The 57,671-nt window shown below is 64.2% G+C and carries 38 protein-coding genes; 27 read left to right on the top strand and 11 right to left on the bottom strand.

The window, feature by feature from the left end:
* Nucleotides 1–63: 63 nt before the first annotated feature.
* From AC06FE_RS17960 to AC06FE_RS17900, 13 genes are all read left to right on the top strand, one after another.
* Nucleotides 64–771, top strand: coding sequence for a secretin and TonB N-terminal domain-containing protein (locus tag AC06FE_RS17960; protein ID WP_478073821.1), 708 nt, complete (start codon nucleotides 64–66; stop codon nucleotides 769–771).
* Nucleotides 771–1,295 (top strand): RNA polymerase sigma factor, encoded by a 525-nt coding sequence (locus tag AC06FE_RS17955; RefSeq protein ID WP_446541750.1) that lies wholly within the window; start codon nucleotides 771–773, stop codon nucleotides 1,293–1,295. The genes AC06FE_RS17960 and AC06FE_RS17955 overlap by 1 nt, the downstream gene beginning before the upstream one ends.
* A gap of 112 nt (nucleotides 1,296–1,407) precedes the next feature.
* Entirely contained in the window at nucleotides 1,408–2,391 is a 984-nt protein-coding gene (locus tag AC06FE_RS17950; RefSeq protein ID WP_478073820.1) for a FecR family protein, read from the top strand.
* A 223-nt stretch (nucleotides 2,392–2,614) separates the two neighbouring features.
* Nucleotides 2,615–15,454: a filamentous haemagglutinin family protein gene (locus AC06FE_RS17945; protein ID WP_478073819.1), complete on the top strand. Its 12,840-nt coding sequence runs from the start codon at nucleotides 2,615–2,617 to the stop codon at nucleotides 15,452–15,454.
* A 4-nt stretch (nucleotides 15,455–15,458) separates the two neighbouring features.
* Nucleotides 15,459–15,959, top strand: coding sequence for a TonB C-terminal domain-containing protein (locus AC06FE_RS17940; RefSeq protein ID WP_478073818.1), 501 nt, complete (start codon nucleotides 15,459–15,461; stop codon nucleotides 15,957–15,959).
* Between the two features lie 2 nt (nucleotides 15,960–15,961).
* Nucleotides 15,962–16,306 carry a hypothetical protein gene (locus AC06FE_RS17935; protein WP_446541754.1) on the top strand — a complete coding sequence of 115 codons (345 nt, stop codon included), beginning with the start codon at nucleotides 15,962–15,964 and terminating at the stop codon, nucleotides 16,304–16,306.
* A 218-nt stretch (nucleotides 16,307–16,524) separates the two neighbouring features.
* Nucleotides 16,525–18,126, top strand: coding sequence for a ShlB/FhaC/HecB family hemolysin secretion/activation protein (locus tag AC06FE_RS17930; RefSeq protein WP_478073817.1), 1,602 nt, complete (start codon nucleotides 16,525–16,527; stop codon nucleotides 18,124–18,126).
* Between the two features lie 41 nt (nucleotides 18,127–18,167).
* On the top strand, nucleotides 18,168–19,988 hold the full coding sequence (locus tag AC06FE_RS17925; protein ID WP_478073816.1) for a DUF2341 domain-containing protein: 1,821 nt from the start codon (nucleotides 18,168–18,170) through the stop codon (nucleotides 19,986–19,988).
* A gap of 10 nt (nucleotides 19,989–19,998) precedes the next feature.
* Nucleotides 19,999–20,409 carry an ExbD/TolR family protein gene (locus tag AC06FE_RS17920; protein ID WP_192285713.1) on the top strand — a complete coding sequence of 137 codons (411 nt, stop codon included), beginning with the start codon at nucleotides 19,999–20,001 and terminating at the stop codon, nucleotides 20,407–20,409.
* Between the two features lie 6 nt (nucleotides 20,410–20,415).
* Nucleotides 20,416–21,114, top strand: a complete 699-nt coding sequence (locus AC06FE_RS17915; RefSeq protein WP_313256021.1) for an energy transducer TonB family protein — start codon at nucleotides 20,416–20,418, stop codon at nucleotides 21,112–21,114.
* A 38-nt stretch (nucleotides 21,115–21,152) separates the two neighbouring features.
* Nucleotides 21,153–22,871: a putative porin gene (locus tag AC06FE_RS17910; RefSeq protein ID WP_478073815.1), complete on the top strand. Its 1,719-nt coding sequence runs from the start codon at nucleotides 21,153–21,155 to the stop codon at nucleotides 22,869–22,871.
* Nucleotides 22,872–23,101: 230 nt separating this feature from the next.
* Entirely contained in the window at nucleotides 23,102–23,863 is a 762-nt protein-coding gene (locus AC06FE_RS17905) for a SapC family protein (protein ID WP_478073814.1), read from the top strand.
* A 60-nt stretch (nucleotides 23,864–23,923) separates the two neighbouring features.
* Nucleotides 23,924–24,511: an OmpH/Skp family outer membrane protein gene (locus tag AC06FE_RS17900; RefSeq protein WP_478073813.1), complete on the top strand. Its 588-nt coding sequence runs from the start codon at nucleotides 23,924–23,926 to the stop codon at nucleotides 24,509–24,511.
* Nucleotides 24,512–24,736: 225 nt separating this feature from the next.
* Here the strand turns inward: AC06FE_RS17900 and AC06FE_RS17895 are convergent, their stop codons facing one another.
* Nucleotides 24,737–25,282, bottom strand: a complete 546-nt coding sequence (locus tag AC06FE_RS17895; RefSeq protein ID WP_478073812.1) for a hypothetical protein — start codon at nucleotides 25,280–25,282, stop codon at nucleotides 24,737–24,739.
* A gap of 271 nt (nucleotides 25,283–25,553) precedes the next feature.
* Between AC06FE_RS17895 and AC06FE_RS17890 the strand changes: the two genes are divergently transcribed.
* The 3 genes from AC06FE_RS17890 to AC06FE_RS17880 all read left to right on the top strand — a co-directional run bounded on the left by AC06FE_RS17890 (nucleotide 25,554) and on the right by AC06FE_RS17880 (nucleotide 29,639).
* Nucleotides 25,554–27,059: a serine hydrolase gene (locus AC06FE_RS17890; protein ID WP_478073811.1), complete on the top strand. Its 1,506-nt coding sequence runs from the start codon at nucleotides 25,554–25,556 to the stop codon at nucleotides 27,057–27,059.
* A gap of 915 nt (nucleotides 27,060–27,974) precedes the next feature.
* A complete protein-coding gene (locus AC06FE_RS17885; protein WP_478073810.1) occupies nucleotides 27,975–28,448 on the top strand; it encodes a hypothetical protein in 474 nt (157 codons plus the stop codon).
* A 363-nt stretch (nucleotides 28,449–28,811) separates the two neighbouring features.
* Nucleotides 28,812–29,639 carry an alpha/beta fold hydrolase gene (locus tag AC06FE_RS17880; RefSeq protein WP_478073809.1) on the top strand — a complete coding sequence of 276 codons (828 nt, stop codon included), beginning with the start codon at nucleotides 28,812–28,814 and terminating at the stop codon, nucleotides 29,637–29,639.
* Nucleotides 29,640–30,080: 441 nt separating this feature from the next.
* Here AC06FE_RS17880 and AC06FE_RS17875 read toward each other — a convergent pair whose 3' ends face one another.
* Nucleotides 30,081–31,307: an FAD-dependent monooxygenase gene (locus tag AC06FE_RS17875; RefSeq protein WP_478073808.1), complete on the bottom strand. Its 1,227-nt coding sequence runs from the start codon at nucleotides 31,305–31,307 to the stop codon at nucleotides 30,081–30,083.
* Nucleotides 31,308–31,446: 139 nt separating this feature from the next.
* Here AC06FE_RS17875 and AC06FE_RS17870 point away from each other — a divergent pair, with 139 nt between their 5' ends.
* Nucleotides 31,447–32,430 (top strand): LysR family transcriptional regulator, encoded by a 984-nt coding sequence (locus tag AC06FE_RS17870; protein ID WP_478073807.1) that lies wholly within the window; start codon nucleotides 31,447–31,449, stop codon nucleotides 32,428–32,430.
* Between the two features lie 133 nt (nucleotides 32,431–32,563).
* Here the strand turns inward: AC06FE_RS17870 and AC06FE_RS17865 are convergent, their stop codons facing one another.
* Complete coding sequence (locus tag AC06FE_RS17865) at nucleotides 32,564–33,568, bottom strand: LysR family transcriptional regulator (protein WP_478073806.1); 1,005 nt, start codon at nucleotides 33,566–33,568, stop codon at nucleotides 32,564–32,566.
* 121 nt (nucleotides 33,569–33,689) lie between these two features.
* On the opposite strand from AC06FE_RS17865, the gene AC06FE_RS17860 reads away from it, so the two are divergent.
* From AC06FE_RS17860 to AC06FE_RS17840, 5 genes are all read left to right on the top strand, one after another.
* Complete coding sequence (locus AC06FE_RS17860) at nucleotides 33,690–34,607, top strand: alpha/beta hydrolase (RefSeq protein WP_478073805.1); 918 nt, start codon at nucleotides 33,690–33,692, stop codon at nucleotides 34,605–34,607.
* 81 nt (nucleotides 34,608–34,688) lie between these two features.
* Nucleotides 34,689–35,624: an alpha/beta hydrolase gene (locus tag AC06FE_RS17855; RefSeq protein ID WP_478073804.1), complete on the top strand. Its 936-nt coding sequence runs from the start codon at nucleotides 34,689–34,691 to the stop codon at nucleotides 35,622–35,624.
* A 41-nt stretch (nucleotides 35,625–35,665) separates the two neighbouring features.
* Nucleotides 35,666–36,391 (top strand): SDR family NAD(P)-dependent oxidoreductase, encoded by a 726-nt coding sequence (locus tag AC06FE_RS17850; protein WP_478073803.1) that lies wholly within the window; start codon nucleotides 35,666–35,668, stop codon nucleotides 36,389–36,391.
* Nucleotides 36,355–36,438 carry a hypothetical protein gene (locus AC06FE_RS17845; protein ID WP_478073862.1) on the top strand — a complete coding sequence of 28 codons (84 nt, stop codon included), beginning with the start codon at nucleotides 36,355–36,357 and terminating at the stop codon, nucleotides 36,436–36,438. The genes AC06FE_RS17850 and AC06FE_RS17845 overlap by 37 nt, the downstream gene beginning before the upstream one ends.
* A gap of 18 nt (nucleotides 36,439–36,456) precedes the next feature.
* Nucleotides 36,457–37,095, top strand: a complete 639-nt coding sequence (locus AC06FE_RS17840) for an SDR family oxidoreductase (RefSeq protein WP_478073802.1) — start codon at nucleotides 36,457–36,459, stop codon at nucleotides 37,093–37,095.
* Nucleotides 37,096–37,565: 470 nt separating this feature from the next.
* Here AC06FE_RS17840 and AC06FE_RS17835 read toward each other — a convergent pair whose 3' ends face one another.
* Genes AC06FE_RS17835 through AC06FE_RS17825 form a run of 3 tightly spaced genes read right to left on the bottom strand, consistent with a single transcriptional unit; the run spans nucleotide 37,566 to nucleotide 43,809 of the window.
* Nucleotides 37,566–40,697 (bottom strand): helicase-related protein, encoded by a 3,132-nt coding sequence (locus AC06FE_RS17835; protein WP_478073801.1) that lies wholly within the window; start codon nucleotides 40,695–40,697, stop codon nucleotides 37,566–37,568.
* Nucleotides 40,694–42,487, bottom strand: a complete 1,794-nt coding sequence (locus AC06FE_RS17830) for a phospholipase D family protein (RefSeq protein WP_478073800.1) — start codon at nucleotides 42,485–42,487, stop codon at nucleotides 40,694–40,696. The genes AC06FE_RS17835 and AC06FE_RS17830 overlap by 4 nt, the downstream gene beginning before the upstream one ends.
* Entirely contained in the window at nucleotides 42,487–43,809 is a 1,323-nt protein-coding gene (locus AC06FE_RS17825) for a DUF6361 family protein (RefSeq protein WP_478073799.1), read from the bottom strand. The genes AC06FE_RS17830 and AC06FE_RS17825 overlap by 1 nt, the downstream gene beginning before the upstream one ends.
* 570 nt (nucleotides 43,810–44,379) lie before the next feature.
* On the opposite strand from AC06FE_RS17825, the gene AC06FE_RS17820 reads away from it, so the two are divergent.
* Nucleotides 44,380–44,814, top strand: coding sequence for a hypothetical protein (locus tag AC06FE_RS17820; protein WP_478073798.1), 435 nt, complete (start codon nucleotides 44,380–44,382; stop codon nucleotides 44,812–44,814).
* A gap of 155 nt (nucleotides 44,815–44,969) precedes the next feature.
* Nucleotides 44,970–45,626 carry a hypothetical protein gene (locus tag AC06FE_RS17815; protein ID WP_478073797.1) on the top strand — a complete coding sequence of 219 codons (657 nt, stop codon included), beginning with the start codon at nucleotides 44,970–44,972 and terminating at the stop codon, nucleotides 45,624–45,626.
* 191 nt (nucleotides 45,627–45,817) lie between these two features.
* Here AC06FE_RS17815 and AC06FE_RS17810 read toward each other — a convergent pair whose 3' ends face one another.
* The 4 genes from AC06FE_RS17810 to AC06FE_RS17795 all read right to left on the bottom strand — a co-directional run bounded on the left by AC06FE_RS17810 (nucleotide 45,818) and on the right by AC06FE_RS17795 (nucleotide 54,965).
* Nucleotides 45,818–47,263 carry a hypothetical protein gene (locus AC06FE_RS17810; protein WP_478073796.1) on the bottom strand — a complete coding sequence of 482 codons (1,446 nt, stop codon included), beginning with the start codon at nucleotides 47,261–47,263 and terminating at the stop codon, nucleotides 45,818–45,820.
* On the bottom strand, nucleotides 47,241–49,796 hold the full coding sequence (locus AC06FE_RS17805; protein ID WP_478073795.1) for a hypothetical protein: 2,556 nt from the start codon (nucleotides 49,794–49,796) through the stop codon (nucleotides 47,241–47,243). Before AC06FE_RS17805 ends, AC06FE_RS17810 begins: the two co-directional genes overlap by 23 nt.
* Nucleotides 49,797–49,937: 141 nt before the next feature.
* Complete coding sequence (gene dsr1, locus AC06FE_RS17800) at nucleotides 49,938–53,729, bottom strand: anti-phage defense-associated sirtuin Dsr1 (protein ID WP_478073794.1); 3,792 nt, start codon at nucleotides 53,727–53,729, stop codon at nucleotides 49,938–49,940.
* Nucleotides 53,730–53,885: 156 nt separating this feature from the next.
* On the bottom strand, nucleotides 53,886–54,965 hold the full coding sequence (locus tag AC06FE_RS17795) for a site-specific integrase (protein WP_478073793.1): 1,080 nt from the start codon (nucleotides 54,963–54,965) through the stop codon (nucleotides 53,886–53,888).
* A 104-nt stretch (nucleotides 54,966–55,069) separates the two neighbouring features.
* On the opposite strand from AC06FE_RS17795, the gene AC06FE_RS17790 reads away from it, so the two are divergent.
* Entirely contained in the window at nucleotides 55,070–55,969 is a 900-nt protein-coding gene (locus AC06FE_RS17790; protein ID WP_478073792.1) for a DNA-binding protein, read from the top strand.
* A gap of 458 nt (nucleotides 55,970–56,427) precedes the next feature.
* Here the strand turns inward: AC06FE_RS17790 and AC06FE_RS17785 are convergent, their stop codons facing one another.
* Complete coding sequence (locus AC06FE_RS17785; RefSeq protein ID WP_478073791.1) at nucleotides 56,428–56,802, bottom strand: DUF3693 domain-containing protein; 375 nt, start codon at nucleotides 56,800–56,802, stop codon at nucleotides 56,428–56,430.
* 142 nt (nucleotides 56,803–56,944) lie between these two features.
* Between AC06FE_RS17785 and AC06FE_RS17780 the strand changes: the two genes are divergently transcribed.
* Nucleotides 56,945–57,121, top strand: coding sequence for a hypothetical protein (locus tag AC06FE_RS17780; RefSeq protein WP_165931085.1), 177 nt, complete (start codon nucleotides 56,945–56,947; stop codon nucleotides 57,119–57,121).
* The gene (locus AC06FE_RS17775) at nucleotides 57,118–57,339 is read left to right on the top strand and encodes a hypothetical protein (protein WP_478073790.1); all 222 of its coding nucleotides are present in this window, start codon (nucleotides 57,118–57,120) and stop codon (nucleotides 57,337–57,339) included. Before AC06FE_RS17780 ends, AC06FE_RS17775 begins: the two co-directional genes overlap by 4 nt.
* The last annotated feature ends 332 nt before the right edge of the window (nucleotides 57,340–57,671 follow it).

Below are 57,671 nucleotides of genomic sequence, written 5' to 3'. Positions count from 1 at the left end.
GGCGTGAGCGGGAATGGATCGATACCCCCGCCGGTGGGCAGGGGCGGGGCGGTCGGCGCGCGCTTGCGCGGCCGTGACCTGATCGTCGCCGCGTTGCTGGTCATGTCGCTTGCCCATGCCATCGTCGATGAAGCCTGCGCGCAACCTGGCAATGGCAGTGTCGAGGCACGCGCCGAAGCGCATCCGGTGTTCGACCTGCCGGCGCTGCCACTGGACGAAGCCTTGAACCGCTACGCCGAGATCACCGGCTACCCGGCGATCTTCCCCAGCGATCTGCTGGTGGGGCGCAGATCCAGCGCGGTGCAGGGGGCGTTCGCGCCGGAGAGCGCGCTGCAGATGCTGCTGCAAGGCACCGGGCTCCATGCAGTCCGGCGAGGTTCGGGACGCGGCAGCACCTTCGTGTTGAAAGCGGTTGCAGGGCCGGGCAATGGCACCGGCAGTATCGGGACGCCGCTGTTTGCCGGCAATGCCTACGCCGGCGCGGCGCAGGCGAGCATCTGGCGCAGCCTGTGCGGCGATCCGTTGACCCGGCCGGGCAGTTACACGGCGCTGCTGCGGTTCCGCATCGATGGGGACGGCCGGGTGAGTGACGCGGCGTTGCTGGATGGCACCGGCAATCCGGCCCGCGATGCCGCGCTGGTGCGCCGCCTCATGGGCGTGCGGGTGCCTGGCACCGCGCCTGCGCGGCTGCAGCGCGAGGCTTTGACCATGGTGGTGCTGCCCAGTGACCCGGGTGGCCCGCAATGTGACGTTGGACAGGGGGAACGCTGATGGAAGACGTACAGGGTACCGGCAGCCTGCTGGACTACTTTGGGCAGAACTACGCCGCGCTCAAGCAGCGCCTGGTGCGCCGGCTCGGCAACCGGGAGCTGGCCGGCGACGCACTGCATGACACCTGGCTGCGCCTCAACGGTGCCGGCGATATCGATGCCGTGCGTGACCCGGCGTCCTACCTGACGCGGATGGCAGTGAACATCGCCATCGACGTGCAGCGCCGCAACAGCCGCATGTTGTCCGGGGCCGAGATCGATACCCTGCTGGACGGGGTAGCCGACCCGGCGCCGGAGCCGGCACGCGCCTTCGAGGTGCATTCGGACCTGGCCGGGCTGATGGAACTGCTGGACCGCATGCCGGCGCGGCGGCGGGCGGTGGCCCTGCTGGTGCATGCCGAAGGGCTGACCCAGAAGGCGGCGGCGCAGCGCCTGGGTGTGTCGCTGCGGACGGTGGAATATGAACTGCAGAAGGCGCACCAGCGCCTGTCGGCCTACGCCGCGGCGCACGATGGAAAGAAATAATGCGGGTTTCCGGTGGCGCCGTTCGTCTCTCGTCATGAGGGACCCGGGGCGCACGCGCAGGCATCCAGTTTGACCCTGCGTCCAGCCGAGTTTGTCCGTAGGATATGACGCGATGAAGACACCACCGCCCGAGCAGGGGGCGCCGCATTCCGGTGAGGATCTGGAGGCACAGGCATGGCAGTGGCTGCGCCTGCTGCATTCCGGCGATGCACGCGAAATCGATGGCGCGCGCTTCAAGCGCTGGGTGCAGTCCAGCGCGGCGCACCGTCGTGCCTACCTGGCGGCCAAGCAGCGGTGGGACCTGCTCCAGGCTCCGGCTCGCGAGTTGCTGCGGCAGCACCCAGACGCCGTGCCGGCTCCCCCTCGGCCGGTACCGCTGTACCACCGGCGTGCGTTCCTGGGCGCGGCGGCCAGTGTCGCGGTGGTGGCCACGGTCGCTGCGGTGCGGCCACCACTGGGCATGTGGCCGGGGATCCAGGAATGGGGCGCCGATGAGCGCACTGGCGCCGGCCAGCAGCGCACGGTCGTGGTCGGCGACGGCGTGGAGGTAACCCTCAACACCCGTACCAGCATCCGTCGACAGGCCGGCAATGGCCCCGCCGTCGAACTGATCAATGGTGAAGCCTCGGTGCATGTCGGCGCCGGGCAGGGCGTGACCGTGCTGGCCGGTAGCGGCCGCAGCCGCGCCCACAGTGGCCGCTTCGACGTGCGCAACCTCGATGGCAAGGTCTGCGTGACCTGCGTGGCCGGTGCCGTGACCGTGGAGCACCCGGGCGGGACGCGCGGGCTCATGGCCGGCCAGCAGGTGCAGTACGAGGCCGATGCCATCGGCAATACCGCCGCGGTCAGCCTGGAAGCCGCCACGGCGTGGCGCAGCGGCAAGCTGGTGTTCGACCACGCGCGCCTGTCCGAGGTGATCGACGAGATCAACCGCTACCGCAACGGCCGCGTGCTGCTGATGAACGAGGCGGCCGGCGAGCGGCCGGTAAGTGGCCGCTTCGAGATCGCTTCGCTGGACCTGGCACTGCTGCAGTTGCAGGAATCGTTCGAGCTCAAGGCCCGGTCCCTGCCGGCGGGGCTGTTGATCCTGTCCTGAGCACGGGCGCCCCCGCATCGTCGGCCGATGCGGTTTCATGAAACCGAAACGCCCATGACGTGACATGGACGCCGCCGGCGCGGGCGGTGTCCTGGGGTGGAGAAATCTTGCGGTATCCGGGCAGCGCCGTTCGTCAGCCGTACAGAGGGGGCTTCCCGCCGCAGCGTGAGCGTGCCGGCGCAGGGCCTCCCCCCACGGCTCACTCATTCGGCAGACCACACCCATGATCATCCGCGCGCGCAACGACAAGCCTACGGCGAGCAGTTCCACCTCCACCGGCAGGTTCCGGATCGCACCGATCGCCCACGCCATCGCGCTGACCCTGGCTGCGGGCGGATTGATCGGCAGCGCCAGCGCCCAGCAGGCATTCAGCCCGCAATGGTTCAACCAGAAGGGCGCCACCCAGGGCACCGCCGCCAGTACCGGGCTGTTGCCGGATGGGCGACCGGCCAACCTGCTGACCGGCCCGCAGCCGCAATCGCAGGCGGCACGCGAGCGCTTGCAGACGTCGATCGACAACCTCAACACCGCCGCGCAGGCCATTGCCCTGCAGCAGGCACTGCAGCGCGAAGCGCGCAACGCCGCCCTGGTGCGTGCATCCAGCATTCCCGATGGACTGGGCCAGGGCGGGCTGCAGATCGACGATGACGCTCTGACCCGTGGCTGGCACAACGCCAACGGGCCGGTGCAGTCGGAGAAGGATGGCCGCGTGGTCGTGGATATCAAGCAGACCGCCGACAAGGCCATCCTGAACTGGGAGACGTTCAATGTCGGCCGCAATACCACGCTGAACTTCGACCAGCAGACCAACTGGGCGGTGCTGAACCGGGTCAACGACCCGACCGCGCGCCCGAGCGAGATCCAGGGCCAGATCAATGCCCCCGGCACGGTGCTCATCCTCAACCGCAACGGCATCCTGTTCGGTGGCAGCTCACAGGTGAACGTACGCAACCTGGTCGCGGCCGCCGCGACCATGAGCGATGGCCAGTTCAACGACAATGGCCTGTACTCGGCGCTGACCGGCAGCACCTACGCACCCAGCTTCAGCGGGGCGCAGGGCGGGGTGGACGTGCAGGCCGGCGCCCTGATCCAGACCCACGCGCCGCAATCGGTGACCCAGGGCGGCGGTTACGTGCTGCTGCTCGGCCAGGAAGTGAACAACACCGGCCAGATCACCACCCGCAAGGGCCAGACAACGTTGGCCGCGGGCGACGACTTCATCATCCGCAAGGGCGTGGCCACCGATGGCAATACCGCCTCGACGACGCGCGGCAATGAAGTGGCGGTCGTGCGTCGCCCCGGCAGCAGCACCAGCGGGCAGGCAAGCAACAGCGGCCTGATCGTGGCGCGCGAGGGCGACGTCACGTTGGCCGGGCACACGGTCCAGCAGCAGGGCGTGGCCATCGCCACCACCACGGTCAACAACCGCGGCACCGTGCACCTGCTCAACGCACGCAGTGATGCAGGCGGCAGCGTCACCCTGGGCGAGGGCAGCACCACCGCCATCCTGATCGAGGACGACGGCGAACTGGCCCGGACGTTGGGCGTGAGCGACAAGGATGCAGCGGCATCGGCACTGGACAGCCAGCGCGATGCGCTGATCGCCGCATCGACCAGGCAGGACGCGCTGCGCCTGACCAGCAGTGCCGGCGCCTTCGACAATCTCTCGCGGTTGTCGGACCGGGGCGACCAGTCGCGGGTGGAAATCGTCTCCGGCGGCAACGTGCATTTCGAAGGCGACAGCCTGACCCTGGCCACCGGCGGCCAGGTCGCGGTGGAAGCCAACGCCCGCACCTTCGTGGCCGAAGGCGCCCGCCTGGACGTCTCCGGTGCGGTGGGCGTGAACGTGGCGATGGAGTCCAACACGGTCATCGTCAACGTGCAGGGCAACGAGTTGCGCGACTCGCCGGCCAACCGCGACAGCGGCAAGCTGGCCAACAGCAACATCGCCGTGGACCGCCGCGACCTGATCCTGGTGCCGGCCGGCACCGGCGGCTACGACGCCGATCGCTGGTATCTGCCCGGCGGCCTGCTGGAAGTGGGCGGTTACGTTTCCAACCAGAGCCATGGCATCGGCGAATGGGCGGCGCAGGGCGGCACCATCACGCTGGGCGGCAACGAGGTCATCACCCAGCGCGGCTCGCAGGTCAACCTTGCCGGCGGCACCTTGGACGTGGCCACCGGCCAGGTCGCGCAGACCTGGCTGCGCGGTGCCGACGGCAAGATCTACAACGCAAAGGATGCGCCGGCCTGGATGGCTTTCAATGGCCTGTACACCGGCTATCACCTGGACCACAGTCGCTGGGGCGTCACCGAGAACTTCTACAACCCGCTCGTCGCGCCGCAGTCGCGGCTGGAGAGCGGCTACACCGTGGGCCGGGACGCGGGCACGTTGATCGTCAGTGCGCCGACCGCGGTACTGGAAGGCGACATCAACACCAGCGTGTTCAACGGCAGCGGGCAGAACCGCGGCCGGGATGCGGTGGGCGATGGCTACAAGCAGGCGCAGACCGCGGTGGCCCGTGCCGGTGGCCTGGTGGTGGGCCGTGCGGCCACCGTCGGCTTCGATCTGCCGTTTGCCAGCCGGACCGAGATCGGGGGCTTCACCCCGATCAGTGGCGGGATGACCGCGCCCAGCCAGGCGCTGGCGGCCGGACGCGCCGGCACCGTGTTGCTGGACGCGGACTGGCTCAACGCCCAGCAGCTTGGACGGTTGGACTTGTCCACGCGCGACACGTTGGCGATCACGCGCGATGTGACCCTGGCCGACGGCGGTGCGGTATCGCTGGCCGCGGCGGATATCCGCGTGGATGCAACGCTCACCGCGCATGGCGGCACGTTCACCGCGGGCAACCTGGTCAATGCCACGCCGGGCGCACCGACGCCGGTGTTGCAGGCGCTGCTGCGCAATGGCAGTGCACGGTTCGATCTCACGGAAAACGGTGTCCTGGATCTCAGCGGTCGCTGGTACAACGGTGAGGAAGCCCTGTCCACGTTGGCCTACCTGGATGGCGGCAAGGTTGGCATCGAGTTCAGTGGCGACGTGGGCATCGTCGGGGGCAGCCGGATCGATGTGTCCTCCGGTGGCGCGGTACTCCCGAAGCTGGACACCCGTGGCGGCAAGGGCGGTGATGTCAGCCTGGTCGCCGGTTCGGAGAAGACCAGCGCCCGCCCGGGGCGGTTGCGCCTGGACGGCGATGTCCGCGCCTATGGCGTCCAGGGTGGCGGCACGCTGTCGCTGGTTACCGCAGGCAAGGTGATGATCGGCGATGCCACGGCCGGGGCCTCCGATGCGTTGACGTTGGCGACCTCGCGTTTCCAGAGCGGCTTCTCTGCGTATGACATCAATGGCCAGGACGGCGTCACCGTGGCTGACGGCACCACGCTCGATGTGCTGCAGCCCGTTTACCGCTTCAACGAAGCCAGCCTGACCACGCCAACCGGCGCGCCGGCGTCGTTGGCGCTGGAGCTGTGGACGCCGCCGTTGCATCAAGCGCTGCCGCAGAGCCGCCGTTTGGTGCAGCGCGGGGGCGCCGACCTGACCTTGCGCTCACAGCGGTTGGCGCAGGGCGGCCCCGTGGAGATCGGAAAGAAAGCGACCGTGTCGGTCGATCCGGGGGCGACCATCCGCCTGGCCAGCCCGATGCAGATGACCGTGGAGGGACGGCTCAATGCATGGGGAGGTGCGATCGTGCTTGACGAAGTCCGCGCCAACACGGCGCTGTATGCGCCGCAGGCACACAACCGCTCGATCTGGATCGGCGACAACGCGGTGCTGGACGTGGCCGGGCGTGCCTACAGCGCGCTGGATGCACAGGGACAACGCTACGGGCTTGCCCAGGCCGGCGGCGCCATCCAACTGGGCGGAGCGTTGGATTGGGAGAACGGCATGCCGGTACAACGGCGTCCCGCCGACATGCACCTGGTGGTCCGTGCCGGTGCCGTGCTCGATGCCTCCGGCAGCAGCGTCGTGCTGGACCAGCCGGCGCCGGAGAACGGTCGCCCCACCAACGCGCTGACCGTGGCCAGCAATGGCGGCAGCATCGTGCTGGGTTCGGCCAACAGCATGTTCCTGGACGGCACGCTGAAGGCGCAGGCCGGCGGCAAGGGCGCCGCGGGCGGCACGCTGGCGCTGACCTACAACGGCGGCATCTACAACCGCAGCCAGGCCAGTGCCGAAGTGCTGACGCCGCGCATGCTGGTGCTCACCCAGGACAAGGACGGCGACAGCCTGGCCGACGGCACCCGCCCGGGCGATGCACTGGCCTACGGCAAGGCCACGCTGGCGGTGGAGCAGATCCAGGCCGGTGGCTTCGACAATCTGTCGATCTACGCGGCGATGCGTACTCCCGGCGACCTGAGTCTCAGGATGGGGCAGAGCCTGCGGTTGTGGGGCCCGCTCGGCGTGCTCCCCGACGCCGAGCCCGGCCGCACGGTGCAGCTGTCGGCCCCCGACCTCACCCTCGGCATGACCCAGTACGCCGCCAACGGCAGCACCGAAGTCGCCTATGCCGGCGCCCTGCCGGCATTGAACGGACGCAGCGACCGCCTGCGCGTGGACGGCGCGCACATCGACGTGTTCGGCCGCAACGAGTTCCTTGGCTTCAACGATGTGGCGATCAGCAGCCGTGGCGACCTGCGCCTGCTGTCCACGCCGAACACGGTGCTTTCCGGACGCACCACGCTGTTCGCACCGGGCCGGATGACCATCACCGCCGCGCAGATCTACGCTGCCAGCGGTGCTGATGGCTACCTGGGCGTGGGCGACACCAATGATGGCGTGCAGGTGGCCTCCACCCCGGACAACACGTTGACCCTGCGCTCATGGGGCGGGCCCACGCCCGCGGTGCCGTATTCGTTGGGCGGCCGGCTGCATGTGAACGCGGGCGTGATCGAGCAGGGCGGGGTACTGCGCGCACCACTGGGTATGATCGAGATCGGTGACGCTTATCGGAACCCGGAGGTGCATTTCCTGGCCGGCAGCCTGACCTCGGTCAGTGGTGCAGGCCTGGTGATGCCGTATGGCGGCACCGTGGACGGCATCAAGTACGTGTTGAACGGCGAGGAGATGAAGCCGCCGAGCATCGGCGGTGGGAGCGCTGGCGACGAGCGCGAACTGCGGATTGCCGGTGAGCGCATCGTGGTGGACGCCGGCGCCGTATTGGACATGTCCGGCGGCGGCGACCTGAAGGGTGCCGGCTTCGTCAGCGGGCGCGGCGGTTCGGTGGACATCCTCAACGCCGCGCTGGCCGATGCCAATCCGGCCTTCACCTTCAGCCAGTCCGGCAACCCGGTCTACGCGCTGGTGCCCGGTTACACGGGAAGCCATGCGCCGACCGGCGGCAGCCAGGGGCAGGGCGCACCGGCGGTGGGGCGGCAGGTCACCCTTGGCGACGGTGTTCCCGGTTTGCCGGCGGGCACCTACACGCTGATGCCAGCGTCCTATGCGTTGCTGCCCGGAGCCTTCCGCGTGGAGATCGGCGCGACGTCGCCGGCAATGCCCCCGGGCGTCAGCGCCACCGGCAACGGTTCCTACGTGGCAGCCGGCTACCTGGGGACGGCCAACACCGACATCCGCGCCGCGCTGGCCAACCAAATCATCCTCACCCCGGCCGATGTGGTGCGCCGGCACAGTGGTTACAACGAAACCAGCTACAACGAATTCATCATCGCCGACGCCGCGCGCCGCAATGCGCCACGCGGGATGCTGACCGATGACGCGCGTCGACTGGCGCTCACGTTCAGCAGTGGCGCCGGCTTGGGCAGCCAACCGGCGCTGACCTTCGACGGCACCGCGTTGTTCGGCCCGACCAAGGACAGCAAGGGCTTTGGCGGCATCCTCAGCGTCAGCACGCAGGGCGCCGGCGCCTCGAACCTGCAGATCCTGGCCGATGGCCAGGCACCGCTGGCCAACCTCAGCGGCGCGGCGATCCAGGCCAGCCAGCTCAACGCCTTCAATGCCAACCGCCTGGTCATCGGCGGCAACATGGCGAGCGCCTCCGCCGGGCAGGCGGAAGTGGGGATCACCGGCAGCGCGCAGGGCGTCATCGTGCGCGACGGGGCAAGCCTGTGGGCCCCGGAAGTGGTGCTCACCGCCGCCAGTGGTGGCATCGGCGTGCTGGTGGAGCAGGGCGCGACCATCGACACGGTCGGCATGGGCAAGCCGGGGTTCTCCTCCGACGACGGGTACTACTTCCGCACCTCGAACAGCGCGCTGGTGGTGTCCAACGGATGGATCAACCTGCTGCCGTCCAACGGTGAGACGAAGCCGACCATCGACATCGGCGGCTGCACGACCGGCAACACCTGCAGCGGTGATACGCGCATCCTCACCGAAGGCACCTTCGGCGTGGCCACCAACGGTGCGTTCACGCTGCGTGATTCGGTCCGCTACGGCGCGCGCGACCTGGTGCTGGCGGTTTCCGCAGTGAACCTTGGTAGTGCTCAAGCGCTGGCGCAGGCCGGCGCCGCGGGACAGCTGCCGCCGGGCATGGCCCTGAACCAGGACCTGCTATCGAGCCTGCTCGACGGCAACACCGCGCAAGGCACGCCGGTGCTGCAATCGCTGGTGTTGAACGTGCGCGACAGCTTCAACGTCTACGGTTCGGTCACCCTAGACACGCTGGACATCAACGGCAAGTCGCGGCTGGACCGCCTGGTGTTCGGTGCACCGGCCATCTACGGCTACGGCACCGCTGGCGATACCACCACGATCCGGACCGGCGAGTTCATCTGGGCCGGCACCGGCCCGAGCAACCCGAACACCATGTCGCGACCCGGCGAGGCCGTCGCCGTGCCACCGGGCGCGGCGATCCTGGACCGCTTGGGCGGCGGCACGCTGGACATCGTCGCCGACACCATCCGCTTCGGTTATGCGCCGAACGCGCAGCCGGTCCGGTTGGTACCCTCCGACCGCATCGCATTGGGTTTCGATACGGTCAACCTGACCGCGGGCAAGCTGATCTCCACCGACGCCGACAACGGCTCGCTGCATGTCTACCGTGAGCAGAACGGCTACGTCGCGGACGAGGGCTGGCGTTACTCCGGCGGCGCGCTGAACATCACCACGCCATTGTTGAGCGGTGGCTCGGCGGGCAAGCTGGCCGTGCACGCCGGTGGTGACATCACCATCAGCGGTGGCACGGGCGGCGCGGCAGCCGCCAGCGACAAGCTGGGGGCGGAACTGCGCTTCAGCGGCCGCAACATCCACCTCGACACCGCCGTGGTACTGCCCAGCGGCAAGCTGGTGCTCGACGCCGCGCAGGACGTGACGCTCGGCGATGACGCCAGGATCGACCTGGCCGGGCGCGAGATCACCCTGTTCGACGTCAAGCGCTACAGCTGGGGCGGCGACCTGCAGATCAACAGCCGCGAGGGCAACGTGCATGCCGCCGCCGGCTCGCTCATCGACGTCTCGGCCGCCTACAACCGCGGTGGCAGCATCGACGTGACTGCCTTGGGTGCAAATGCCGGTCGCGTCGACCTGCTCGGCACCCTGCGCGGCACCGCCAGTGGCCTGTACGACGCGGGCGGCACGCTGGTGCCCTACGATGCGGGGCGGTTCGGCGTGCGTGCGCAGGTACTTGAAGACTTCGCGGGCCTCAACCAACGGCTCAACGAGGGTGGCGTGTTCGGTGCCCGCCACGTCCAGATCAAGCAGGGCGACCTGGTCATCGGCGACGAAGTGAAGGCACGCGACGTGCAGATCGCGCTGGACGGTGGTGCGCTGACCGTGAACGGCCGGATCGACGCCAGTGGTGTACAGGTGGGCAGCATCCGACTGGCCGCCAAGGGTGACCTCACCGTCCATGGCACGCTGGACGCGCATGCCACCGGCATCCGGCGTGACAGTTACGGCAAGCCCATCGACGCCCCGAACCGGGCCAGCGTATCGCTGGCGACCGGCGAAGGCGCGCTGGTGCTGGGCAGCGGTGCGGTGGTGGACCTGCGTGCCGGCACCGAGTCGGTGTTCGCCGACCACGTGGCGCGTGGCACGTTGGAGCTCGTGGCCCCTCGCGTGGGCAACGACGATGTGGCCGTGGATGTGCGCGGCAGCGTCGACGTGCGTGGTGCGAAGACCCTCGCGGTCTACGGCATGCGCCGCTATGACGATGCCCCGCTGGCGGCGCTGCCGGATGTGTCCGGCTCGCGCCCGCAGTTGGTCACCCAGGCCTGGCTGGACGGCGTCGACGCCGACAGCCGCACCTTCATGGACGCGGCGCTGGGCAATGCCGCGCTCGCGTCGCGGCTTTCGGGCCTGGGGGCGTATCGCCTGCGTCCCGGCGTGGAAGTCATCAGCAACGCGCTCACCAACCCGGACGGCAACCTGACCGTGGCCGGTGACATCGACCTGTCCGGCTATCGCTATGGCCCGGATGCGAACCGCCTGGATCCGGCCCGCCGGGGTTTCGGCGAGCCCGGCATGTTGGTGCTGCGTGCGGCCGGCGACGTGAACATCCATGGCAGCATCAACGACGGCTTCGCCCCGCCGGCCGACACCCCGGACGACAAGGGCTGGTTGCTGACCGAGGGCCGCGAGAGCTACTACTTCAATGGCTACACCCCGTTCGGTGGCGACATCGTGGTGCCGATCGATGGCGTCGTACTGGATACCGGCACGGTGTTCCCGGCCGGCGCGGTGTTGAACTACGAGATCACCGTGAAACCGGTGACCCTGCCGGCCGGTGCGACCGTGCCGGTCGAGGTGTCGCTGACCGGGCCGATGACGCTGCCGGCCGGGCAGGTGCTGTCCGCCGACGTGCGCAGCGCCGACGGCACCCTGTACCGCGCCGGCACGGTATTGGCCGACGCGCTGGTGCTGGGGCAGGGCGCGCGCCTGGCGGCCGGCTTCCTGCTGCGTGATGCGGTGGGGGTGGGGTCGTTCACCCTGCCCAAGGGCGCGAAGTTGCCGGTTGCGCTGACCACCAGCCAACACACCACGCTGGCGCGCGGCGCGTTCATTCCCTCGATGACCAAGGTCGAGCTGGTGGGCGACCAGCCGGTCAACCTGCGCCCGGCTGACAGCGAAGGGCGCCAGGGCCGCAACTGGGCACTGGCACCGATGCTGCCCGAGGGCACCACCAGCTGGGACCTGACGCTGGTGGCCGGCGCCGACCTGGGCTCGGCCGACGTGCGCATGCGCAATGCGCTGGGTAGCGGTGACATCGTGCTGGCCGATACCCACTACGGTTCCATCGGCAAGGTGAGCATTCGCTTCGAGGGAGGCAATAGCGGTGGCGGTGGCATCGTCCTGACGGCCGACGGTGCCATGGCAGCCCTGGGCGATGCGGCCTATGCCGACCTCAACGCCGAGCAACTGGATGCACGCCTGAAGGCGGACATGGGCATCTCCTTCGAGGACTTCTGGGGCATGTCGCTGGCCGACTACTGCGCCATGGCCCCCGACGGCTGCGTGACCAAGGCACCTGGTGACGGAAGGAGCTGGTCCTTCAACGAGGAAGGCGCGCTGGCCTACTTCGGCGAGGCGTCGCTGGCGGGCAAGACGCAGCAGGAGATCGACACCTGGATGCAGGAGAACTGGGGCATGTCCTGGGACTATGTATTCAATGGCGCGTCGATGGCCAACGTCTGCAAGAGCAGCGGCAACGAGCCGTACTGCACCGGCACGTTCGAAAACCCCACGCTCAACATGGACGGCGCGATGGGCTGGATCGGCGAGGCGCGCTTCGTCGGTTTGACCGCGGCGGCACTGGACGCCGCATTGATGGAGGCCTATTCGGCCACCTTCGCCGACATGACCGGGATGACGCTGCCCGATTTCTGCGCAGCCAACCCCAGCCAATGCCAACCGGCCGGGTTCGAACCACCGAAGGAAATCCGCGAGTACTCCTACGCGTTCGGTACGCCGGCCTACAGCGTGCTGCGCACCGGGACCGGTGACCTCAACCTCGTCGCCGGGCGCGACGTCGCCATGCGCTCGCTCTATGGCGTCTACACCGCCGGCACCCAGCGCAGCATCGAGGGCATCGACAACAGCCGCTTCAACCAGCCGCGCGGTGGTGAGAACGGCAAGGTGCTGGGCGACATCCAGGCCGGTGGCGCCTACGACGCAGCGCTGTCCGCTTGGCAGGCCTGGTACCCCGACCACGGCGGCAACCTGCTGGTGTCGGCAGGCCGCAACATCCTGGGCGACAGCATGGGCCCGGTGGCAGGCTCGGCCAAACCCGAGGACCGCTACACCGCGCTGGTGTCCAGCAGTGGCGTCGGCAACTGGCTGTGGCGGCAGGGCACCGGCAGCGCGACCGGCGTGGACCCGCTCGACACCAGCTGGTGGATCAACTTCGGCGCCTACGTGGTGGCCTCGACCACGGACAAGTCGGCACGCATGGTCGGGTTCACCGGGTTTGGCGCGCTGGGGGGCGGCAATGTGGCGATCCAGGCCGGCGGCGACGCGGGCATCGTCGATGGCCGGGGCGAGGGCATGCGCCGCACCACGCAGCGCGCCGAACGTTCGCAGGGGCTGGTGGTGGCGGTGGGCTCCACGGGTCGCGTGGTCGGCAACGAGTTGGTACTGACCGGTGGTGGCGACGTGGACATCCGCCTGGGCGGACGCCTCAATCCCAATGCGCTGGCCAGCCAGCAAGCCAGCGCCAGCGATATCGGTGGCGCCACCCAGGACAACCTGGACCTCAACGGCGTGTTGACCAACCTGCGCGGCACGCTGACGTTCAGCGCGGCCGGCATGGGTGGCATGACCCCCACCTTCGGTGACGGCGGCGGGCTGCGCCCGGGCAATCCGTTCGCGATGGGCAACGCCTACACCATCGCCGGGCCGGTACTGATGCTGGGCGACGCGACCGCATGGCTGGATACACGCGGTGACCTGGTGCTGTCCGGCGCAGGCAATCCGGGCCTGGTTGACCAGTTCGGCACGATTGCCCACGCGTTCGGCTCGGATGCATTGGAAGGCAAGGGACAGAGCAGCTTCTCGTTGTGGACCGATGGCACCGCGATCAACCTGTTCTCGGCCGGCGGCGACCTGGCCCCGGCGTCGTTCGGTGCCGGCAACGTCTTGGGCAGCAACCTGTTGGCGTCGCAGATCCACACGTCCGTGGGCCCGCGCTATTTCCACACCTACCCGTCGATCCTGCGTGCGGTGGCGCCGGGAGGTGACATCCGCATCAGTGAGTCGCCGATCGTCTACGGCCAGCGCTACGACGCCACGCTGCTGTTGGCGCCGTCGCCTTACGGCGCGTTGGAGCTGCTTGCCGGCGGGTCGATCCATTCTTCCACGATCAGCTATGGCTTCAGCATGTCCGGCGCGTCGCAGGAGGTGCTGTCCACGCCGTTCCGTCCAGCCTTCGTGTTCAATAACTGGCGCGGCGAGCTTCAGTTCTCCAACCGGGCCAACGACGGGCTGGACAACCTGTTCGCCTTCGGGCCGAACACCGTTACCCGTGCATTGCACCGTGACGATGCCGAGCCGATGCGCTTCTACGCGGTGAACGGTGATATCACCCGCCTGCAGGTGGGGAGCATGCTGACCGGCTTCACCGGACCCGGGCTGGACGGCAGGCCGCGCAGGATCGATGCGGTCTGGTACGACATGGCCAAGGCCGTGCAGCTGCGCGCCGGCACCGACGTGCTGGGCGTCGACGTGACGGCGATGAACAACCACGTGACCGATGTGTCGCTGCTGCAGGCCGGTCGTGACATCGTGCAGAGCAATGTCACCCTCGCCGGGCCGGGCAACCTGGACCTGATCGCCGGTGGACAGATCCGCCAGGACGACATGGCCAGCCTCCGCTCGATCGGCCCGGTGGTTCCCGGCGACACGCGTGCCGGTGCCAGCGTGGCGCTGATGGCCAGCATGACCGACGTGGACTGGGACGTGGTGCGCACGCGCTACCTCGACCCGCGGAACCTGGCCGACCCGGCCCGCCCGCTGGCCGATCCGCAGAACCAGGGCAAGGTAGTCAAGGTCTACGACAAGGAACTGGGCGACTGGCTGGGCGAGCGCTTCGGCTTCAGTGGTACCGGCGAACAGGCACTGGCCTACTTCGACGCACTGGCGCCGGAGCAACAGCGGATCTTCCTGCGCTCGGTCTACTACGCCGAGCTGCGCGAAGGTGGCCGCGAGTACAACGATGCCGATGGCCCCCGCTTCGGCTCCTACCTGCGGGGGCGGCAGATGATCGCCGCGTTGTTCCCGGACCAGGACGCGGACGGCGACACCATCACCCGCACCGGCGACATCGTGATGTTCGGCGGCGCCGGCGTGCGCACCGATTTCGGCGGCGATATCCAGATGCTGGCACCGGGTGGCCAGATCGTGGTGGGCGTGCAGGGTGAAGTGCCGCCGGCCTCTGCGGGCGTGATGACGCAGGGCGCCGGCGATATCGCCCTGTTCTCCGAGCAGTCGCTGTCGCTGGGCCTGTCGCGCATCATGACCACCTTCGGCGGCTCGATCCTGGGTTGGTCGGAGCAGGGCGACATCAACGCCGGTCGCGGTGCCAAGACCACCGTGCTGTTCACCCCGCCGCGCCGCACCTATGACCAGTGGGGCAATGCCATGCTGGCCCCGCAGGTGCCGTCCTCCGGTGCCGGCATCGCCACCCTCAACCCGATCCCGGAAGTGCCACCGGGCGACGTGGACCTGATCGCGCCGTTGGGCACCATCGACGCGGGCGAGGCCGGTATCCGTGTCTCGGGCAACGTCAACCTGGCCGCACTGCAGGTGCTCAACGCCGACAACATCCAGGTGCAGGGCGAGTCGGTGGGCCTGCCGGCGGTCGCCTCGGTCAACATCAGTGCGTTGACCTCGGCCAGTGCCGCGGCCAACAGCGCGGTGCAGGCGGCGCAGGACATGGTCAAGCGCCAGACGCAGCAGGTGCGCCCGTCGGTCATCAGCGTGGAAGTGCTTGGCTTCGGCTCGCCGTCGGCCAGCACCGGCACGCGCGGCGGCACGTCCGGTGGCCAGTTCGTGCGCATGCCCTACGACCCGGCCAATCCGGTGCAGTTCGTTGGCGTGGGCGGCGAGCTCGACCCCACCGTGGTTTCGCGGTTGACCCCCGAGCAACGCCAGTTGCTGAGGCAGGAGTAAGGCCATGGGCGAATCTCCGCGCAGGTGGAAGAAGCGGTGGGAGGCTTGGGCACGCGCACTGCGTGCACGGCTGTCGCGGCCGCGAGGGCTGGCGGGCACCGTGCTCGTTGCCGGACTGGCGGTGATGCCGGTGCAGGCCCAGGAAGTGGCGCCTGCGCATTGGGTGGCGTACGCGCGCCAGGCCGGGACAACGCTGCAGGCGCGCCTGAGTGAAGACGCCGGCGAACTGGTTACGCGTCTGTACGCGCACCTGGCCCAACCGGCCGGCCACCCGGTGCCGGGACCGGTGATGGTGCAGGTATGGATCTCCGGGCAGGGCAGGGTGGAGCGCAGCGCGTTCGACTCGCTGGGCAGTACGCACGCCGACGCGGACCTGCGTGCGCTGCTGGCCTCCAGACCGCTGCCGCCGCCACCGGCGGACATGCGCCAGCCGCTGGTGCTGCGCCTGCGCCTGCAGCCCAATCCCGACTTCGTTCCTGCGCCCGCCGCGACGCAGGAACCATGACGATGGGGGCCTGGCCCGCCTGCGGTTTGCTGGCGATGGTGCTCGCGGGCACCGCGGTGGCCCAGGAGAGAGGACCACCGATGGCCTGCGTGGACGTGGAAGTCGACGGCCAGCGCGTGGAGGACTATGCCTGCCTGTCGCGGATGCTGACCCCGGCAACGACACCCGCGGCCCCGCTGCCGCAGTTGGAAGCCGACGCGGTCGGCCGGCGCGCACCGACGGCCCTGGGCCTGGCGCATCGCGAAGCCACCCGCCAACGCATGGGCAACACCTTCGGCAAGTCCACCTTGCCGCAACGCCCAGCGCCCCCCGTGACGTCATTGCCGCCGGCGTTGCACAAACCCTGATCCGGCACCCGGAAGTCATGCGCGTGACCGGTACGTGTGGCTGCAGCTGTCACCGATCTGTCATATCCGGCGATGTCGACGATGCGCTTCATCGCGTCGCGCAAAAAAAACTTTGCGGTATTCCGCGCACGACATTCGTCCTACGGATAGACGCTGCGCAATCGGCTTGTCGCTTTGCGTACAGATCATTGTCATATCGCCATCCGAGACCCCATCCGATGTCCCCAATCAAAACCAGGCCAGCCTGCCTCGCGCAGGCCACCGGCCTGATGCTCGCGGCGTGCTGCGCCATGGCTTCGGCGCAGGAGCCGGTGGCGTCCACCGCGTCCACCCGCAAGGTCAACGTCAACGAGTACATCGTGCGCGGCAACAGCGTGCTGGATGCCCGTTCGATCGAACGCGCGGTCACGCCATACCTTGGCCCGGACCGGACCATGGCCGACATCGAAGCAGCCCGCGCGGCATTGCAGGAGGCCTACCAGTCCGGCGGCTACCAATCGGTGTACGTGGACCTGCCCGAGCAGCAGGTCAGCGGCGGCATCGTATTCCTGCAGGTCACCGAAACCCGCTTGGGCAATGTCACCGTGGAAGGTGCGCGGCACAACGATCCGCAGGCCCTGCGCGCACGCGTGCCGGCGTTGCAGGAGGGCAGCGTGCCCGACTTCACGCAGGCCCAGGCCCAGCTCAGTGCGCTCGGCCGCAGCGGCAAGCGCCAGGTCATCCCGCTGGTACAGCAGGGCAGCGCGCCGGGCACCATGGACGTGCAGCTGAAGGTCGAGGACCAGTCGCCCTGGCGGTTCGGCGCCTCCCTCAACAACGACCACAGTGCCGACACCAGCGCATTGCGCTCGGTGCTGAGCGTGGGCCACGACAACCTGTGGGGCAGGGAACACTCGGCCTCGCTGACCTGGTTCTTCGCCCCGGAGGACCTGGGCGAAGCCAATGTCGTGTCCGGCTCCTATGCAATGCCGTTGGGCTCCCCGGACTGGACGCTGGAGTTGTCCGGCTACAGCTCCGACAGCAACGTGCTCACCGAGGGCAACACCAATGTCACCGGCAAGGGCCATGCGCTGGGCGTGAAGCTCAACCGGGTGCTGCCGATGAACGGCCTCTGGTGGCACCGGCTTTCGCTGGGCGTCACCTTCAACGACCGCGAGGAGCGCATCGGCATGCTGGGCCAGGATGTCCAGTACGTGCCGCTGAAGTACGCACCGATCAGCCTGGGCTACAGCGGCTTCCGCCAGGGCGGGAAGCACCAGCTCTCCACCGAGGCGCAGGTGGTGTTTGGCACCCGCAGCCTGCTCGGTTACGGCAGTACCGAGGCCGAGTTCGACTGGGCGCGCTTCAAGGCCGATCCCAGCTTCGTGCTGGTCAAGGGTGACATCAGCGACACGTTCAACTTCGACGGTGGCGAGCAGCTTCACGGGCGGTTGTCGGTGCAGGCCACCGACCAGCCGCTGGTATCGGGTGAGCAGATGGCCGCCGGTGGCATGTACACGGTGCGCGGCTACCGCTCGGCCGAAGCCATCGGCGACTACGGCGCGTTGGCGTCGCTGGAATGGCGCACCCGGCCGTTGGGCATCTGGGGTTTGCAGGACTGGCGCATCTACACCTACCTCGATGGCGCGTGGCTGCGCCTGCGCAGCCCCATGCCCGAACAGGAGGACGCGTTCACGCTCGGCGCCATCGGCCTGGGCAGCAGCTTCCGCCTGTTCGACTACCTCAGCTTCCGCTTCGACTACGGCTACCCGCTCCGCGATGGCCCGACCACCACGCAAGGCGCGCACCGACTGCATCTGAGCATCGGTACGAGCTTCTGATTCCCGTCCTTCCTTTCCGCCAGATCCGGAGATCCACGTCCATGCAACGCGTCCTTACCCTGCTGCTGCTCCTGCTGGGCATTGCCATGTCCGGCGCGTCCAGCGCCCAAGAGTCGTCCTGGTGGCAGGCCGACTGGAAGTACCGCAAACCGATCACCCTGGACCTGGCCGCCGCCAAACTGTCCAGCGACGCAGGCCGTGCCACGGTGCTGGTGCGCCTGCACAGCGCCAACTTCGCCTTCGACGGCGTTGCCCCCGACGGCGCCGACCTGCGTTTCATCGGCAGCGATGGCAGGACCGTGCTGAACCACCAGATCGAACAGTTCGACGCCGCGCTGGGCATGGCGACGATCTGGGTGGACGTGCCGGCGCTGCGCACCGGCGCTGCGCAATCCATCTGGCTGTACTACGGCAATGCCAATGCCCCGGCACCGGCCAGCGCGCAATTGGCGTTCGATCCGGACTACGTGGCGGTGTTCCACTTCGCCGACGCCGACGGGGCACCGCGCGACACCACCGCCTACGCCAACCACGCGCGCAATGCCGTCGCATTGGTGGACGACGGTGTGATCGGCCGCGCTGCCAGCCTGCAGGGCGAGGCACTGGCCATCCCGGCGTCGCCGTCGTTGGCGGTGGCACAGGGCGGGGCGCTGACGTTCTCGGCCTGGATCCGCCCCGACCAGCTCGGCGCCAACCAGGCAGTCTATGCACGACGCGACGGCGGGAACGCCCTGGTTGCCGGCCTGGATGCCGGTGTCCCGTTCGTCACCGTCAACGGCGTGCGCGCCAGTGGCAGCGCCGCCGTCACCGCCGGCCAGCGGACGCACTTCGCGTTGTCGGCCGGCAGCGGCCAGGTCGTGCTGTACATCAACGGAAGCGAGGCCGCGCGCCTGGAGGCCGCGTTGCCGGCCCTCGACAGCGACGTTCTGGTCGGTGGCGACGCATTGCCGGCCGGCGCTGCGCCGCTGGCGGCCGATGCGGCGCCGGTCCAGCCTGCCAATGCCTTCACCGGCATGATCGATGAAGTGCGCTTGTCCAAGGTCGCGCGCAGCGCCGGCCTGATCCAGGCCGACGTTGCCGGACAGATGGCCGATGCCAAGCTGGTGGCATTCGGTGCGGATGAGCAGTCCGAGGGCGTGAGCCATTTCGGCTTCATCCTCAAGGCGATGCCCGTCGATGCGTGGGTGGTGGTGGCGGTGCTGTCGCTGATGCTGCTGGCCTCGTGGGCCATCATGCTGGGCAAGGGCCGCTACTTCGGCGCAGTGGAAAAGGCCAATGCATCCTTCACCGACCACTACCGCAGCGCCGCCGGCCAGCCGATCACGCACCTGACCGATCTTGCCGCATCCGGTCAGGTCACCCGCGACGTGCAGGACAACTCGACGCTATGGCGCCTGTACCGCATCGCGTTGAACGAGGTGAAGGGCCGCCAGGCCCATACCGGTACCGCCCGCCTGTCCGATTCGGCCATCGGTGCCATCCGTGCCACGCTGGATGCCGAAGTCACCCGCCAGTCCGAGCGCATGGCCAAGCGCATGAACTGGCTGTCCACCACCATCGAGGGCGCACCTTACGTGGGCCTGTTCGGCACGGTGATCGGCATCATGCTGGTGTTCGCGGTGGCGGCCATGGCCGGTGCGGTGGACATCAACTCGGTGGCACCGGGCATGGCCGCGGCGCTGCTGTGTACCGCCGCCGGCCTGGGCGTCGCGATTCCCGCCTTGTTTGGCTACAACTGGCTGGCGGCGCGTGCCGAAGCGATTGGCGCCGACATGTCGATCTTCGTCGACGAGTTCAGCGCCCGCCTGGCCGAAGAGTCCGAAGACGGCAAGCTGGCCTTGGCCACCGCCGCGCGCGGCTGAGGAGGACGTCATGGCCAAGCGGGCATTCGGCATCAAGAAGCGGGAGAAGGGCATCAATGTCACGCCGTTCGTGGACGTGCTGCTGGTGGTGCTGGTGATCTTCATCCTGACCAGCAACGCGACCATCCCGGGACTGGAGGTGAACCTGCCCAAGGCCAGCTCCAGCATCCCGCTGGAAAAGCCGCAGACCAAGGCGATCACCATCGATACCGCCGGGCAGGTGTTCCTGGATGCCTACCCGGTGACGCTGCCGGAACTGGAACAGCGGCTGCGCCAGGAAAAGGCGGTCAACGCGGACTTCCCGGTGATCGTGCGCGGCGACGCGCAGGTGCAGTACGCGCGCGTGGTCGAGGTCCTGGACCTGCTGCGCCGGATCGAGCTGCGTCAGGTCGGCCTGGTGACCGGCAAGCCACAGGGGTGATGGCCAGTGAACACCCATTCCCAGAAACCCGATGGACGGCGAGGGGCATTGCCGGCGTGGTTGCCGGCGGCGCTGGGCAGCGTCGTGGTGGTTGCCGTACTTGCGGGCTTGGTCTGGTACCTGCTGTTCAAGGAACCGGCGACCACCCGCCGGGCGGTGCCGGACACGCAGATGCTGATGCTTCCGCCGCCTCCGCCCCCCCCGCCGGAACCCGAGCCCGAGCCTGCGCCCGAGCCCGAGGAAGAGCCGCTGCCGGAACCGGAGCCACTCGACGAAGCGCCGACACCGGCCGAAGACGAGGCCCCGGAGCCGGACACGTCCGACCCGGTGACCATGGACGCCGACGCGCAGGCAGGCACCGACAACTTCGGCATCCAGAAGGGCGCCGGCGGCGGCATGTCCGGGACCGGTGCCGGTGGCGCGGGCAATGCCAGCTACGGCCGCTACCTGGGCTATGTGCTGCAGCAGGCGATCTCGCGCAATGAGCGCGTCCGCCGCGAGGCCTTCCAGATGCACCTGGATGTCTGGGTGGAGCGCGACGGCACGATCAGCCGCGCCGAGCTGGTGCGCAGCAGTGGCAACAGCGAGGCCGACCAGGCCGTGCTCGAAGCCGTGCGCAGCCATGGCCGGCTCGACACGCAGCCACCGGCGTCGCTGACCTTCCCGGCCCGCGTGCTGGTGCAGGGCAGGAGGCCAGCGGCATGACTCCGCCAATCCAAGAATTCCCCATCGCGAGAACCTTCATGACAACTGCAGCACAACGCAACACCGCCAGCGTGCTCCGGCGCACGGCGCTGCTGGGCGCGATCAGCCTGGCCCTGCTGGCCGGCAATGCGCAGGCACAACACGCCGGCGACAGCACCATGGTCAAGCTGATCCGCAGCCTGGTCGGGAGCGGTGCGCTCACCGCGGAGGCCGGCGACCTGCTGATCGAGGAGGCGCGTCGCGAGGCACAGCCGCCGGCGACCGCTGCCTCGACGCAGGCACAGCCGGGCGATGTGCGCGTTCCGTACATTCCCCAGACCGTGCGCGACGAGATCCGCGAAGAGGTCAAGGCCGAAGTCATGGCCCAGGCCAGGGACGAACGCTGGGCCGTGCCGGACGCCGTGCCGGAATGGACGCAGCGGATCCGGCTGGAGGGCGACGTGCGCGTACGCAACGAGTCGCGCCTGTACTCCGACAGCAACAGCAACATCCAGGTCAACTGGGCGGCCATCAACGCCGGCAACGGCTATGACGTCAACCGCAACACCCACCTGCCGTATCCGCCGCTGCTCAATACCCGTCAGGACCGCAACAACTCCTGGCGCATACGCGCACGGCTGGGCCTGACCGCCGACCTGGGCGAGCACGTGCAGGGCGGTGTGCGCCTGGCCACCGGCAACGACGACGGCCCGGTCTCCACCACCCAGACCCTGGGGGGCGGGTTGGCCAAGAAGGACGCCTGGATCGACCAGGCCTGGATTGCATGGACGCCCATCGATGCCTTGCGCGTGGTGGGCGGCCGCTTCGAGAACCCGTACTGGTCCACCGAGGCCCTGTTCTCCAACGACCTGAACTTCGACGGCGTCTCGGTGCAGTACCAGGACCGCTTCGCCAGCGACGATCTGACGGTATTCGCCACGCTCGGCCTGACCCCGCTGGAATACTCCGGCGACAGCTTCCCGAGCACCAGCACCGAGAAGATGAAGAGCCGCGACAAGTGGCTCAACGGCTTGCAGGTGGGCGCGGAGTGGGCGTTCAACGAGGACCATCGCCTGCGCGGTGCACTGGCCTATTACGATTTCCGCCGCATCACCGGCCAGCTTTCCGAGCCGTGCGCGCTGTATGCCGGCGACACCTTCTGCAGCACCGACTGGACCCGCCCGCAGTTCATGCAGAAGGGCAACACGCTGATGCTGCTGCGGAACATCGCGCTGGACCCGGTGAACCCGGCCAACACGCCGCAGCCGCAGTACGTGGGGCTGGCCTCGGAGTTCGAGCTGGTGGACGTCAACCTGCGCTACACCGTGCCGGCGTTCAACGGTTACGGCCTGCAGCTGGACGGCAACTGGATCCGCAACCTTGCCTACGATCCGGGGGAAATGTGGGCGCGTGCCAACGGCGGCATCGTCACCAACCTGACCCTCCCGGCCAGTGGCATCGCCGGCCCGCGCGACATCGACAGCGGCGACACCGCATGGCAGCTGCAGGCGACCTTCGGCACCTTGGCGCTCAAGCAGCCGGGCAACTGGAACGCATGGCTCGGTTACCGCCGTGTCGAAGCCGATGCAGTGCCCGATGGCTACAACGACTCGGACTTCCACCTGGGCGGCACCAACGCCAAGGGCTATTACCTGGGGGCATCGTGGCTGTTCGACAAGCGGGCCTGGCTGACCGGCAGCTGGTTCTCGGCCAAGGAAGTCTCCGGGCCGCCGCTGGCCATCGATGTGTTCCAGCTGGAGGTCAACGCGAAGTTCTGACCGCCACACGCAACCAGGCACGGCGCAAGCGGGCCTGTCTGCACGCACCCATGCACGGGCAGCCATCCGGGCAGGATGAGGATCCGCTACAGCACGGGTTGGGCTGTGCGGGGTGCGTGCAGGCAGGCAAGGGCAGGAACCCCGCACGGCGACATGTGCCGGATCACCTCAGGTGATCGCAGGGCAATGACATTGATGGGCAGGCGCCCGAACGCAAGGAATCCAGAGTCATGACGATTGAAGTCCAGGAACGCGAGCCCGCCACGACCACTGCGGGCCCGCAGCCACCCCACGCTGCGGCGTGGCCGTTGTTCTACCGCAAGCCGGAGCTGCTCAGTACCGACGTCCATGCGCAATGGCGGATCAAGCCTGCCGGCGTGGCCTTTGCCGCCGGCTCGAATTCGGTGCCGTTGATGATCGGCGAGTTCGACGCCGCCGCGCGCCACTATCCCATCGTCTTCGCCGGGCCGGAATACACCCCGGTGGCCGTGCTGGGATTGGAGCAGCGCAACCAGTTCGTCGATGGAGACGCCTGGCGGCAGGACACCTACGTGCCGGCCTACGTTCGTCGCTACCCGTTCGTGTTCGCCGAAGTGGGCGAGCCCGGCGGCTATGCACTGGCTATCGACGCCGAAGCGCCGATGGTGGTGACCGGGGGTGAGGAAGGGCAGCCACTGTTCGAGGGCAGCACGCCGACCGAGCTCACCACCCAGGCGCTGCGGTTCTGCGAAGCCTTCACCCGCGAGAGCGCGGCAACGCAGGCGTTCGTCTGCCAGCTGGCGGCCGAAGGCCTGCTGATCGAGCGCACCGCCAACATCACTCTGCCGGAGGGGGGTCAATCGACGCTCACCGGCTTCTCGGTGGTCTCGCCCGAGGCGTTCGCCCAGCTGTCCGAGCAGACCGTGGTTGACTGGCACCGCAACGGCGCACTGGCCCGGGTGCATTCGCACCTGCTGTCGTTGGCGCGCTTCGCTGACCTGCGCGGCAACTGATACCGACATGGCCGGGCAAGCGCCTGGCCGGACCGCTACTCCCGAAGGAGCCGACATCCCATGAATTCCATCACGCGCGTACTCCTGCCCGGCGTCGTGCTGCTCTCCCTGTCGCCGTTGGCCGGCCACGCCCAGACCGCCACCCCGCCGCTGGGCGGGCCGGTAGTGCAGGGCGTGTGCATGATCAGCCGTGAGGCCATCTTCGCCAACGCCAAGGCAGGCCTGAGCGCCACCGAGCAGCTGCAGCGCCTGACCACACGGGCGCAGGAACAGCTTGGCGCCGAGCAGGCAACGCTCACGACCGAACTGCAGGCATTGGGCCTGGCCGGTGCCCCGGTGCAGGAGTCGCAGTTGATCGCCACCCAGCGCGCCGGCCTGCAGAAGCACCAGGCCCTGCAGCAGAAGGCCGCCGAACAGGCGCGCCAGATCGAGCAGGCACGGGTGAAGGCCCTGCAGCGCATCTCCGAGGAAGCGCAACCGCTCATCGCGCAGGTCTACGCCCGCCACAACTGCGGATTGCTGCTCGATCGCAACGTGGTGCTGGGTGGCAACATGGCCAACGACCTCACCGCCGAAGTGGTGCAGGCCCTGGACAGCAAGCTCACCACCGTGCCGGTGTCCATCGAGGCGGCGCCGGCGGGGCGTTGATGGCACCCGTAGCAACCGAAGGCAATACCCCGCGCGCCGGGCCACGCCGGCGCGCGGCGGCGGAAGGTACGACGGCCTTTTCGTGATTCGTCACAGAACTGCACCCGGCAGCTGTGTCCGCCGACACGGGCGTTCTGATCCAACGTTGAGCGGGTAGGGCGGTTTCCCGCCCGACGCGGAACCCCGCATTTGTGAACGCCGGCCATTCCGCACGCCCCACGCACGCTACCGCTTCGGGGCTGTCCGGACGTACTCCTGCTGCCGGTGCATGAGCTCGGCAATCTCCGCAGCGTAAAGTTCAACGATCGGGGCATCCAGACGTTGTACTTCGCCATCCATGACCAGTACCGCGCCGCCATCGCGGTCCACGCCCCAGATCCGGTCGTGGTCACCCAGCACCTTGAAGACCGGGGCAACGCCTTTCACCTCGAGGTCGCGCAGCGCCGCCGCCGCCGTGGTGAGGCTGGCCCACTCGGGCAGGTCCCCGGTATCAAAGCCGAACAGCATGACGCCGCGCCAGAACTTCCAGGCAGGGCCGACCGAGTAGAGCTCCGGCTCGGGCCAGCGTTCGGTCCGGGCAACGACGAGCAAACCGTTGCTCTTCCGCGAGAAGGCGACGAATTCGGGCGGGAGCGTGGCGTCGAGCACAGCCTCAACCGCTTGTACTTCCGCATCACTTGGTGGCTGCGCGGCAATCGCCTCGAAGACAGCCTCGTCAAGCGGGCCGAGGGCGGCCCATATCTGTTTGTGGAACTGTTCTATCGGAGTCATCGTGCTTCTGGTGCTTCTCGCCAGGTACGGCCGGGCCGCGGGAAGCCCTTGTTCTATCACGCCAATGCTTCGAGAAGGAACGTAGTGGCCACGACGTACTGCCAGTATCGACGGGGTTGGATCGAAAACGCGAACTTGAACCCAGCTGACAATGGCGCGGACCTGGAGGCCGGGCCCGCGGGTCTTTCGTAGGCCATCAGTCATGGCAATCGCGGCCGTTCGCAATGATTCGGCACGGCTACACTGCGCTCTTCATGAATGGGATATGTGGATGCCGCGCGCCATCTTGTCGCTCTCCCTGAAAGAAAGCCGATCCTTTCGGCGGGCCATTCTTGTGGCAGCAGGCTTCCTTGCAGCGCTGCTCGTTGTTTCCGGACCGGCCAGGGCAGAGGCAGGTCCCGCCGAGCTGAAACAGTTGGTGGACAGCTACGCAGCGAACCGTGACTTCAATGGCGTGGTTCTTGTCGCCCAGCATGGGCGCATCCTGTATCGCGGCGCCCATGGGCTGGCCAACCGGGAATGGCAGGTGCCCAATGTGGGCGAAGGCGTGTTCCGCATTGGCTCGTTGACCAAACCAATCACCGCCATCCTGGTGATGCAGTTGGTGGAGGAGAACAGATTGCGGCTGGAGGGAACGTTGGGCGACTACCTGCCGGTGCTCTACGCCAACACCCCCGCTGCTTCGGTCACGGTGGCACAACTGTTGAACCATACCTCCGGCGTCGCGGATCTGCCGCGTAGCTACGAGGACCCGTGGTGGAATACACAGGCGCGGCTGTCGTTCGAGCCAGAAGACTTCGCGAAGGCGTGGATCCCCGGAACCCTGGTCAGCGCGCCGGGGGTGGAATGGCGATACAGCAACAACGGCTACTTCCTGCTCGGCTTGGTCATCGAGAAGGTGACTGGCGCCAGCTATGAGGCGAATCTGCGCAGCCGGATCCTGGACAGGGCAGGCATGAAGGACAGCGGGCTGTATCACGCCAGTGACCTCATTTCACGGTTGGCGACGGGGTATCAAACCCGGCCCGACCTCAGCCTGGCACGGCCCATGCCGATCGACCCGAGCGTGTCGTTCGCTGCAGCCGGCCTTTACTCCACGGTTGACGACCTGCTTCGCCTGGACCGAGCCCTCCAAGGTGATGTGCTCCTGGCAGAACACTCCCGGCAGGCCATGTGGACAGAGCACCGCTCGAACTATGGGTACGGCTGGGAGGTGGAGAACTGGACCTTGCCGGCGGGTGGCACCTACAAGGTGGAATCACATACGGGCAGCGTTCCCGGTTATCAGAGCTACTGGCTCCGCGCCGAGCATGACCGGTCGGTGGTGATCATCCTGGACAATTACTGGCAGGGTGAGACGGTAGCGACCTTGGGCAAGGAACTGATGGCAGTGCTCCACGGCGAGCCGATTGCGCTGGCCAGGAAGAGCCTGGGCAACCTGCTGATACCACTGGCCACGTCGCAGGGCGTAGCGGGCATGACCCGGGCCTATGAAGGGCTGGGTGCGGCCGCCAGCGAATACGATACCTCCGAGAAAGCACTGAATTCGCTGGGCTATCGCCTATTGAGAATGAAGCGCGTGCCGGAGGCCGTGGCGGTTTTCCAGTGGAACGCCAACGCGCACCCGGAATCGGCGAATGTCTACGACAGCCTTGGAGAGGCTCATCGTGCCAACGGAGATCGCGACCAAGCGATACGCAGTTACAAAAAGGCCGCAGAGCTTGCGCCGAGTGATACGCGCATCCCCGGGATTCTGAAAGCGCTTGAAGATCGCTGAGTGCATGCGTGTTGGAACTGTCAGTTTTCCGGGACTGGTCCCGAGCCATAGCGGCCATTGTGCCGCGCCCGCGCTTAGCGCTGGGTCCGGTTGTACGCCGGCTTGTTAGCCGGACCCAGCCGCCCTAAGATCGAGCCGTACCAAGGGAAAGCCCGCCATACGGTGCTTTGTGGATAGGTTGTATGACCGGACCCACGGGTCTGTCTATTGGGTAGTTAGGCGCAAGATTGCCATGACAGACTCTTCAGAGCAGAAGTACAAAGAAACGGCGACTTGCGAGCCGCGCCAAGATGAGGGACTCATTTTCATCAAGGTTGTGGCAATGCCTCATGAGGATGCGGTGGAGTTCGACGTGGCTCGGGCCCGTTCGTTTGCACAGCAAATTCTATCGGCAGTCGAGATTATTGAGGCTGGCTGGGCAGGAAGATCAAAGGGCCCACATGATGCTTGCAGCGCCTAGCAGTTCATTCAAGCCGAACCCGCTCAGCGAGTCGGATCAATTCCAGAGTCAGGCCTCATGAGACAGATTGCGATTGGGCTGGCATTCCTGGCTTCGTTTCCTGTCGCGGGACAGGTAGAGAATCAATCCCTCCTGTCTTGGTACGATGGCTGGGGTACCCATACCGTTTGGGGTGGTGGCAAAGTTTCGGGTGGCTATAGCGTGGCTGAGGTCAAATGCGGCAGTGTCCTTGTTCCGGTACGGCCCATACTTGACACACACGAGAGTGACGGTAACCCGCCGACGCCAACCCAGACAGTCGAGTATGCCAAGTCCGTTAATGTCGCCCTATTGCGCACACTTGATTCTCGTGGCGATAAATGCGTCTTTCAAATAGAGACCACAGATGAGGCCTAATCATTCGCTCAAGCCGACGCCGCTACGCGGCGTGGCTTAATTCCTGATTTAGCCGGCAGATGAAGATATTATCCAATCTGACACTCGCCCTACTTCTGGCCAGTCCCAGCATCGTGGCCTACGCTCACGAAGAAGCGGACGAATTCTGCTCAGAGCTTGAGAGCTTCTTGATATCTGTGAAGCCGAAAGAGACTCGCGGCCTCACCTTGCGCACGTTCTGGGGTGCGCGGGTAGAAGGTGACAACATCGTGATGGGCTTGAAGACCTGTGAGCACGACGATTATGAGCCCGGCAAGAAGTTGTGCAGTTACCTGATGGAGCACAGCTCTACTGAGTTCGCTGGTTACAACGCCAAACGTATCCTTAACTGCCTAGCTCCTGCGCCAGGAATAGGCCAAGACGTAGACATCCATAGTGGATCTTTCTCAACTACGTTTGGCTCGCCAGATCGTGGGGCATTGGTAGATCTCGATTTTCTACCGGACAAAGAGGCTGGAGAGATGGTTCTTCGTTTGCAGGCAGATGGCTACTGAGCCGCTGCCCAACAACTCATACGAGCCGAACCCGCTTCGCGGGTCCGCCTAATTCCCGCGCTGGGTCGTCTGGAATTGGTGTACCGAATCGGTCGCATTCGAAACCAACGGTCTGCAAGTACGTAGTTCCCCCGAAGGCGTTCGTTCGCAGCACTGATGGCTGCGGTACAAGCGGGTCTGCAGGGTCAGCAGGGTGATTGCCGGGGGCGCCACGCCCATGACTTCCAGCATGGGACTATGGTGTTATACATCACTACATTACCAGCACGATTAGACGCAGAGTCGTTAGGCAACCCGCGCCGAGGCAGGCGCGCGCCTTTCATCTAAGGGTGGTTGCGTGCCCAGGCACGGAGGAGTCGAGTGATGAGCAAGGTCGTCAAGACGTGGGTGATGGCCGCCCTGATCGCCGTAGCGGGGGCTGCACAGGCGGAGGGTGTTTCCGTCGAGCGGGGCGCGTATACGCTCAAGGCGGAGCAGGCTGGGACAGGCCCGGTCGTCGTCTTCGAGTCAGGCTTCGGGCAAGGCCCTGACGTGTGGAAGGACGTGATTGCTGCGCTGGGGAGCGGTTATCGCAGCATCACCTATGCGCGCGCAGGGCAGGGCGGATCAGGCAGCGATGGGCAGGCCAAGACCATCGACGCGCATCTCAGTGATCTTGGTGCCGTGATCAGCAACCTCGCTCCCGCAGACAAGGTCATTCTGGTGGGGCACTCCTACGGCGGCTTGCTCGCCACCGAGTTCGCACGCCGTCACCCGGAGCGCCTGCAGGGATTGGTGTTGGTCGATCCGACCACGATGGGGCAGCGGCATGCCCTCAAACAGGCCGACAGCGCACGGGTCCAGGCGGACGATGCCGAACTACTGGCGATGTTGCCGCCCACATTGGCCGCCGACTATCAAACACTGGTTGCGCAGTTGGACGCACCCGATGCGGCCACACCGCGCACGATGCCGGATGTACCGGTCGCGCTGCTCACCTCCACCCAAGTTGCGGCCAAACCTTTCGTCCTTGAAGAAACGGTGCAAGGCAAAGCCGTCTGGAAAGCCCAGCATGCAATGCTGTTCGCGGGTTTCGCACGCGGCTCCCACCGCTACTTCGCGACCGGCCACAACATCCATCGCGAAGATCCTGCTGCAATCGTGGACGCCATTCACGCCGTTACAGACAGCGCCGCGTCTGCCGTGCACTGATTGGACGTATGCCGAGTGACGCGATCCTTGGACTTCATACAGACTGTGCGTTTCAACACCGCAGAGGTTGAGCGATTCCGCCATAAGCACGGGATAGCCAAGCCGGATATGCGTCAATCCCCCCGTAACACTGCAGTATTCGTCGAATCAAACTACATCACTGGAGGCAAGGGCATTCAATGAATACTCCGCCCCTTCAAGGGCAGAGCGGTCGGCGTGGCACCACGGCAGGATTGTCGCCCCGGATGAAGTCCCTTGTCGGGAGCGGCATTCAAGCAGGTCGGAGACTATGGTTGTTTATCGGGGGCAGGGGAGAGCCCCTTTCTGCCCCGTTTTCGTCGTCCGAGTTTCAATGACCAAAGCCTGCAATGCGGCGCATACCGGCTGGATGCGTGTAACCGGGTATCTGCATAGAACCTGGTGCAGTACGTCCCGCGCACATCATTCAATGCGGTAAAGGCTGTCAACGCCTCCCGTTTGTGCGGGCATGCCCTCGGAGCCGCCCGGCATTGGCAGGCCCTGTGCCCATCCGGCGGCCAAGAGCTGCATATCGCGCGCAGGATTGGAGGCCTTGGCCCGTTCGTTGCGGATATGGCAGGACTCAGGATCGGTGGCGAACAATCCGCGTGCGAAGCCCCGGCCTTGTTCGGCCAGCCTTGCGGCCTTGGGGGCACGGATTCTCGAAAACGCCTGGAAGACGTCGTCCAAGCCACCACCTGCACTGTCCAGGCACCGAACCAGGTGCCACGCATCTTCCAGCGCCTGGCACGCACCTTGTCCCGAAGTCGGCAACGGCGCATGGGCGGCATCACCCACCAACAGCACGTTCGCCCGGCCCCATGTCTGCAGCGGCTCCAGGTCATGCACCGCGATCAAGCGGATGGCATTCGCGGGCGTGGCCCGGATGATATCCGCGACAGGCTCAGGCCATCCCGCGAACAAGTCCTCGATGTCCCCACGCATATCTGCGCTCGGTATAGCCTGAGGTACGGGGCGAGCCTGCGCCGCGGCCCAGTACACCAGGTCGGGGCGAATCGGTACGCAACCGAAGCGCTCACCCGTGCCCCAGTAGTCCAGAATCGCACCATCGTCCACCAATGCATGCTGGCTTTGCGCCACGCCGATCCAGTTCACGAAGCCCTGGTAGATAGGGGCGTTGTCACCTGCGACAAACTTGCGCGCTACCGAATTCATGCGGCCATCGGCGCCAATGAGCAGATCCGGACGGATGCACGTACCGTTGTGGAACTGCGCCACGGCCCTGCCATGCGCATCCAGTTCGATGGCAACCGCCTGGTGCCCGAACTCCACCGGAATCCGCGCCCGCGCCGCGTGGTCCAGCAACACCTCCTGCAAATGCCTGCGCAGCACCGTGTGAGTCGGGTATCCCATGGTCCGGTCAAGCAAACCGATATCGAGGCCTCCCAACGCATTCCCGGCATCATCCTGTCGGCGCATTGTCAGCGGCCGACCGCCGATGGCCGCGATGTCCTGCAGCAGTCCAAGTTCTTCCAGCACAAAGCTGGCATTGGGCCAGAGCGTCACGCCGGCCCCCATGGTTGCCGGCGCCGCGCGACGCTCATAGACCCGAGGGCTATAGCCCTGCTTGCGCAATGCCAGTGCCACGCTCAGGCCCGCAATGCCACCGCCAAGTATTCCAATTTCCACGCTGAAGCCCTCCTGTTCATACGGTGCCCGGTGAACACTCCACCGCGTCACATCCGCCGGAAGGGCATGCTAGATTCCGCCACTTGGGCGAACTAGCATGCAAAAATTGGATGCTTTCATATCGGAAACGGGACAGTAAATGCGCGATGCACTCGATCTGAACGCTGTCCGTGTCTATGCGGCCGTTGTTGATGAGCAGAGCTTTGCCGGCGCGTCGCGTCTACTTGCCATGCCTTCGTCCAACGTCAGCCGCCACGTCGCCGCATTGGAGCGCAAACTCGGCGCACGGCTGCTGGAGCGAAGCACCCGCCATCTGCGCATGACGGAAGCCGGCCGGCTACTCTACGAACGCGCCAAACCTTTGCTCGACACTTTGCTCTCAACGCAGGAGGAGCTGGGTGCAGTACAGCGCGAACTACGTGGTCCCCTGAAGGTGTGCATGCCCGGCGAAGCGCCAAGGCTGCTGGGCCCCATCCTCGCTGAATTCTGCAGCCTCCATCCGGGGGTCGAGCTCGAGTGCGATACCCGGATGACCGGACTGGAAGTGCTTCGCGAGGATGTTGATCTTTCCTTTGTCTTCCACCGGGGACATCAGGAAGACAGCGCGTTCATCACTCGGGAACTCGCCGTCCTACCCAGTATCGTGGTTGCCGCCCCCTCCCTGCTGGCCAGGACCGGCATTCCGCGCCATGTGCGGGAGCTCAAGTCTCTGCCCTGCATCACCACCCTCAGTGCGTTGAAGGGCCAACCGTGGCAGTTCCAGGATGCAGCGGGTGACATCGTCAAGGTGCCGGTTCGCAGCCGCTACCGCGTCAACAGCGGGGAACTGGCCGTCGCTGGCGCACGGCAAGGCGTCGGCTTCGCGATTGTGGCGGCCTATCCCTGCCAGGAAGACCTTGCTGCGGGTCGACTGCAGGAAGTGCCACTGGACCTTCGTCCTGCACCGCTGCAATTGCTGGGGGCATACAGCCATCGGCATTCCGTGACCGCACGTGTCCGGGCGCTGCTGGAACTGATACAGGTGCGGCTGGCCGGATTGGCGGCCCCTCCGATGGCCCCCCGCCTGCGTGGGACGGTCAAGGGTCGAAGTGAAGCATTGGGCTCGAAGCGGAATCGTTCGTAGCCCCGGTGGTCTCTCGGCATGATTTCTTCAATGCCTGTAGCTGGTCGAGAGGGAAGCTTTGGCAGGGCAGGGGATCAGGAAGATGTATCGGGAGTAGGGTGGCTATCACCTTCTGGTCGAAGCCGGGCACTCCTCAGTCGCCCGCTACTGGCTTGCGCCGGCTGCCGTGCCTTCTTCTCACGCGACGGTCCTCGGCGGCGACACGCCGGGGTTGGGGAGGGGCCAACCGCTCGCGCCGCTCCACCAGGAAGTCCATCAACGCCCGGACCTTCGCTGGCATCTGGGCGCGTGATGGCACGTAAAGGAAGAAGCCCGGAAAGGGGCGGCACCACGGCGCCAGGACGCGCACAAGCGCGCCGCTGTCGAGGTGCTCGCGGACGCACAGGTCGATGTGGCGAATCAGTCCCACCCCCTGCAGCGCGGCGCGCAGCATGCTGTCATCGTCGTTGAACACCGCGTTGCCCTGTGGCTCGAACACCAGCTTGCGTTCCTCGCCGTCGGGCGCCGCAAATGTCCAGTGGTCGATCGTGCCACTGGACGTGAACCGGTAAGCCAGGCAGTTGTGACCGATCAGGTCGGCGGGGCTCTCCGGTACGCCGTGCCGATCGAAATAGGCAGGTGAACCGACAATCGCCATCTCCAAAGGCGGCGTGACGGGGACAGCCACCATGTGCTCATCCAGGCTCTCACCCAACCGAATACCGGCGTCCAGGCCGTTGGCCACCAGGTTGGAGAAGCCGTCATCCATGATCAGTTCGAGCCGGAGCTTGGGGTAACGCGCCAGGAACTCCCCCATGTGCGGTTCCAGCAGCAGGCGTGAAGCGATTCGCGAAGAGTTCATCCGAATCACACCGGAGGGTTCCGCATGGACTTCACCCAACTCTTCCACCGCCCGTTCGATCGCGCTCAGTGCCGGCTGCAGCACGTCCAGCAGCTGTTGCCCCTCCTCGGTGAGCGACATGTTGCGGGTGGTGCGGTGCAGCAGCCTGACGTCCAGCCGTTCTTCCAGTGCTTTCAGGTGCTGGGAGAGAGCGGCCCGGGTGATCTCCATCTCGGTGGCCGCCTTGGTAAAGCTGCGGTGCCGAGCGATATGGGCGAACCAGGTCAGGGAGCTGACGAGCGAGGGTTCGATGGGCATTGTTTAGCTCTACTTACGGCTCATGTGTTCGGAAGATTATTTATCCGGCCCAATGCGGTCAATAGGATGGGCTTCGTCGGCACAAGCGCCGGCCACCTCATCCCCATAGCGGAGCACGCACATGCGCAACGTCACGTTCAAGAATCTCAATGGCCAAGGCGTCACCACGGCGGCCACCCTTTACTTCCCCGAGGGGTTTGACGAATCCAGCAAGTACTCCGCAGTCGTGGTGTCCCACCCGGGTGGCGGCGTGAAGGAACAGACGGCTGGCCTGTATGCGAAGAAGCTGGCCGAAGCGGGCCTGGTCACCATCGCGTTTGACCGCTCCTACCAAGGTGCCAGCACCGGCCAGCCACGTCAGTTGGAGAATCCGTACATCAGTACCGAAGACGTGAGTGCGGTCATCGATTACCTCACCACGCTGCCGTATGTGGACGCGAACAGGATCGGTGCCATGGGCATCTGCGCGGGTGCAGGCTACAGCGCCAACGCCGCCATCAACGACCGCCGCATCAAGGCACTGGGCATGGTGAGCGCGGTCAATATCGGCCAGATGTTCCGCAACGGCTGGGAGAACACGGTCAAGGACGCCGATGCCGTCGGCTACCTGGACGTCGGCTCCAATGCGCGCACCTCCGACATTGCCTCTGGCGAGTTCGCGACGATCCCGCTGGCACCGCTGCGCGAAGAAGATGCTCCGAATGCCGAACTGCGCGAGGCATGGGAGTACTACCACACCCCGCGTGCCGAGCATCCCAACGCCCCCGGCTTCGCGCTGACCCGCAACCTCAACCAGATCATCACCTATGACGCCTACAACAAGGCCGAGGCATTCCTGACCCAGCCGATCCTGGCGGTAGCCGGCAGCGTGGCGGGCAGCAAGTGGATGAGCGATGACCTGCTGGCGCGGGCCGCAAGCAAGGACAAGGCACTGCACGTGGTGGAAGGGGCCAACCACATGTCGTTGTACGACGTGCCGAACTACGTCGACGAAGCTGTTTCGGTACTGGCGCCGTTCTTCCAGAGCCGCCTGAAGTGAACCACCCGGGCGCCGCCTGATCCGGCCGGCCTATCGCTGCCGCCACATATGACAGCGCCGCAACTGACCCAGGAGAACACCATGAGCACCATTTCCATCAAGACCGTCAGCTATCCGAACCTGGGGTGGCAGATCGCAGCCGACCTCTACCTCCCGCCCGATTTCGATGAAAGCAGAAAGTACGCGGCCATCGTCAGCACACATCCGATCGGCAGCTGCAAGGAACAGACGGCAGGCAACATCTACGCCAAGGGCCTGGCCGAGCAGGGGTTCGTGGTGCTGGTGCACGACGCCAGCTTCCAGGGTGCCAGCGGCGGCGAGCCGCGCTTCATCGAAGATCCGTCGATCCGCGTCTCGGATATCCGTTTCGCCGTCGACTACCTGCAGTCGCTGCCGTATGTCGACGCCGGCCGCATCGGCGCCATCGGCGTCTGCGGCGGGGGAGCCTACACCATCCATGCGGGCATCACTGACCACCGCATCCAGGCGCTGGTATCCATCACCGGCGTGAACTACGGCCGTCTTATCCGCGAGGGTTTCGCACAATTCAAGCCGCGCGAGCTGGCAGCCAACATCGCCGGTATGCGCACGGCCCAGGCGCAGGGTGCCGTGCGTGATGTAGCCAACCTGTTGCCGGATTCAGTTGAAGCGGGCAAGGCTGCAGGCATCACCGATATCGATGTACTGGAAGCCACCGAGTACTACAAGACTGCTCGCGGCCAGCAGCCCAATGGCGCCACCAGCCAGTTAATGTCCTTCAGCGGCGCGGCGATGGGGTGGGATGCCTTCCTCAACGCCGAGGTGCTGCTGACCCAGCCCCTGATGGTGGTGATCGGCGACAAGCCTGGTGGCTTCGGTGCCTACCGTGATGGCTGGGAGATCTATAGCCGCGCAGCGTCCGAGCACAAGCAGATCGTCGTCGCCGAAGGTTGGTCGCACTACGACCTGTACGACAAGCCGGAGCCGGTGGCAATTGCGATGGCCCAGGTGGTTCCGTTCTTCATGGCCCATCTGTGACAGATCGGCACGCCACCAACCGCCACGCAAAGGAAGTGAACATGAACGCTCTTCTGTCCGGAAAGACCGCCATCATCACCGGCGCCAGCAAGGGTATCGGGCTGGCCACGGCCAAGCTGTTCGTCGAACACGGCGCCAGTGTCGTCCTTACGGCCCTCGATCAGGCCAGCCTTGATGCCGTAGTGGAGGACATCCAGGCCAGTGGCGGCCACGCGTTGGGAATCGTCGCGAACTCGGCCGATCCCGCAGCGCCCGGGCGTGTGTTTGCCAAGGCGATCGAAGCCTTCGGGCAGGTCGACATCCTGGTGAACAACGCCGGGTATGGCGACATGATGTCCATCGAAGAGTACACCGACGAGCACTTCGACGAAGTGGTGCAAGTGAACTATGCCGGAGTGTTCCGCTTCTGCCGCGAGGCGGTTGGGCACTTCATGCCGCGCGGCACCGGCGCGATCGTCAACGTCACTTCGGTGAACGGATCGCTGCCACTGGGCGGGATGGCCTATGTCTCAACCAAGGCAGCGGTGAATGCGATGACCACCAACATCGGCGTCCGCTTTGCAGGCACCGGTATCCGGTGCAATGCGGTGGCACCGGGCAACACGGATACGCCGATGGCCCGCGACTGGGCTGCAGGCAAGCTCACGGGGGGGCGACGATGGTTCCCTATATCGCAAAGCACACGGACCAATCCCTGCCGTTCACCCGGCCCGAGGACCAGGCCAACGCGATTCTCTACTTGGCCAGCGATCTATCGCGTGCCGTAACCGGCCGGGTTCTGGTCGTGGACAACGGCGCCTACATCGGCGCCTGACAACAAAGGAGTTTTGCCATGAAGAACATTCTCATCCTGGGTGCAAGTGGCCAGATCGCCCAGTGGGTCATCAGGTCGCTCGCCACCGAAACGCAAGTTCAGCAGACCTTGCTTCTTCGTGACCCGAAGAAACTGACGGGCAAGGAGCCGGCCAACGCGAAGGTGGTCATCGGCGACGTTCTGGACAAGAAGGTGCTCAAGGACGCAATTGCAGGACAGGACATCGTCTACGCCAACCTGACGGGCGAAGACCTGGACAAGCAGGCCCAGGCGGTGATCGCTGCCATGAAGGCCACAGGCGTCAAGCGTCTGATCTTCGTTCTCTCGCTGGGCATCTACGATGAGGTTCCTGGCAAGTTCGGTGAATGGAACAACGCCATCATTGGCGAGGATCTCAAACCGTTCCGACGCGCAGCGGATGCCATCGAAGCCTCCGGGCTGGACTACACAATCCTGCGCCCAGCCTGGCTGACCGACGAAGATGAGGTGGACTACGAGACCACTGAAAAGGGCCAGCCCTTCAAGGGCACCGTGGTCTCGCACAGGAGCGTGGGTGACCTGATCAGCCAAGTCATCGTCAACCCGGCTCGCCATATCGGCGCAAATCTGGGCGTGGACAAGCCGGGAAGCGACGGCGACAAGCCGTACTTCATGTAGTCGCTACGGGAAGCAAGCGGCTTCAGGGTTATCTTGCATGTCGATGCTGGCGGTCGCTCAGCGCTAGCGAGCGACCTGCTCAGCCACCAACATAGGGAACGACTCACTGCCCACACCTCGGTGGTTATCCGTTGCGGTGAGCAAGCCGGAAACGGTGCACGCTTTCGCTGGCGAGACAGGGAAGCTCCGTCAGCCCCCTGACGACAATGTACGCTGCCTGTAACCTTCGGCCAGCAGTACGCCTGCATCCGCATTGCGCAGTATCCGCCGCTGGCCAGAAGCGGATACCCGGCGCACAAGGAGATTAGGGCGCGTTATCGGGGGTGAATAAGCCTTCGCTTCGAACCCCTATTGACGCAGGTATGGCATTGAGAGCAGATGTTGTCTTGCTGGTTGCAGCGCGTAGTCTCTTGACTGAACTGTGGCTCGCCAGCTAGCCAGGTTCTGGTCATGTGGAGGGAGCAAATAGATCAGCTTTTACCGGGCTTGAGATCAATCGAGACGGCCGCACGGAGTGTGTCTTGCTCTTCTTTGCTGAGTCCAGCGAGTACTTCCATCAACTCGGCTTGGCGCGGCTGGCCGATCGTCATACGATACAAGCTCGTAGCTTCCACGAGCTGCTGCAGCTTCCCGACCTCGCGGCTGAATGGGAGCATCGGAACGAGGCGCTTGATTTGTGCCTCACCGTCATAGATCCAGTGGGGTCGTAGGCCGCCATCGCTGCTCTTTTTATCGGTCGCCAACGCAAAGAGGCCTTCCCAAGGATCGGTTGAGGTCAAGATCGCAGGGTCGTGCGCAAAGCGCGCAGCAACGTTCTTCCGCACGGCGTGGTTCTTGTAACGATGGACGCGCCCTTCGCGTTGTTCGAGATCGACCGGATTGCCGGGAAGGTTCCAATGGACGATCGCGTGGGCGTAGTAGTGGAAGTCCAGCCCTTCTTGTCCAACCGAGGTCGACACCAGTACGAATGGGCGGAATGGAGAGTTGAACGCGTTGCGCACCGCAACCGGGTTCTCTCCCTCGGCAGCGGCCCCACGCGCTTGGCCGTAACGCATGGCGAAGTGTGATCGAAGCGCGTGTGACCTGGCCTCTCCCGTACGGCGGATTCGATCATAGAAGTCGCTGAAGCTTCGCCCATCGTTGAGGCGCAACACTTCCGATGCCAATGCAGCCATATCTTTTAATGGCGTGTCCGACGCCTTGTTAAGCCGACATTGGTCGGGGATGAGGTGGAACCACTCGTCAAGCACGCTGCCAAGCCCGCCTTCGGCACAGTGGACTAGGAGCTTCTTCCAGTGGTCGAACCTTACTGGAACGCTTGACTCGACAATCGCCTGCGCTTCGGTAGCGTTGAAGAAGCTGGTGAACGCCCAGGCAATGGAAGCCGTGGAAGCCCGCAGGGCGTGAGCGGTGAGATCGGTGTCGAACCGGCTGCGTTGCCGCCTTATCGCTCGAAGTGCACAGATGGCAGGGCCTGCGATTGCGAGGTCGGTGAGCCAACGTACGAGATCGCTTGGCCAAGGGCCCCATGTGTCGGGCGATCCCGCAACCTCGACCAGACGCGCCCAATGCTCTCGAAATGCCTGGGAGTCCCTTTCGGTGCCGATCCAGTGCTCGGCGGTGAGCTCGGCCAGGTCGGGGTCAAGCCAAAGTTGTGCGGCGGAGTACCAGATGCTGCGCCCGGCGCCCGATGGCGGTGCCATCGAAAGCAGCGGCGCAAGTCGCGCCTCTAGAACCTCGGTGACGTGTCTGCGCAACGCAGCGAGCGAGAGTGGCACTGTTTCGCCGAGGGCACTCGCGACGGCGAGCGGGTCTCCGATATCAGCGAGGTACTTGCATGGCAGGAGCAGGGCGAACCAGCCGGTGAAGTTATCCATCGCTGTTCCGCGCAGCGTTGTGAGGTCGAACGGGCGTGAGCCTTCGCGCACCTTGTTGTATGACGGGCGTTCGGTCTGGCCCGACGCAACACGTCCGTGTCTGCGCTCGAACTCATAGGAGGTGAGGGCGGCAACGGATTTCGGCACCACACTCCAACTTGAGAAAATCAATCGCTTTGTAAGGGCAGCGCCCGTTGCGTACCGTCCGCCCAGCTGCGTCTGCGGCAGCGCGGGCGGCACCCACAGCACATCGAATGCGGAAGCCGCGTCCAGGTCTTCAAGCAGCCAGCGGAGCCGCCCGTTGCGAGGATCGATGTGCCGGTATTGGTTGACATCCTTGTACGTCAACATGTGCTTTCCCTGGAGCGCGCCTTGCAGTTCTGTGCTCTGTGGAAGCTGTTGCTGCAAGCGTCTTTTTGCAGCGTACTCATCCATGAAGTTAAACAGATACGGGGCCGACTTCCAGTACTCAATCATCGACGGGATGTCGGCCAGTGCCTGAGCTGCCTTGTCGACCGCTACAAAAGAATCCACATCAGCAGGTGTAACGGTGCAGGGGATGTCGGGCGGGCTGATGTCAAGCATTCCGTCACGATCCGGTGTTGCGGCCAAACGCTCTGTGCGGACCATCACGCTGCGGAGTATCGACTGGGCCTTGTCGCGGGCTGATGCAAGGTGCTCTGGATCGCGATGCTCGAGTATTCCTGTCCGCAACGCACCCAGGGAGCGACGTAGTTCCGTCAGTTCCGGCTCGCGCCCTTCGCCAAGCAAAAACTTCACCGTGCGGCCAAATCCCTCGAAGTGACTTTCGTCATCCTCGGGGTTGGTCAGCATCTTGTACGGGGTTGCAGACAGCAGAAGCACGCGTGCCGTGGGATGCTTGAGCAGCTGGCTGGCCAGCTCGGCATCCTCGCCTTTGCCGTCCAATAGATGGCTGAAGCGTTGGAACTCATCGAGGATGACCAGGTCCGGGCTCAGTTGGTCGATACAGACCTCAGCGAGCAGACGACGCAAGTCAGCAAGCAGTTTTCGCCCGCGCGTGTCGTCGTATGCTCGGCGTCCATCCGAGATTAATGTGAACTCTTTCCCAAGCTTGTTTGCGCGTATTTTTTGGCCGAACTTCGTAACCACCGAACGGGGCGGATCGAACTCGGCAAGCGCATCGAGCTCGTTCCGAAAGCGACTTTCCGACGCGCGCCCCCTGAAGATCTGCAGCGCTCGGTCGCGTGCGAGCAGTTTAGCCCAGCCCACTGCATGGTCCTTGACAAGCGTCCACAACATTGCGCGCTCACCGACCCGGCCTGCACTGTCTCCGAGTTGGAAGGATGTGCCAGGCGTGAAGGCGACCACATTGACCTTCCCCAGGTTGGCCAGGGTGGTGGGCAACATCGTCAGCCGATCGGCGGTGCGGATGGGCTCCTCTTCGGTCGTGAGTACGTTCAAGTCCCGAAGATTCTGCCGGGCGATCTGGCTGTTTGAGCAGATATAGATCACGTCGATGCGCTTGACGGACCTGTCGTCCCAGAGGCGTCGGATCGTCTCGGCGACGGTTGCCCGGGCGATCTTGGTCTTGCCAAGGCCCACTTCGTCGGCGACGAGGAAGCGCCGCTGGTTGCGCTCGTACATCGCGTCAATCACCGCTGCGGCGGTATCGAGCTGAAACTGTTTGAGGCCCTCGGTGGCTTGATTCAGCACCTCAGCCGGAAGGGCACCGCGACGACTCATGCGATCACACGCTTGCGGGACGCATAGACCGCATCCCACAGCAGTTTGAAGTCGGCAGGGACGATCGCGTCGAACTGCGGATCGCGGCCGAGAACATCAAGTGTCTGTCCAAGTGATGTGAGTTGCTCTGGATTGCGGGAGGCGGTGGTGAGCAGATCCTCCAGTATCCGGTCGACACCAATACCTGGGAGCCAGGATTCGCCCGGATCGTGCTCGCTCCCCGCCGTTCGCGTGAAGCCGCCCGTGTCGTAGCCGAGCAGCGCTGCGAGATATCGCATGAAGTCTTCCCGTGAGCGAATGGCTCTTGCGAGCACAGACTTGCGGCGATCCTCCGGATCACCGTGGATGTTGGCCCTGACCAACACCGTGCGGCTGGCACCTTCGCTCGACAAGTTCATGACAACAAATGGGGTGAGTTCCTCGACTGCGAGACTCGTCCATGCGACCGGTCCGTTCTGCACCGGCATTGCGCGCGCCTTCGGGAGACTCAGCAGCCGGGCCGATACGTTGACCATGGACGCAGGATTGAAGCCGGTGATGGTCAGCTGCGCCGTCCAGCCACCTGGGTGTTCCTCACAGCGGATGTCACACGACGAAGAGGCTAGGTCGTAGGCATGTTGTGCCATTGAGTCGATACCCTCCTCAGGATCGACCTCGCCGCCATCGCCAGGCAGCTCATGAGGTTCAACCAACCAGCTGAGGTCATCCTTGCGCCCCTTCTGTGCGAGAACGCACTCGACACCGACGTCCTGGACAGAACCGGTCAGCTCGACGAGCAGATCGACGTTGGTACTGAACGCGGCGTCGGTAAGGTTGGCTGACCCTAGCCAAACGGTTGCCCGAGCACCGTGATCCTGCACGTAGAACTTGGCATGCAACCCCTTCAGCGATGGCGCCTCGACGCCGGCGTCGTCGGACGCGCCGGGACCGCCGTCCAGTGCTTCAAGGTCGTCCTGCGCGCTCAGCAGTGCATCCTTGAGTCGGTATACCTCGTGAACCGATGCCAGGGCAGTGGCCTGCGCATCCAGCGCACCCTGTCGCGACGCGATCACCTTCCGCCTTGCGCCAGGCTTGAAGAAGCGCGCTGCAGCGCCACCGGTGAGAAACGGCGAAACGGCCAGGGCAGCGTCGTACCTGGACCGGAATGGCCAAGACCGGGTACCGGGAAGGAAGGGGACAAACTTGCCACTTGCGAACGGGGCCGGTAACGCAAGCGAGGCGGTGCCGACACTCGACAACATCGAGGTGAGAAGCTTCTCCTGCGCGCTCGTCATCGAGCGCACGGCCATTCCGCGCAATTCTCCAAGCAGTTCGAGCAGTCCGCTCGTGTCTACAGCCCCGTCGGCATCAGGGTCCTCATCAAGCCTGACCAGGACGTCCCATGCGCGGTCGAAGGTCAGGTTCCGACTCATCACGAGCACGCGATGCAGATAGCTGTCGCCCTTCTTGAAGCGAATGACCCACAGCTTTGGATGAAACAGGCCGCCCTCGGGCCGGCGGACCTCGACCACGGTGTCTTCGATGAGCGTGTGGGCGGCTCGGTACCGGGCCGGCACGCTGATGGCACCGGCCTGACAGAACAGGATTGTCCGATCGGCATAGCGACGGACGGTCTCGAGCAGGTTGGCAGGCTCGTGCGCATCCTGGCGTTCGAAGCTTGCCGCGACCGGGATCGACAACAGCGCAGTGAGATCGAGCGTGAAGGAGGTGCCGAGGGCAGCATCTATCGACATCCCCTGCGGCGGTTGAAGCGCGTTGAGGAGAAGAGCAGTCTCGTTCAGGCGCAGCATCAGTCAGCTTCCTTCGTCGCGGTATTGGCTTCTTCAATGATCTTGGTACGCGGGGTGCCCAGCCCTGAATGGATGTCGCAGAGGATTTGAGCTGCCGGGGACCAGTTGTACTTGAACCGGAAGTAGCCCGAGCCGCCGCCCCAGCCCCGCAATCGCTCGTAGGGTTCCAGCAGCCGGGCGCGTCCTGGCTTGATCGTTCGTTCGCGTTCGGCGATGCGCGCGTGTGCTTGGTCGTCAGTCAGAAGGTCCGAAGAAGTTGTCACGAGTTGCTGCCATCGCTGCGCGAACTTCAGTGTGGAACGCCACCGCAACCGCGCGGCGGGCGCTGCCTCGATTGCCGCGAATCGTCTTTGCGCCCAGGCATCCAGTTCATGCAGGAGATTGGCTCTCGGCGGTTCCATCTCGATCTGTGCACGCCACTGACCCATTGCAATCCGGTACTTGTCCAACAACGTGTCGCGATCCGCTCCCATGTCCGGGCGATGGTGCGCACACAGGTAGTTGTAGAGAATGCGCGCCCCGAACAACAGCTGGTCAACATCGCGACCCAACCACATCGCTTCGGCGGTACGTGCCGGGAACTGATCCGCCAGCGGGTGATTCCACGCGTACGCCAGACCCGATACCCACGGCCGGTCGGAATCGGGTCCGCCTTTGTCCAGCAGCCAGCTGGTGAGTGATCGCTCGTCGCGTGGGGCTTTGTCGGATGCCAGGAACCGCTCCCTCAGCCACTCGGCTTCATCCGGACTCAGCGTGAATCCATCGTACTTGGGTGACTCGGCGGGGTACTCGGCCCATAGTCCGGACATCGCTTGCTGCTCGGCATCCTCTTCTGAGTGGAGGATCGACTTCTGGGCGTGCGCGGCGTTGTATGTCGCCAGCGCACGGTAGTAGTCCCAGAGCGAACCGGTGCCTCGGTAGATATCCAGTTGGCGCAATAAGCCCCAGTAGCTGCTGCTCGGAAGCTGCTTGGTTTCCGAGCCGGTGGTGTAGCCGATGATGCCCCGACTGCGAAGACCATCGTCTTTGTAGCGCTGGCGCAGGGATTTGATGCGCTGTCCTTCGGCCCTTCTTCCTTCCTCGGCCAGGGCATCGACGGTCTTCGATGCCAGTCGCGATAGGTCACGCGGCAGGAACAGGAGGTACTTCGCCCGAGTGTGCAGCACGGTGTGGCCTGGAAACAGCGCGTCCGAGATCAGATCGCGGATGTTCCCGGTCCCAAGTTCGTCAACCGTACCCTGCTGGGAGAGCGCGTTAAGGAACAGCTGTGTTCGTTGCTGCTGCGTCTGATCGAAGCTCAACCACGCGATTTGGCTTACCACAGCTCCCCCCGTGCGTTCTTGAACGGAAGTTTACGTGAACCATCATCCATGAGCTCAGGGAATCTGCGGTGCCTCCCTTTCTTCGCTATCAGGACGGCGCGCCGTCTCCCTTCGGGGACACGGGAAGCTTCTCTATGCTGCGCGCTAGGTAGTGTGCGGATAAAGCCTGCCGAGCGCAGATGCTGGGGTAGGGATGCGAGGCTCGTTTTGGGTATGCGGCGTATGAGGTGCATCAACATTGACAGTTAGATTCGGTAGAAAGCTCTTCTGGCCCATACCTTTTCGAATTCGCGCCCTTGCCAAGCCAGCAGGAAGATAAGGGATGTTTATCGGGGGTAGGGGGAGGGCAGCTGCCGACCCTAAACGGACATCTACACGTCTGCTTGCGCTGGCCGCCGGGCCTAGCGCTAGGGTTGGGCTATACGGCTGCTTGTTAGCCGCCCCTCGCTGCCCTAAGATCGCCCTATATCAAGGGGAAGCCCGCCCATCCCTGCGCATTGTGGGAAATTCGAATCGCCGGACCCAGGGCCCGTTTATTTGGCAGTTGGGCGTCGCAGGATAGATATAGACATGTCGAAGAAGTGGAAAATATCGAAAGATCCGCTGTTTCGCGGCGACGCGAAGGACGGCGTAAGACCGGCGTCTCACGGCTCAGCCAAGTCGATTGTAAGGCATATTCTGTTTCTGGATGGCCCAGGAAGGCTGACGCCCTACCTCTCCTTCACGGAGTCCGAAGAAATTGCCGGGATTTTTGCAGGGAAGACTGGCAAAACTTATGAGACCTTGCCTCGAGAGTGGCAGGATCAAGGCGTCAAGCATCGTTCGAGGAAGGAACTTCAAGATCTACTTAAGGGTTTTGGTAAGGGAGATGCCGCTTGGCCGGATTCTTTCGAGGTTGCGCAAGCCCGACGTTACGTTGAGGAACATCTAGAACATTTGGCTGATTTCAGCGACTTGTCAGACCAAAATGCCGTCGACTCTGCCACTGCCGAAATCGCCCCATGACCACCCGCCGTCTAACTTCCTGCGAAAACTGTTGGTTCAACCCACTTCAGAATGGATCCGTAGGGCTGTCACTCGGCTACTGCACGGAACATCGCGTGACACTTCGGGATTCCTCTGCAACCACATGCGGAAGGCACTTTCGGAAGGATCTTCCTTTGGCTAGTGCTGAAAACTATGCGAGCAAGCATCGAGTAGTCTTTCCTAATGAATCCTGCGTTCAGGATATTTTGCGCAAGGAAGCTGCCGAAGATCCGCTTCAAGTCACTGAAGATACAAAGCTCCTCAGAACTGATGAGGTCGGGGAACTGGCGGCTGACTACGGGCAATTCGACGGAAAAATCTCGACCCTTTCAGAGCTGAGGAGGCCGATTTCGTCGAGGAAGGAATTTGCATGCCTCAACCTAGGCAGGTCATATGTTTATCGCTGCAAGGCTCGCGGTGGTGCATGGACATCTGGCCTAAACATCCTATGGTGGGTAAAGAAACAACTCCTAAACGAACCCACTTTCGTCGCGTCTGACTTTCGATACTCCGCCGCAGGGAATCTTGCAAGGCAGGAAGAGCTGGCTGTCTGGTCACTCTTGGTGGCTCGTCTACTCATGATTTCTGATGTGGCACGCAACTCTGTAGGGGAACTTCAAAGTCTCGAGAACCTTCCTCAACGGGCTGCAGTCGCGTCCGAAAATCTATCACCTCGCAAACTCATGCGCTGGATAAAGAGTGAAGCCATCCTAACAATTGATCGCGAGCTTCCTGAAAGCAGATATAGGTCCATTATGGACCCGATCATCAATGGCGAGAACGGCAACTAAAATTTTGGTAAGGCTTAAGCCGATTCGGTGTTGAGCGTCTGCTATTGGCCGGTTGCGGGCATCGGCGGGCTAGGGGATTAGGAAGATTTATCGGGGGTAGGGAAGAGCTTCCCGCCAAGAGTAAATTGCCCCAAGGGGCATTTAGGTATCTGCGATCCTTGGCGCATGAGGGCAAAGCCGACGCGTCGTCCTTAGCGCGACAACGCGCTCGGCCGAGCCAGATTGCCCTGGATAACCAGCACGCAGATCGACACTTCGCCACGGGCTACGGTGCGGATGTCCAGTAGCATCTCAGGCGGCACCGGCGCCGTCTTCTTACTGCTGCTGTCGAGCACGCACAATATCGCCGTGCGCTTGGACTTGGCGATGGCATAGGTGGCGGTTTGGGCGAAGAACGGTTCGCACTGGTCGATAGAGCTGATCAGCTTGTCGACGGCCTTGAGTTCGATCGGTAATCCGCGCAATGACAAATCGGTGATGCCGCCGGCGGCATGGGCGTGTTCGTCCAGATCCGCGCCTGTCGGTGGGTGGCGACGTAACTCTGCGCGCACGTGGCGTTGAAACATAGCTTCGTCCCATCGCCCGCTAAACTCGGCGTCCTGAACCGCGCGGCCAGCCAAATTGCAGAGCGTGGTGAGCACGAGTAGTGCATCGGTAGTTTCCGCTTGCGGCACGCCTGGGCGGCGACGCAGCGCCTCCCGAAGTGCGAACAGCGTTTGGTCCAGCCCTGGGTAACCGCAGATCTGTAGCTTCGTAACGTCGGCACCGTCCACGATCAGCGTGCGGTGCCCCACGACGGCCACCGGTTGATCCCCCCGTTCAGGGATGAACTCGGCCGTGTATTTGAACTCGAAGGGGCGCGCCTGCATGCCTTGGGGTAGCAGCAAGGCGGCACGACCACTTTGCCGCATCGTGTACGGCGCCTCGCCGTCGGGCTTTTCGAACTGGAAGCTGGGGAAGTCATAGGTCGACTTCGGCTCGACGGAGATCGGCGTCAGCCGTAGCTCTCGCTTGTCTTGCGGCCAGCGCGACACACGCACTTCGATCTCAAGATCGTGAACCTCCCGCGCCGCCAGCTGGTGTACTTCCGCGGCAGGCTGGCCGTCGAACTGGAACTTCAAGAACGCCACGGTCAGATCGACCTGCGGTTCCTCTTTCGGGGCAGCCAAGTCCGCCTTGATGGCCCAGTCCGGTCGTACCGGCTGCGCGAAGATGCCGATGGGTAGCGGCACTGCGGTCAGCGCCCGGGCGATGTCGGCGACCTGATTAATCGATTCCAGGCTTGCCAGGCCTTCTGCGGCCGCACACAGATCCGCCGCGGCATCGCTGTGGCCGTAGTCGTCCAACCACAGGCGGTGACGCTCATGGGCGCTGCGCAGATACCGATCGGCATCCGGCTCGGCGTCGAGGACGGCTCGGCGCCAATGCGCCAGCATATCGACGATGCGCACGATGCCGCCGAAAGCGTTGTATGCCGTTGCGGCCGCCGTGCTCGACAAGGCCACCGACACCGAATCCAGGGCCACAGCCAGCGCCTTCAGATCATGGGGCGGCCACTTACCCTGGGCGATCGCCGCCAAGGCCTCCACGGCTTGTAGGCGCGGCTGCAAGGACTCAGAAGAGAGTGAATTTTTCATCGGTCTTCAACAGTTGTGCCAGCTCGTCATCGGCTCGCATCCAGATCTCACCCAGCACTAGAGCCTCTTCAAACCTACCTTCGCTAATGAGGTATTCGAAGCGGACACGGCGCTCGAGCTGCTGCGCCTGCATACGGCGCGCGCGCTCGCGCACTGTGTCGGGGAAGGCGGCTACGTGCAATGCGGCCACTTGCGTCGCGCCCAACCAGGCGCGATCTCGCGTGAGCAGTTCCACGAACGTACTGCACAGTTGGAGGTTGGTCGGGTCGGTCGCCACCGCCTGAAGAATCGCTGGGACTTGGGGCGCGCACGCGCCCGGGGGAAGGTCGGCCACCAGTTCCAGCGCGTGCTCGAGTTCGTAGTATTCTCGGCACTGGCCGACCCAGCCCAGAACCAACGCCGCCCAGCCATCGAGATGCTGAAACTCCCTGAGAAAGAATCTGTGTGCGCTGCGTAAGAGTAGCGAGGGCTCCAGTTCCGCTATGAGCGCCAACAGTATCTGGCCTTCAGCCTCGGGCAGGGGGCCTTCACCGCGGTAGGTATTCACCTTCGCCTCGATGCACTCGAGCAGAAACTCGGGGTCGCTCCCCCCACGGTAGGCGACGATGAGGTTTTCTAGGGCCACGACCATCATGCGGTGGAAGTGGGCCGGAAGCCGAAGTCGACCCAGCGCTTGTACCGCAGCCTTGTGCACGATGACGTAAGGATCAAAGAGCATCAGTACGAGGCTATCGGCGACCAAGTCGGGCAGATCGGCGAATCGCCGGCTGCCGATATCCTTGAGCGCGTCGGCGGCGGCGGCGCGGCCAGCGACCGAGGCGCCAACCATCGCGCCGTAAAGGTAGGGCAGCATGGTCTTCAGCCCGGCGCTGGTCGCGAGCACTGGCGCGATCTCCCGCACGATTGCCGCCTCGAATGTATCGCCAAGCAAGCCGCGCTGACTGAGAAACGCCTCGAAGCGCGCCAGCCCCTCGGCATCAGCCAGTGCGCCGTGGATGGCCAGCTCAAGCAACGCCGCACGCAGATACCACAGATTCGAGCGGCGGTTGGCTTTCTCCATTTCCGCCAACGGATGGGGAGGCGTGAGGATGCTGGGCTCTGGTTCTGGCGCCTGCAGCTTGGAATCGAGTACCGCGGCGGTGCCCAGCAGCACGTCCATCGCAGCCTTCGCCGCAGGTGCGAGCGCGGCACTCGGATGTCGAAGCGCACTCAGGACCTGCTGGGTGACCTGGCTGTTATCCGAGGTCGCCGATAGCGCCGCCAGTCGTCGAATCGCCACGACGAATGCATGGGTGTGGGCCGGCCCCACGACGAGCGAGCTGTCACGAGTGCGATGCGCGAGACGCAGCACGTGCTCGTAGACTCCCGCCACGCGGCCTTCGCCTTCGTTCGAGGCACTCTCGAACTGGCGCATTAGTTCTTCATCGGCCAGTTCGGGCGCGACCAAGAAGGCACTGGCCAAAGCCACTTGGAGGTCATGGGCGATTTTGCGCAGCTCGGAATCGCGCTCGATCTCAACCAGGAAGTCCAGCCGGGACAGGTGCCCCGCCAACGGACGCAGGAAGGGCCGGATCCAACGCTCGCTTCGAGTGATCAACAGACCCATGGCACGGGCCGTTACGCCCACACGTAGTTGATCGCGGTGGGTGAGCAAGGCGAGCAGGCCTCGCTCGACGGGCTCGGGAAAGCTATCCGCCAGTTGAGTCAGCGGACTCGGATCGCCGTCGTCGCGGTGTGGGTGGCCGAACTCCGAGCGGGGTGGCGTCGCGACGTACGCCAGGCCGATGACCGCCCCGGGGACGTCGGCTGCATCGATGTGGTCCAGCCGCTGCATCACCATCGCAGCGGCGAGATCGAGTGCATACCCCTCTCGCAGGCACTTCATCGCACAGCGGATCAGTCGAGGCTGGTCGGGTGTGCTGGCCAGAAGGGTCAGTCCGGGCGCCTCCAACCAGTGGTCGTCGCCTTCCAGTACCGAGAACAGATATTCGGTAAGCGGCGGTACGAGGACTTCCGGCGCCAGTCGGGCGCTCTCGATCACACGTGTCGCCGCTTGTTCGTCACGTTCGGCATCGAGCCGATCCAGATCGTCCATGAAGGTCTTGGCCACGACCGGCAAAATCGTCCGCAGTTCTGCGCGAACGGCCGCGCGAGCGTGCAGTGCCGCCTCCTTGGCGCATTGCGCTTGTTGCGCACGCATCTGTGCGTGCTGGCGATCGGCGTCCCGTTGTGCCACAAGCATAGCGATGTTGGGCAACGCGACCGGCACGCGATGCGAGCAATCCGCGCAATAGGCGTCATGGAAGTGCACCGCAGATTCTTCCAGCAGCCAGGTTGCCATTCCAGATGCCGGGGCGAAATCGCACACCATGGAATGGTGTCCGATGGGTAGGCCGGTTTCCATCTCGATCAGTCCCGTGCCGCCGAACTTCTCCACGCGGGCATGACGGCACCAGTTCTGGATCAGGCGCTTGGCCTCCTGGTTACGCTCGCCATCCCGAATCGTGCGTTCGATATCCAGGCCCCGACTCACCCAATCGCTCCTGTCACGATTGCCTATCTCCCTAGCAGAGTACACATGGTCACATGTAGGCCATATAAGGGCCGGGGGGCATTCCGTAGAGTAATGGACAATAAGATAGCAGCACCTGCCACCGCAGTCTGTGCCTTGGCTTTACTGACGCTGGCGAATGATCTCCATGATTCTCTGGTATCGCCCATCTCGGTCAGCTTCCGGCCATGCATTTGCGATTACCTCCATACAAGAACCTAGCTCGTTAATGAGCCAGAAGTCGTTTCTGATAAGAACATCCAATAGTGTCAGCGCGTCCTTGGGATGCTTCTTACAAAGGTCGGATTCATTCAATCTGTGGACGATAAAACTAGGATGGTCGAATGGCTGCAGCCAGTCCTTCACTGTCGCTAGCGCTCGCGGGAAGGCGTCGCCTGCAGCTACCACGAGCCGCGCAAGCTCCTCAGAAATGCCGGGAGCCGCGCGGTCTCGGGACTTCGGCCAGATCTCGTGCCAGTAGGGTTCTATCCGATTTTCCCAGTACTCGCTGCGTCTCTCTCCCGAACCCTCCAGGGCCTGTGCAAGTGCTTGTGCACATTCCCGCAGTCCCCGTGTCGGAAGATTTTCGGTGGCAGCCGACAGCTCATTGGTAGTGAATGTATCGGCTCGGTCAAGTGCGACGTAAGTTAGGAAGGTCGCGTACTGGCTATCCAGTCCGTCGAGATCGGCATAGTGGGTTGCCGTCTCCAGGAAGTCGGCTTTGAAGGCAGCCAGCAGTGGACGATACAAGCGGGGTGACCACAAGAATCCTTCCCATGCCGCGCGAGCTTGGGTGCGCGATGTCTGCCACCGAAATAGCGGCAGGACATTGCACTCGGTCCAATCGCGGTCGACTCGAAACAGTGCAATGACGTGAGTGGCAAGCAATACGCGCGCGTGACGAAACTGATGGACTCTCGTATCGCACAGGTCCGTGAAGATCGCCTCCAGTTCTTCGGGTAATCCCTGTCCATCCTGGGGCTTCTGGCTCAGCCAGTAGTTAAGCAGGGCCTGTGTGATATGACCGATCGGATGATTGATCGCACGCTGAGTGGGCTGGTCATCGTCTTCGTTATCGTCATGATTCAGGGCAAGAACACGACGGCACAGCGACAAGAATATGTCTCCATGTCGGTCCAGTGACTTCGCAGATGCCTTCAACCACCAAGAGATGCTATGCGCGATCTCCCTCAGCGTTTCATCGCTGGCTCGAGTAAGGACCGGTGGTGCTAGCCGCCACGATCGCCGCAGGTGCGCCTGATCGCTCCAGACCTGCAGCGCCTCATTCCAGCGTTCACTCGGCCAGTGGCCCGCTTGCGCGAGATCCCTCAATGCCCGAAACGCGACGCGGAATCTGTCGCGACACAGTACTCGCCAATCATCTTCATAGAAGAAGTCGTCTACTTTCGGCTTCAACAGCCATTCCATCAGCTCCGGATGCTCCAGCGGAGCCCGTTCCAGTTGTCGCTGGTCCTCAAAGTCTGGGTCGCCGCTTCCGCTCATCCAGTGCGAAAACTCATCACGCTCGTTGTCGGCAAGCTCCCAACGTGGGTATGCGACAGACAACTCCTCCAGCTTCGCCTGCGCTTGTTCCCCGAGCGGCTCACCGGTTGAGGCAAGCTTGGCCAGTCGCAACCACACGACGCGGTCTGCCCTGGGGCGCCAGTGCTCCTCAGCTACCGCTTCGGGACGAAGAGGGCCGGCCAGAATGGCCACCTCCAGACGGACACGCATGCTAGCGGAAAGCTCCTTTCCTCTCAGGACCAGCAAACGCATGACCTCACGTTGAGCATCTACCGACCACAGCCACCATGCTTCTTCGGACACCAGCCAGTCCGTCCACTCCCCGTCCGGCGCGATGCCGTCATGCGACGCTGCAAACAGGGCCAATCGCTTGAACGTCGAGTACGGTTCCCGCCACCAGTCCTGTGCAATGATCCGTGCTCTCTCCGGATCCTCTTCCAATGTCGTGAGCCAGCTATCACGACATATCTCGATGAGAGACACCCAGTCGTGAAAGCCTCGGTTCTGCCAATGCGGGCTGATCGACGGCAGATCCCAATGCGAGCGGTCATTTCGCTCATCAGCCTCTCCGAGTTCGCATAGCAGATCCAGTGCATCACGTAGAAGTTGCTGAGCATCCTTTAGGATCTGCGGTAGCGCGTCTCGCCATGGCTGTGACTTTTCGAGTTCTTTCAATGCCGTACCAACATTGTCGGAGGCCAGCACCAGCTCGAACTCGACGAGCTGCTTGAGTCGCGTCGGTTCGATAGCGTCCCCGCTCTGTTCGTCAAGGTGGTATGGCTCGCGGATCCGCACTTGCGGCTCCAGCAGTCTTCGCAACTCGATGCGTGATGTTGGAGTAAGACCATTACGCCGGAGTCCACTCTTCCAACTGTAGATGTCTGAGCTGGTGGCCGGCGACCTCACGCGCCCTGCAAGAAGGAGTCGCCACAGGGTTCGCATCGGCGCACTCGGAATACTGTTCGGAGCACTGTCGCACATGCGCTGGAGCGCAACTGTGTCTCCGGTAGTTTGGAGCTTGTCAATTTCCTCAAGCTTATTCTCGATCAGCCAAGCAAAGTCTTCATGCAGTCGCCCGCCGTGCTCTACTAGCCAGAGGACCAAGGCGGGATCGTTGAGATGGCGGCACAGCCATCGTGCCAATTGATGCATCACCTGATCCCATCTGCCCGATAGATTGCCGTAGCGAGCAATCAGCATCCAGGGGGCGTGTGTGTACGGAGCGGGTCGCCGAGTTAGGCTGAACTTCAGCTTGTCGTCGCGCTCTGAAAGAGCCGGGATCCCGAATCGAATCAGGTCGCTATGCGCGTATCGTTGGTGACCCAGCGGTGTCAGCCATTCCAGCGATGGGACAGGATCAAAATCTGCAAATCTCTTTGCGGGCATACCCGACTTGTGAGACAAGGCCCACAGCATGCGGCCGACGAAGTCATCCTGCTGGGTGCTCGCCAAAGGCCTGGAGGCCGCATAGTCGACGATGATGCGCTCCTTTCCTTGGACTCCGTCTCGATAAGTTCTAGACCACTCATTCAGTGTCTCATGAAGAGCAGAGTGATCCAGGCCGTCTGCCGACGTTTCGTAAAGAATCGGCGTTACGCCTTTTGCAGACCAATTCACTTTCGCAGACGACTCATCCCCCGGCTTGAAATCACCGAATGCATATGCATCTGGCGTGAACTCGCCAAGCATCCTGTCGGCAGCGAGGGCGTCCATCATGTATCGCAGTACGGGATCGCCTATGCTGTATCCGACGAAGCAGACCACATAGTTGCGAAACAACTCGCTTACGAAGCGAGCGGCCCAGCGTTCCGTCAGGTACGCAAGACCAAAATCGCCGCTCGTGAGAACAAGACGCTGTAGAGCGCCATCATCAGGCGACTCAGGAAGAAGACCGTGCAGATAGACGATCCCATTCCAACGACTGTTCTTCGGTATCGGAAGTAGAGGAGCCGGAAAGCTGGGTGTTCCCAGCTTCTCGCGTTTGACGACTCTCTGAAATATGCGGTCGAAATTGGTGGTGACAAGTCTTACCGCGCCGTCACGGTCGGTAGCTAGGCGAAGCAATGCCGAGTGAGTCTGCATTGCGCCCTTTTTTCTGTAGTTGGGCTTGAGCGATCCAGGTAACTTCGATCGGACGGCGACGCGTTGGCCAGGGAAACGACGTTCTAGTAGGTCCAACGTGGCATCGTACTGGGCATTTTCGTACGCTTGATCCTCGCTTGGCGTGCGCGTGGTTCCAAGCGCGGCATAGACCCTGTCGATCAGGCCACGGAAGCCCGGTAGGCCCGCTGGATAGGAGATGCCAGCGCCGCAGAAGAACACCACGCGGCCATCTTCGTGGGCCTGCAGCAACTGCTCCGGAACATCGGGTCCGTTCTTGACGAATTGCATAACTTGCGCCTCCCCCCTTTCGCTAACCGCTTGCTATCTTCCTGGACGAGAATCTGTGCCTTATCGTGGATGCGTGCTTGTTTCGTTCACGGAGTTTACTTGTCATATTGCAGATCTAACGACTCCCTGGGTCTGGCACACATCGGCTAACAAAAACTACTTCAGCAACCGTGCCGCAGGGTTGTCCTCGGCCGCACCGGCTTGAAAATACCCGATCACGCTCGCTACCGACCGATGCTCGGTCATCGCCATCACCGCCGGCAATGGCACGCCTTGCCTGCCGGCCTCGGTGACAAACCCCGACCGAAGGCTGTGCGCTCCAAAGTCCCCCTCCAATCCAGCCAACCGGGCACGACGCTTCACGATCGACGCCACCGATCCAGGGAGCAGGGCAGGGCCGATTCGGTCCTTCCATATCCGCCGGAAGATCGCCCCTTCAGTGATTCCCGCTGCTTCTAGCCACCTCGACAGCGCTTCGGCACTCCGCCCCAGAATGGGCTTGTCCGGCGTCGAATCAGCCTTGACTCCCGCCTGCTGCGTCTTCGAGTACTCAAGCCGGTAGATGTAGCCATCGTCGCCCACTGTACGCAGGTCCCGCATGTCCGCCGCGGCGATTTCACTGCGTCGGCGTCCGCCGCTGGCGAACCCGAAGCAGAGCAGGGCACGGTCACGAAGGCCCTCTAGGCTGCCGTCGCAGGTGGCCAGCATGGCTTCCAGTTCGGCGCGGGTGATCGCGGTCTTCTTGGTCGGGCGCTCGCCGCGCTTAACCGCCGCGCGCCGGGCGCGACTCAGCAGCGTGCGGACGCTGGGCAGCTCGCACGGGTTGGCCAGACGCTTGAGCTTGTGCGCCGTGGACAGCACGGCCACACGTTGAACCACCGTCGACAGCTTCAACGGCCCGATCCTGGCTTTGAGTCCGGCGGCGACCAGGGCTTGGTCCAGCGCCGGCGGCAGCTCGCTGACCAGGCCGGCCTTGCTCTTGCGCTGGATGTGGTCAACCAGGAACTGGATCACCACAGCCTCGCTGACCGGCAGCGCCAGCTCGATCCCATAGCGTCCTTGGTGCCAGCCGGCCCAGTAGCGCAGAGCGGCGGCATAGCTGCGGGTGGTATTGGCCGCCGCTGCTTCGGCCAGCAGCTCGCGCACCGCCTCCGCCGCTTGGTCGGCCAGCTGCTCAGGCAGGACCAGGTGGGTGGCCGTCGCCGGCAAGGTTGAAGATGTGGAATTCCGTTTCATAGTATGTAATGTACGCTATGAAATAGGGCATATACTTGCGATAATCATCACTTATCGCGAGTACGCGATCAATAGAGTAGGGCGCCGATACAGGAGACGTCAGCATGGCCCGCGGCATCACCGAATCCGATGTTCATACCGCCGCCGACGAGCTGGTCGCCAGCGGCGAGCGCCCGACGGTAGAACGCATCCGCGCGCACCTGGGCACGGGCTCACCCAACACCGTGACGCGCTGGCTCGATACCTGGTGGAAAAATCTGGGCCTCCGACTGCAGCCGAAACGACCAGATTTGAAGGACGTGCCGACGGTCTTGGCCGAGTTGGCCGGGCAGTGGTGGGCACTGGCGCTGGAACATGCCCGCGTGTCGATTCTGGAGGAGCTCGCCGACACCAGACAGGCTCTTGCAGCCGAGTACGATGAGCTGCGGGTGCAACAACAGAACTTTGCAGATGAAGGTTCCGCGCTCCATGCTAAAGCGATCGCCTCAGTCCAATCAGAGCGTCTGGCACTGACCCAAGTGGCGGAGCTCCGGCAACTTGTGGAGCAGCTCCAGGCTCAGCTAGCAGAGTCGACGCGACAACGCGCTTCTACGGATCAGCGCCTTGAACAAGCGGAGTTTGCAAGGCGGGTTGTGGAAGCCCGTTCACAGGAGCTGCAGGAACTGGCCAGATCTGAGCGGGAGAGCCTGATGGAACATGCCAGCTCTGTTGAAGATCGTGCAGCACGGGAGATCGACCAGGCTCGTCAGCAGGCCAAAGATCTACAGAGCAAGTTGGCTTCTGCAGAAAAGCTCCACGCTGCAACCGAACAATCACTTCGGAAAGCTTTGAATGCTGCCCAGGATGCAATGCTCTCGGCGGTCAAAGAAGCCGACAGGCAACACGCAAGATCCGAGGTTTTGGAGGAACAACTGACCCGGATTCCTTCAGTGATCGAGGAGGCCTTCCGCGCGCGAGACAGACCGAGGCCAGCCAAATCAAGGAAAAAGATTCCGAAGGGCTAACCGTGACACATTCTGTCGGCACTACTAGGACTTCTTGTCCTGTTCATCGTCATGCGACTTCATCGACTTTCGGTTGGTGTGATCCACCCACCAGCCCAATGCACCCAGGACGAGCGCCATTGCAAGTACCCCCAAAGAACCAAGCATGGAACTTCTCCTCTTCAAACCGTCTTGCTCAGAATAGCGCCAAGACTTTGTCAGGTGGTGAGCAAAGGCATCGGTTTGCCAGAACATGGCTGCAACGACGGTGGAACATGGGGGCAGCTTTTGCTCAGTTTTGCCAAAAGCGGGGCAACTTATCCGAGGCTCCGCCAAATCCGGGGCAGGTTTCCTCAGTAAATGGGGCGGATGTCCGCTGCAGATGGGGCATTTCCTCCGCATCAATCATCCGCATCAATCATCAATCAGTTGAGGCAAGCAGGAAGTGATCCAGAGCCAGACCCAGCGGAGTCGGCCCATCAACAATTTCGCATAATGTATACAGAGTCGCCGGAATAACCCTTTTCTGCCGCCTGTACGTGCGCAGGAGAGGCGAGGCCCACCCCTATCAGTAGGGCCATAGCGACCCCGGCCAGCTTTTGCGCAATTCGTCGCCAAGCGGCTTTCTCGTCATCTGAGTTGCTTCTTTCGGCCATCACAAGCGCAGACCATTTTTCCACGCTGTCGCCAATGTCCAGGGCCATCTTTTCGATGTACTGGATTTCTGCATTTTTCCCTTGTTTCCAGCTAGAAACCGCTGCTCGCGTGACGCCAAGGGCGATTGCGCCAGCGTTGTCGCTTTGAATTTTCTGTACGTGCTTCCACCGGCAGAAAAGGTCGTAACTCTGGCTCATGTATGTACCCTGTTGACACCACGTCAAGACCCAGCATACATTCCGCCCCGCATGTCAACAGAGTCTTGACATGTTCCCGCCCACGGCCTCCCCCTAGAGCCGTGGGCGGGTTTCTAGGGCGAGGGGGGTAGGGGAGGGACACATGGACCCGATCACGCTTGCACGACGCAACACGCTGGCCTGCCTGCATCACAACCTGAGCGGCTATCGCCGCCACGGTAATGAGGCCATGGCGTCCCTGTTCCGCGATGCCATTGAGGTCCGCTATCAGCTGCTCGCCATGGGCGAACTGCAAGTTGGTCAGTGGGGGCAGAAGTGATCGCCGTCCTCGCGCTCATCGCGATCATGTTCTGGACCGTGGGTATTGCCGGTCTGATCGAGTGGTTCATGCGCCAGAGCGAGCTTCGTTCGCTCGCCGAAGTTCGCGCGCAGCAGATGGTCGCCCAGGCACAGGCGGAGTTCCCTCCGCATTCCCGCGTTCGCCACGCCTGCATGGCGGCGATGACACGGCCTGCGGCCGAGGTGTGCCGTGGCTGATATCCCTCCTTTGTGGCACGACTTCGCGGCCGCCTTCCTCGCTTGCTTTGTCCTGTCGCTGATTTTCCCGGGCTTGTGGGCGTTGTTCGCCTGGACGCATGAGCGCGTTGGCAGGTTCTGGTGCCGCGGAGGCGTGCATTCTTGGACGCCGCGCCGCGTCCATCTGCCGGACCCTGTGAGGTGCAAGCGCTGCGGCAAGCTCAAGGGTCACTGGGATGACTAACCGTATCCCCTACGGCGTCCGTCGCGTCGATCCGCGCTTCTTCCAGCGGGTGCCGGCGTCCTCGCACCTGGACGCGGAAGTTGCAGCGCTCCGCGCCAAGCCAGAACCC

It is taken from the genome of Stenotrophomonas sp. Steno-C18 (assembly GCF_056393195.1).
This window is presented reverse-complemented; position numbering and strand designations above follow the sequence as displayed.

Excerpts from the sequence above, each read along its gene's own strand:
- AC06FE_RS17820 (WP_478073798.1), top strand. The coding sequence starts at position 44,380 with ATGTCGAAGAAGTGGAAAATATCGAAAGATCCGCTGTTTCGCGGCGAC.
- AC06FE_RS17790 (WP_478073792.1), top strand. The coding sequence starts at position 55,070 with ATGGCCCGCGGCATCACCGAATCCGATGTTCATACCGCCGCCGACGAG.
- AC06FE_RS17860 (WP_478073805.1), top strand. The coding sequence starts at position 33,690 with ATGCGCAACGTCACGTTCAAGAATCTCAATGGCCAAGGCGTCACCACG.
- AC06FE_RS17870 (WP_478073807.1), top strand. The coding sequence starts at position 31,447 with ATGCGCGATGCACTCGATCTGAACGCTGTCCGTGTCTATGCGGCCGTT.
- AC06FE_RS17890 (WP_478073811.1), top strand. The coding sequence starts at position 25,554 with ATGCCGCGCGCCATCTTGTCGCTCTCCCTGAAAGAAAGCCGATCCTTT.
- AC06FE_RS17785 (WP_478073791.1), bottom strand. The coding sequence starts at position 56,802 with ATGAGCCAGAGTTACGACCTTTTCTGCCGGTGGAAGCACGTACAGAAA.
- AC06FE_RS17935 (WP_446541754.1), top strand. The coding sequence starts at position 15,962 with ATGGGGGCCTGGCCCGCCTGCGGTTTGCTGGCGATGGTGCTCGCGGGC.
- AC06FE_RS17835 (WP_478073801.1), bottom strand. The coding sequence starts at position 40,697 with ATGAGTCGTCGCGGTGCCCTTCCGGCTGAGGTGCTGAATCAAGCCACC.
- AC06FE_RS17850 (WP_478073803.1), top strand. The coding sequence starts at position 35,666 with ATGAACGCTCTTCTGTCCGGAAAGACCGCCATCATCACCGGCGCCAGC.
- AC06FE_RS17940 (WP_478073818.1), top strand. The coding sequence starts at position 15,459 with ATGGGCGAATCTCCGCGCAGGTGGAAGAAGCGGTGGGAGGCTTGGGCA.
- AC06FE_RS17895 (WP_478073812.1), bottom strand. The coding sequence starts at position 25,282 with ATGACTCCGATAGAACAGTTCCACAAACAGATATGGGCCGCCCTCGGC.
- AC06FE_RS17855 (WP_478073804.1), top strand. The coding sequence starts at position 34,689 with ATGAGCACCATTTCCATCAAGACCGTCAGCTATCCGAACCTGGGGTGG.
- AC06FE_RS17930 (WP_478073817.1), top strand. The coding sequence starts at position 16,525 with ATGTCCCCAATCAAAACCAGGCCAGCCTGCCTCGCGCAGGCCACCGGC.
- AC06FE_RS17920 (WP_192285713.1), top strand. The coding sequence starts at position 19,999 with ATGGCCAAGCGGGCATTCGGCATCAAGAAGCGGGAGAAGGGCATCAAT.
- AC06FE_RS17900 (WP_478073813.1), top strand. The coding sequence starts at position 23,924 with ATGAATTCCATCACGCGCGTACTCCTGCCCGGCGTCGTGCTGCTCTCC.
- AC06FE_RS17810 (WP_478073796.1), bottom strand. The coding sequence starts at position 47,263 with ATGAAAAATTCACTCTCTTCTGAGTCCTTGCAGCCGCGCCTACAAGCC.
- AC06FE_RS17910 (WP_478073815.1), top strand. The coding sequence starts at position 21,153 with ATGACAACTGCAGCACAACGCAACACCGCCAGCGTGCTCCGGCGCACG.
- AC06FE_RS17880 (WP_478073809.1), top strand. The coding sequence starts at position 28,812 with ATGAGCAAGGTCGTCAAGACGTGGGTGATGGCCGCCCTGATCGCCGTA.
- AC06FE_RS17950 (WP_478073820.1), top strand. The coding sequence starts at position 1,408 with ATGAAGACACCACCGCCCGAGCAGGGGGCGCCGCATTCCGGTGAGGAT.
- AC06FE_RS17905 (WP_478073814.1), top strand. The coding sequence starts at position 23,102 with ATGACGATTGAAGTCCAGGAACGCGAGCCCGCCACGACCACTGCGGGC.
- AC06FE_RS17795 (WP_478073793.1), bottom strand. The coding sequence starts at position 54,965 with ATGAAACGGAATTCCACATCTTCAACCTTGCCGGCGACGGCCACCCAC.
- dsr1 (WP_478073794.1), bottom strand. The coding sequence starts at position 53,729 with ATGCAATTCGTCAAGAACGGACCCGATGTTCCGGAGCAGTTGCTGCAG.
- AC06FE_RS17830 (WP_478073800.1), bottom strand. The coding sequence starts at position 42,487 with ATGCTGCGCCTGAACGAGACTGCTCTTCTCCTCAACGCGCTTCAACCG.
- AC06FE_RS17780 (WP_165931085.1), top strand. The coding sequence starts at position 56,945 with ATGGACCCGATCACGCTTGCACGACGCAACACGCTGGCCTGCCTGCAT.
- AC06FE_RS17945 (WP_478073819.1), top strand. The coding sequence starts at position 2,615 with ATGATCATCCGCGCGCGCAACGACAAGCCTACGGCGAGCAGTTCCACC.
- AC06FE_RS17925 (WP_478073816.1), top strand. The coding sequence starts at position 18,168 with ATGCAACGCGTCCTTACCCTGCTGCTGCTCCTGCTGGGCATTGCCATG.
- AC06FE_RS17865 (WP_478073806.1), bottom strand. The coding sequence starts at position 33,568 with ATGCCCATCGAACCCTCGCTCGTCAGCTCCCTGACCTGGTTCGCCCAT.
- AC06FE_RS17955 (WP_446541750.1), top strand. The coding sequence starts at position 771 with ATGGAAGACGTACAGGGTACCGGCAGCCTGCTGGACTACTTTGGGCAG.
- AC06FE_RS17840 (WP_478073802.1), top strand. The coding sequence starts at position 36,457 with ATGAAGAACATTCTCATCCTGGGTGCAAGTGGCCAGATCGCCCAGTGG.
- AC06FE_RS17885 (WP_478073810.1), top strand. The coding sequence starts at position 27,975 with ATGAAGATATTATCCAATCTGACACTCGCCCTACTTCTGGCCAGTCCC.